This is a genomic window from Roseovarius marisflavi, from assembly GCF_900142625.1.
Taxonomy (GTDB): domain Bacteria; phylum Pseudomonadota; class Alphaproteobacteria; order Rhodobacterales; family Rhodobacteraceae; genus Roseovarius; species Roseovarius marisflavi.
Map to the genome: position 1 here is coordinate 1 of NZ_FRBN01000015.1, position 56,850 is coordinate 56,850.

53 protein-coding genes and 1 tRNA gene (1 of these 54 only partly in view) are annotated in these 56,850 nt (G+C 61.9%); 15 read left to right on the forward strand and 39 right to left on the reverse strand.

Going from position 1 to position 56,850, the window contains the following annotated elements:
- Positions 1-605: 605 nt before the first annotated feature.
- From folD to BUB78_RS13200, 16 genes are all read right to left on the reverse strand, one after another.
- Entirely contained in the window at positions 606-1,508 is a 903-nt protein-coding gene (gene folD / locus BUB78_RS13125; RefSeq protein ID WP_073198637.1) for a bifunctional methylenetetrahydrofolate dehydrogenase/methenyltetrahydrofolate cyclohydrolase FolD, read from the reverse strand.
- A gap of 80 nt (positions 1,509-1,588) precedes the next feature.
- Positions 1,589-3,265 (reverse strand): formate--tetrahydrofolate ligase, encoded by a 1,677-nt coding sequence (locus tag BUB78_RS13130; RefSeq protein WP_073198639.1) that lies wholly within the window; start codon positions 3,263-3,265, stop codon positions 1,589-1,591.
- A gap of 159 nt (positions 3,266-3,424) precedes the next feature.
- Entirely contained in the window at positions 3,425-4,030 is a 606-nt protein-coding gene (locus tag BUB78_RS13135) for an MOSC domain-containing protein (protein WP_073198642.1), read from the reverse strand.
- 79 nt (positions 4,031-4,109) lie between these two features.
- On the reverse strand, positions 4,110-4,895 hold the full coding sequence (locus BUB78_RS13140) for a methyltransferase domain-containing protein (RefSeq protein WP_073198644.1): 786 nt from the start codon (positions 4,893-4,895) through the stop codon (positions 4,110-4,112).
- On the reverse strand, positions 4,892-6,811 hold the full coding sequence (gene ftsH, locus BUB78_RS13145) for an ATP-dependent zinc metalloprotease FtsH (protein WP_073198646.1): 1,920 nt from the start codon (positions 6,809-6,811) through the stop codon (positions 4,892-4,894). Before ftsH ends, BUB78_RS13140 begins: the two co-directional genes overlap by 4 nt.
- A gap of 79 nt (positions 6,812-6,890) precedes the next feature.
- A complete protein-coding gene (gene tilS, locus BUB78_RS13150) occupies positions 6,891-8,150 on the reverse strand; it encodes a tRNA lysidine(34) synthetase TilS (RefSeq protein ID WP_084732870.1) in 1,260 nt (419 codons plus the stop codon).
- Positions 8,147-8,974, reverse strand: a complete 828-nt coding sequence (ybgF, locus tag BUB78_RS13155) for a tol-pal system protein YbgF (protein ID WP_073198648.1) — start codon at positions 8,972-8,974, stop codon at positions 8,147-8,149. Before ybgF ends, tilS begins: the two co-directional genes overlap by 4 nt.
- Positions 8,975-8,989: 15 nt before the next feature.
- Positions 8,990-9,502 carry a peptidoglycan-associated lipoprotein Pal gene (gene pal, locus BUB78_RS13160; protein ID WP_073198787.1) on the reverse strand — a complete coding sequence of 171 codons (513 nt, stop codon included), beginning with the start codon at positions 9,500-9,502 and terminating at the stop codon, positions 8,990-8,992.
- A 78-nt stretch (positions 9,503-9,580) separates the two neighbouring features.
- A complete protein-coding gene (gene tolB / locus BUB78_RS13165) occupies positions 9,581-10,906 on the reverse strand; it encodes a Tol-Pal system beta propeller repeat protein TolB (protein ID WP_073198650.1) in 1,326 nt (441 codons plus the stop codon).
- Complete coding sequence (locus BUB78_RS13170; RefSeq protein ID WP_073198652.1) at positions 10,903-12,021, reverse strand: energy transducer TonB; 1,119 nt, start codon at positions 12,019-12,021, stop codon at positions 10,903-10,905. The genes tolB and BUB78_RS13170 overlap by 4 nt, the downstream gene beginning before the upstream one ends.
- 11 nt (positions 12,022-12,032) lie before the next feature.
- Positions 12,033-12,506 (reverse strand): protein TolR, encoded by a 474-nt coding sequence (gene tolR, locus BUB78_RS13175; protein ID WP_073198654.1) that lies wholly within the window; start codon positions 12,504-12,506, stop codon positions 12,033-12,035.
- A 3-nt stretch (positions 12,507-12,509) separates the two neighbouring features.
- Positions 12,510-13,205 carry a protein TolQ gene (tolQ, locus tag BUB78_RS13180; protein WP_073198656.1) on the reverse strand — a complete coding sequence of 232 codons (696 nt, stop codon included), beginning with the start codon at positions 13,203-13,205 and terminating at the stop codon, positions 12,510-12,512.
- Between the two features lie 113 nt (positions 13,206-13,318).
- The gene (gene ybgC / locus BUB78_RS13185) at positions 13,319-13,708 is read right to left on the reverse strand and encodes a tol-pal system-associated acyl-CoA thioesterase (protein ID WP_073198658.1); all 390 of its coding nucleotides are present in this window, start codon (positions 13,706-13,708) and stop codon (positions 13,319-13,321) included.
- A 157-nt stretch (positions 13,709-13,865) separates the two neighbouring features.
- Positions 13,866-15,665 carry an NAD(P)/FAD-dependent oxidoreductase gene (locus tag BUB78_RS13190; protein ID WP_073198659.1) on the reverse strand — a complete coding sequence of 600 codons (1,800 nt, stop codon included), beginning with the start codon at positions 15,663-15,665 and terminating at the stop codon, positions 13,866-13,868.
- A gap of 155 nt (positions 15,666-15,820) precedes the next feature.
- Positions 15,821-17,566, reverse strand: coding sequence for a sigma-54-dependent Fis family transcriptional regulator (locus BUB78_RS13195; protein WP_073198661.1), 1,746 nt, complete (start codon positions 17,564-17,566; stop codon positions 15,821-15,823).
- A 102-nt stretch (positions 17,567-17,668) separates the two neighbouring features.
- Positions 17,669-18,034: an isocitrate lyase/phosphoenolpyruvate mutase family protein gene (locus BUB78_RS13200; RefSeq protein WP_073198663.1), complete on the reverse strand. Its 366-nt coding sequence runs from the start codon at positions 18,032-18,034 to the stop codon at positions 17,669-17,671.
- Between the two features lie 167 nt (positions 18,035-18,201).
- Between BUB78_RS13200 and BUB78_RS13205 the strand changes: the two genes are divergently transcribed.
- Both BUB78_RS13205 and BUB78_RS13210 read left to right on the forward strand, forming a co-directional pair.
- Complete coding sequence (locus tag BUB78_RS13205) at positions 18,202-18,768, forward strand: acetoacetate decarboxylase (protein WP_073198664.1); 567 nt, start codon at positions 18,202-18,204, stop codon at positions 18,766-18,768.
- A gap of 64 nt (positions 18,769-18,832) precedes the next feature.
- Positions 18,833-19,876 carry a patatin-like phospholipase family protein gene (locus BUB78_RS13210; RefSeq protein ID WP_073198666.1) on the forward strand — a complete coding sequence of 348 codons (1,044 nt, stop codon included), beginning with the start codon at positions 18,833-18,835 and terminating at the stop codon, positions 19,874-19,876.
- 18 nt (positions 19,877-19,894) lie between these two features.
- On the opposite strand, the gene BUB78_RS13215 is transcribed toward BUB78_RS13210, so the two are convergent.
- The 5 genes from BUB78_RS13215 to BUB78_RS13235 all read right to left on the reverse strand — a co-directional run bounded on the left by BUB78_RS13215 (position 19,895) and on the right by BUB78_RS13235 (position 25,760).
- Positions 19,895-21,322 carry a mannose-1-phosphate guanylyltransferase/mannose-6-phosphate isomerase gene (locus BUB78_RS13215; RefSeq protein ID WP_073198789.1) on the reverse strand — a complete coding sequence of 476 codons (1,428 nt, stop codon included), beginning with the start codon at positions 21,320-21,322 and terminating at the stop codon, positions 19,895-19,897.
- The gene (gene fcl, locus BUB78_RS13220) at positions 21,322-22,284 is read right to left on the reverse strand and encodes a GDP-L-fucose synthase (protein ID WP_073198668.1); all 963 of its coding nucleotides are present in this window, start codon (positions 22,282-22,284) and stop codon (positions 21,322-21,324) included. The genes BUB78_RS13215 and fcl overlap by 1 nt, the downstream gene beginning before the upstream one ends.
- Before the next feature lie 5 nt (positions 22,285-22,289).
- Positions 22,290-23,408, reverse strand: coding sequence for a GDP-mannose 4,6-dehydratase (gene gmd / locus BUB78_RS13225; protein WP_073198670.1), 1,119 nt, complete (start codon positions 23,406-23,408; stop codon positions 22,290-22,292).
- 352 nt (positions 23,409-23,760) lie between these two features.
- Positions 23,761-25,104: an ATP-binding protein gene (locus BUB78_RS13230; RefSeq protein ID WP_073198672.1), complete on the reverse strand. Its 1,344-nt coding sequence runs from the start codon at positions 25,102-25,104 to the stop codon at positions 23,761-23,763.
- Positions 25,101-25,760 (reverse strand): response regulator transcription factor, encoded by a 660-nt coding sequence (locus BUB78_RS13235; protein WP_073198791.1) that lies wholly within the window; start codon positions 25,758-25,760, stop codon positions 25,101-25,103. Before BUB78_RS13235 ends, BUB78_RS13230 begins: the two co-directional genes overlap by 4 nt.
- 147 nt (positions 25,761-25,907) lie before the next feature.
- Here BUB78_RS13235 and BUB78_RS13240 point away from each other — a divergent pair, with 147 nt between their 5' ends.
- From BUB78_RS13240 to BUB78_RS13260, 5 genes are all read left to right on the forward strand, one after another.
- Entirely contained in the window at positions 25,908-26,306 is a 399-nt protein-coding gene (locus BUB78_RS13240; RefSeq protein WP_073198674.1) for a PepSY domain-containing protein, read from the forward strand.
- 117 nt (positions 26,307-26,423) lie between these two features.
- Entirely contained in the window at positions 26,424-26,888 is a 465-nt protein-coding gene (locus BUB78_RS13245; RefSeq protein WP_073198675.1) for a DUF2271 domain-containing protein, read from the forward strand.
- 25 nt (positions 26,889-26,913) lie between these two features.
- Positions 26,914-29,127, forward strand: coding sequence for a PepSY domain-containing protein (locus BUB78_RS13250; RefSeq protein ID WP_073198677.1), 2,214 nt, complete (start codon positions 26,914-26,916; stop codon positions 29,125-29,127).
- Positions 29,108-30,043, forward strand: a complete 936-nt coding sequence (locus tag BUB78_RS13255; RefSeq protein WP_073198679.1) for an FAD:protein FMN transferase — start codon at positions 29,108-29,110, stop codon at positions 30,041-30,043. The genes BUB78_RS13250 and BUB78_RS13255 overlap by 20 nt, the downstream gene beginning before the upstream one ends.
- A gap of 52 nt (positions 30,044-30,095) precedes the next feature.
- Positions 30,096-31,349: a DNA polymerase IV gene (locus BUB78_RS13260; protein WP_073198681.1), complete on the forward strand. Its 1,254-nt coding sequence runs from the start codon at positions 30,096-30,098 to the stop codon at positions 31,347-31,349.
- Between the two features lie 118 nt (positions 31,350-31,467).
- Here BUB78_RS13260 and BUB78_RS13265 read toward each other — a convergent pair whose 3' ends face one another.
- On the reverse strand, positions 31,468-32,331 hold the full coding sequence (locus BUB78_RS13265; protein ID WP_073198683.1) for an N-formylglutamate amidohydrolase: 864 nt from the start codon (positions 32,329-32,331) through the stop codon (positions 31,468-31,470).
- Between the two features lie 146 nt (positions 32,332-32,477).
- Between BUB78_RS13265 and BUB78_RS13270 the strand changes: the two genes are divergently transcribed.
- From BUB78_RS13270 to BUB78_RS13280, 3 genes are all read left to right on the forward strand, one after another.
- Positions 32,478-32,552 (forward strand) — tRNA-Val (locus BUB78_RS13270).
- A 78-nt stretch (positions 32,553-32,630) separates the two neighbouring features.
- Positions 32,631-32,756: a type B 50S ribosomal protein L36 gene (gene ykgO, locus BUB78_RS13275; RefSeq protein WP_008282420.1), complete on the forward strand. Its 126-nt coding sequence runs from the start codon at positions 32,631-32,633 to the stop codon at positions 32,754-32,756.
- Positions 32,757-32,942: 186 nt separating this feature from the next.
- Positions 32,943-34,184: an NAD(P)/FAD-dependent oxidoreductase gene (locus BUB78_RS13280; RefSeq protein WP_073198685.1), complete on the forward strand. Its 1,242-nt coding sequence runs from the start codon at positions 32,943-32,945 to the stop codon at positions 34,182-34,184.
- Between the two features lie 10 nt (positions 34,185-34,194).
- Here BUB78_RS13280 and BUB78_RS13285 read toward each other — a convergent pair whose 3' ends face one another.
- The gene (locus BUB78_RS13285; protein ID WP_084732873.1) at positions 34,195-35,829 is read right to left on the reverse strand and encodes a peptidoglycan-binding domain-containing protein; all 1,635 of its coding nucleotides are present in this window, start codon (positions 35,827-35,829) and stop codon (positions 34,195-34,197) included.
- An 18-nt stretch (positions 35,830-35,847) separates the two neighbouring features.
- Positions 35,848-37,068, reverse strand: coding sequence for a phenylacetate--CoA ligase family protein (locus BUB78_RS13290; RefSeq protein WP_073198689.1), 1,221 nt, complete (start codon positions 37,066-37,068; stop codon positions 35,848-35,850).
- 131 nt (positions 37,069-37,199) lie between these two features.
- On the opposite strand from BUB78_RS13290, the gene BUB78_RS13295 reads away from it, so the two are divergent.
- Positions 37,200-38,048, forward strand: coding sequence for a hypothetical protein (locus tag BUB78_RS13295; protein WP_139279346.1), 849 nt, complete (start codon positions 37,200-37,202; stop codon positions 38,046-38,048).
- A 4-nt stretch (positions 38,049-38,052) separates the two neighbouring features.
- On the opposite strand, the gene BUB78_RS13300 is transcribed toward BUB78_RS13295, so the two are convergent.
- From BUB78_RS13300 to BUB78_RS13330, 7 genes are all read right to left on the reverse strand, one after another.
- Positions 38,053-38,877 carry an ABC transporter ATP-binding protein gene (locus tag BUB78_RS13300; RefSeq protein WP_073198693.1) on the reverse strand — a complete coding sequence of 275 codons (825 nt, stop codon included), beginning with the start codon at positions 38,875-38,877 and terminating at the stop codon, positions 38,053-38,055.
- Between the two features lie 107 nt (positions 38,878-38,984).
- Positions 38,985-40,265 (reverse strand): ABC transporter substrate-binding protein, encoded by a 1,281-nt coding sequence (locus BUB78_RS13305; RefSeq protein WP_073198696.1) that lies wholly within the window; start codon positions 40,263-40,265, stop codon positions 38,985-38,987.
- A gap of 80 nt (positions 40,266-40,345) precedes the next feature.
- Complete coding sequence (locus tag BUB78_RS13310) at positions 40,346-41,422, reverse strand: branched-chain amino acid ABC transporter permease (RefSeq protein ID WP_073198698.1); 1,077 nt, start codon at positions 41,420-41,422, stop codon at positions 40,346-40,348.
- Positions 41,409-41,684, reverse strand: a complete 276-nt coding sequence (locus BUB78_RS13315; RefSeq protein WP_073198700.1) for a hypothetical protein — start codon at positions 41,682-41,684, stop codon at positions 41,409-41,411. The genes BUB78_RS13310 and BUB78_RS13315 overlap by 14 nt, the downstream gene beginning before the upstream one ends.
- Before the next feature lie 4 nt (positions 41,685-41,688).
- A complete protein-coding gene (locus BUB78_RS13320) occupies positions 41,689-42,678 on the reverse strand; it encodes a branched-chain amino acid ABC transporter permease (RefSeq protein ID WP_073198702.1) in 990 nt (329 codons plus the stop codon).
- Between the two features lie 96 nt (positions 42,679-42,774).
- Positions 42,775-43,596, reverse strand: coding sequence for an ABC transporter ATP-binding protein (locus BUB78_RS13325; RefSeq protein ID WP_073198704.1), 822 nt, complete (start codon positions 43,594-43,596; stop codon positions 42,775-42,777).
- Positions 43,593-45,536, reverse strand: a complete 1,944-nt coding sequence (locus tag BUB78_RS13330; protein ID WP_073198706.1) for an AMP-binding protein — start codon at positions 45,534-45,536, stop codon at positions 43,593-43,595. The genes BUB78_RS13325 and BUB78_RS13330 overlap by 4 nt, the downstream gene beginning before the upstream one ends.
- A gap of 241 nt (positions 45,537-45,777) precedes the next feature.
- Here BUB78_RS13330 and BUB78_RS13335 point away from each other — a divergent pair, with 241 nt between their 5' ends.
- From BUB78_RS13335 to BUB78_RS13350, 4 genes are all read left to right on the forward strand, one after another.
- The gene (locus BUB78_RS13335; protein ID WP_073198708.1) at positions 45,778-46,377 is read left to right on the forward strand and encodes a 2-hydroxychromene-2-carboxylate isomerase; all 600 of its coding nucleotides are present in this window, start codon (positions 45,778-45,780) and stop codon (positions 46,375-46,377) included.
- A 30-nt stretch (positions 46,378-46,407) separates the two neighbouring features.
- The gene (locus BUB78_RS13340) at positions 46,408-48,315 is read left to right on the forward strand and encodes a PAS-domain containing protein (protein WP_073198710.1); all 1,908 of its coding nucleotides are present in this window, start codon (positions 46,408-46,410) and stop codon (positions 48,313-48,315) included.
- Entirely contained in the window at positions 48,312-49,013 is a 702-nt protein-coding gene (locus tag BUB78_RS13345) for a response regulator transcription factor (RefSeq protein WP_073198712.1), read from the forward strand. The genes BUB78_RS13340 and BUB78_RS13345 overlap by 4 nt, the downstream gene beginning before the upstream one ends.
- A 173-nt stretch (positions 49,014-49,186) precedes the next feature.
- On the forward strand, positions 49,187-49,627 hold the full coding sequence (locus BUB78_RS13350; RefSeq protein WP_073198714.1) for a GNAT family N-acetyltransferase: 441 nt from the start codon (positions 49,187-49,189) through the stop codon (positions 49,625-49,627).
- A 24-nt stretch (positions 49,628-49,651) separates the two neighbouring features.
- Here the strand turns inward: BUB78_RS13350 and BUB78_RS13355 are convergent, their stop codons facing one another.
- From BUB78_RS13355 to BUB78_RS13390, 8 genes are all read right to left on the reverse strand, one after another.
- Positions 49,652-50,347, reverse strand: a complete 696-nt coding sequence (locus tag BUB78_RS13355; protein WP_073198715.1) for an ABC transporter ATP-binding protein — start codon at positions 50,345-50,347, stop codon at positions 49,652-49,654.
- Positions 50,334-51,056 carry an ABC transporter ATP-binding protein gene (locus tag BUB78_RS13360; RefSeq protein ID WP_073198717.1) on the reverse strand — a complete coding sequence of 241 codons (723 nt, stop codon included), beginning with the start codon at positions 51,054-51,056 and terminating at the stop codon, positions 50,334-50,336. Before BUB78_RS13360 ends, BUB78_RS13355 begins: the two co-directional genes overlap by 14 nt.
- Complete coding sequence (locus tag BUB78_RS13365) at positions 51,053-51,997, reverse strand: branched-chain amino acid ABC transporter permease (RefSeq protein WP_073198719.1); 945 nt, start codon at positions 51,995-51,997, stop codon at positions 51,053-51,055. The genes BUB78_RS13360 and BUB78_RS13365 overlap by 4 nt, the downstream gene beginning before the upstream one ends.
- Positions 51,994-52,920, reverse strand: coding sequence for a branched-chain amino acid ABC transporter permease (locus tag BUB78_RS13370; protein WP_073198721.1), 927 nt, complete (start codon positions 52,918-52,920; stop codon positions 51,994-51,996). Before BUB78_RS13370 ends, BUB78_RS13365 begins: the two co-directional genes overlap by 4 nt.
- A 63-nt stretch (positions 52,921-52,983) precedes the next feature.
- The gene (locus tag BUB78_RS13375) at positions 52,984-53,601 is read right to left on the reverse strand and encodes a hypothetical protein (protein ID WP_073198723.1); all 618 of its coding nucleotides are present in this window, start codon (positions 53,599-53,601) and stop codon (positions 52,984-52,986) included.
- Positions 53,602-53,626: 25 nt separating this feature from the next.
- Positions 53,627-54,931: an ABC transporter substrate-binding protein gene (locus BUB78_RS13380; protein ID WP_073198725.1), complete on the reverse strand. Its 1,305-nt coding sequence runs from the start codon at positions 54,929-54,931 to the stop codon at positions 53,627-53,629.
- Positions 54,932-55,027: 96 nt separating this feature from the next.
- A complete protein-coding gene (locus BUB78_RS13385; protein ID WP_073198727.1) occupies positions 55,028-56,413 on the reverse strand; it encodes a hypothetical protein in 1,386 nt (461 codons plus the stop codon).
- Between the two features lie 140 nt (positions 56,414-56,553).
- Positions 56,554-56,850, reverse strand: the final stretch of a protein-coding gene (locus tag BUB78_RS13390) for a hypothetical protein (protein WP_073198729.1). The gene runs 1,839 nt beyond the window's last position; 297 of the gene's 2,136 nt are visible here — the last part of the coding sequence; the start codon falls outside the window, past its right edge — the gene reads right to left on this strand; it ends in the stop codon at positions 56,554-56,556.

Consider the following 56,850-nt stretch of genomic DNA (forward strand, 5'->3'; position numbering starts at 1 on the left):
TTGTCCGTGAAGAATATGCGGCGACGATACTTCATGATGATCACTCCATCTCTCTCAAAAGATTAAAGTGTTGCATCGACCCGTTGAAACCGCCGGACAAAACGGACTTCCGCTTCGCCGATATCATTGTCCGATTTCGCCTTAACTTTTCGCGCTGTGGATGCGCCTCTCAGACATTTTGCTAGGCTTATCGACAAATAACGCGGAATATTTGCGTAACTAGCGCCTAGATCGAACAAAATTCTGGCAAGCCCTCTGCTCAGCCTTGTTCCATCTGGCAGGCCTTCTGCTCGGCGTTGTTCCAATTGATACTTCTCAATGGGAGTCACGGGTGGCGCTGCGAGGTTTGACCTGTTGGATGGATGGTAATTTAAGGGCTTGTGTCTGTTCCAGCAGAGCCACAAGTCTGCCGTTCATTCTACACTAAGTCGAAGGCTCTGGGTGGAGCTAACAGCCTTTGGCCGGGTTCAAATATCACCTTGAGAGAGAGTTGGCCCATGACCGCTTGGGGCTCAATCCTGACCAACACGATTTTCTGACAGGCCCACAAAAAAGCCCCGGCAAGTGACCTTGCCGGGGCTTTCTTTTACTCTGATCCGCTTTGCTTAGGCGGTCAGCCCCTCGGGCTCTTCAAGCCCGTTGGCGCGACAGCACGCCGTCACGGTATTGGCCAGAAGACAGGCGATGGTCATCGGGCCCACGCCGCCCGGCACCGGGGTAATCGCCCCGGCCACCTTGGACACGCTCGGGAAATCGACATCGCCCACAAGGCGGGTCTTGCCCTCGCCCTTTTCAGGCGCGTCAATCCGGTTGATGCCCACGTCAATCACCGTTGCGCCCGGCTTGATCCAGTCGCCCGGCACCATCTCGGGGCGGCCAACAGCGGCCACCACGATATCGGCGCGCCGTACCACATCGGCGATGTCCTTAGTCCGGCTATGGGCAATCGTCACGGTACAGCTATCGCCAAGCAAAAGCTGTGCCATCGGCTTGCCCACGATATTGCTGCGCCCGATCACCACCGCATCCATCCCCGACAGCGACCCGTGAAAATCGCGCAGCATCATCAGACAGCCAAGCGGCGTGCAGGGCACCATGGATTTCTGCCCGGTGCCCAAAAGCCCGACGTTGGAAATGTGGAACCCGTCCACATCCTTGGCCGGATCAATCGAGTTGATCACAAGGTCTTCATCAAGATGCTTGGGCAAGGGCAATTGCACCAGAATGCCATGCACCGCCGGGTCGCCATTAAGCCGCTCGACCAGCGCCAGAAGATCGGCCTCTGAGGTGTCCACATCAAGCTTGTGCTCAAAGGATTGCATGCCAACCTCAACGGTCTGCTTGCCCTTTGAACGCACATAGACCTGGCTCGCCGGGTCTTCGCCCACAAGCACCACCGCAAGGCCGGGGGTAATGCCGTGATCCGCCTTTAGCCGCGCCACATGGCCCGCCACCTTGTCCCGGATCGTGGCCGCAAAGGCCTTGCCGTCGATAATCTGCGCCGTCATTTTTCTTCCTTCCAGCGTGGCGGGTTGCACCCACCCTACAGTCATTCCGTAGGGTGGGTGCAACCCACGCAGTTTCCGTCTTAGAACAGACCTTCGATCTGACCACCATCATTCAGGTGAATGTTCTCCGCCGCCGGTTTGCTAGGCAGGCCAGGCATGGTCATGATCTCACCACAGACGGCAACGATAAACCCGGCCCCTGCGCTCAGGCGTACTTCGCGCACTGGCACCGAATGCCCGGTTGGCGCACCGCGCACGCTCGGGTCAGTGGTAAAGGAATACTGCGTCTTGGCCATACAGATCGGCAGATTGCCATAGCCCTGCTCTTCCCAGGCCTTGAGCTGGTCGCGGATTTTCTTGTCCGCAAGCACCTCATCCGCACGGTAGATCCGCTTGGCGATGGTTTCCATCTTCTGGAACAGCGGCATTTCATCAGCGTAAAGCGGGGCGAAATTGGCATTTCCGGCCTCGGCCACTTCGACGACCTTGCGCGCCAGCGGCTCTGAGCCTTCCGAGCCAAGTTCCCAGTGACGCGACAGAACCGCCTCGGCACCGTGGCTTGCAACATATTCCTTGACCGCGGCCACTTCGGCCTCGGTATCGGTGACGAAGTGGTTGATCGCCACGACAACCGGCACACCAAAGGATTTGATGTTCTCGATGTGACGGCCAAGGTTCGGACAGCCCGCCTTGACGGCCTCGACATTCTCGGCGCCAAGATCGGCCTTGGCCACGCCGCCATTCATCTTCATCGCGCGCACAGTGGCGACAAGCACCACGCAATCGGGCGCAAGACCGGCCTTGCGGCACTTGATGTTCATGAACTTCTCAGCCCCAAGATCGGCACCAAAGCCCGCCTCGGTGACCACGTATTCGCTGATCTTCAACGCGGTCGTGGTCGCGATGACCGAGTTACAGCCATGCGCGATATTGGCAAACGGGCCGCCATGCACAAAGGCCGGGTTGTTTTCCAGGGTCTGCACCAGGTTGGGCTGCATCGCGTCCTTGAGCAGAACGGTCATCGCGCCCTGTGCCTTGATATCGCGGCAGAACACCGGCGTGCGGTCGCGCCGATAAGCCACGATCATGTCGCCAAGACGCTTTTCAAGGTCTTTCAGGTTCAGCGACAGACACAGGATCGCCATGACTTCAGAGGCCACGGTGATGTCAAAGCCACCCTCGCGCGGGAAACCGTTGGCCACACCGCCAAGCGACACGTTGATCTGGCGCAGGGCGCGGTCGTTCATGTCAACCACGCGGCGCCACACAACGCGGCGCACGTCGATATCTTCTTCATTGCCCCAATAGATGTGGTTGTCGATCATCGCGCTCAACAGGCTGTGCGCCGAGGTGATGGCGTGAAAATCGCCGGTAAAATGAAGGTTCATATCCTCCATCGGCACAACCTGCGCATAACCACCGCCGGCGGCCCCGCCCTTCATGCCAAAGTTCGGCCCAAGGCTCGCCTCGCGGATACAGACCGTCGCTTTTTTGCCGATCCGGTTCAGACCATCGCCCAGACCCACGGTTGTGGTGGTCTTGCCCTCGCCCGCAGGCGTCGGGTTGATCGCGGTCACAAGGATCAGCTTGCCATTCTTGTTGCCCTGAACCGAGGTGATGTAATCCTGACTCACCTTGGCCTTGTCGTGGCCATAGGGAAGAAGATGATCCGTGGGGATGCCAAGCTTGGCACCGATTTCCTGAATCGGTTTCTTATTGGCTTCGCGCGCGATCTCGATGTCTGATTTATAGCTCATTTTTGGTCCTCATGCTGTCCGCAGGGCGGAGGGGTCTGGTCCGGCTATACCGAGTTTGACTCCCCGTTCAGCACGCGAATCCGACACATCCCGCCTCGCTTGCGGCGGGATGCCGCAGTCTGGTTTCCGATCAGAAACCGCCGCCGCTCATCGGGCCTCTCAGCCCGCCTCGCCGAACAGCGGCAAAAATCCCTGCCATGCCCGCTGATCAGGAACATGCAGACGCAGGCCATCGCCCACCGCCAGCCGCCCTTCCCGCTCGACCCAGGCGGTCACACCGCGCCGCCCCTTGGCCGCCGTCTTGAACGCCTTGCCAAAACCGGGGTGCACCCCCTCGATCACCCTGGCGGGCAATTGACAGGGCCGGTTTTCCATATCCACCACAAGCGTCACCCCATCCGGCCCTTGCAGGCGCGAGGACGGCGGCAGATGGGTGAAATCCGCCAAGCCCTCGACCACCATCGAGGCCCCGACCCAAGCCGGATCAATCCGCTCCAGCCCCATCTTGGCGGCGATCAATGCCAGTTCCTCGGCGCTCACAATCGAAAACTGCCGCACATTGCGGATCACTGTATTGCGGGGATGCTGCGACAAAACCCGGCTGCAGGATGGCCGCGTCAGCCCGCCATGCTCTTCGCCCGCCACCCCGGCAAAACCGACCGCAACCTCTTGCAATGGTTCCGCCTCAAGCGTGGCCTCGCGATCGGCCACCCGGCCAAGCCATGTGACCGTTCCCGAAAAATCCGTCGGCATCAGTGCAGGCATGCCCACTCTCCCAAATCTCAGACCCCGGTGCTTCTTCTTGGCAAAAATACTCGCCCCGCAGGGTCGCCCTCAACCCGCCTCAGACGGTGAGCGTGAAAAACAGCCGCCGGAACGGGAACAAAACCGTGCCATCGGCGCGCACCGGATAAGCGGCGTGCATCACCTCTTCATAGCGGCGAATGAGATCGGCCTTCTCTTCGGCATCAAGCGCGGCCAGTACCGGGCGCGCATAGGTGCTCTCGGTATAACGGCGCACCGGATGGCTGCCGGGTTCGGCGGTCAGACGTTGATAATAATCGGTTTCCCAAAGACGGAACTGTCCCATGGGTGCCAGCAATTCCTCGTATCTCACCGGGGCCATCACACCGGGCGTGCCCATTTTCTCAACCCGTCCGGGAAACAGCTCTTCCACAAGACTAAGCCAGACCCGATGCGACGGCGCCTTGTTCTGATGCGGCATCTGCACCGCGAGCGTACCGCCCTTGCCCAGCATCCGCGCCAACCGCGGCATCAATGCCTCATGCCCACCGACCCAATGCAGCGCCGCGTTGGAAAAGATGAGCCCCGGCGCGCGCCTTGGGTGCCAGTCATTGAAATCCGCCTGCTGAAGCGACGCATACCCATTCGTCGCACGCGCCTTTTCAAGCATCGCGGGCGAACCATCGACGCCGATCACGTCCCGCGCACTGGCCCGCGCCTTGAGGGCCTCGGCCATGGCGCCATTGCCACAGCCAAGGTCGATAATATCACCAGCCCCCATCTGGCCAACCGCATTCAACAGGTCGAGGGCGGGGCGCATACGCTGATCCCGGAACCTTGCATAGGCTCCGGGATTCCAATCAGCTTTTCCAGAGAGGCCGCTCACGTTGACGGCTCGGGCTCCAGCCCGCCGTCGCCGGGTGACGATTTGGGCTTGGTCTTCGGAATGGCAGTGATCGAGGGTTTGCTGGTCTCGGCGCTCCCGTCTGTGTCATCATCATCGGCCGTTGGCGGCTCGCCGCGCAGCACCCGCTTGATTTCTTCACCGGTCAGGGTTTCGTATTCCAAAAGCCCCTGCCCCAGACGTTCCCATTCGTCCTTGCGTTCGGTCAGAATGCTCTTGGCCCTCTGATAGGCCTCGTCGATCAGGCGTTTCACCTCTTCTTCGATAAGCTCTTTGGTATGCGCAGAAATCGAAAACCCGCCGGCGCCATTGCCCATATAGCCTTCATGCGCCTGCTCGTAATCGATATTGCCGACCTTGTCGGACATGCCCCACCGCATCACCATCGCACGTGCCAAACCGCTGGCCTGCTGGATATCACCGGCCGGGCCGTTGCTCACATCATCCTCGCCGTACTTGAGGATTTCGGCGGCCTTGCCGGCCATGGTCATCGCAAGCTTTTCCTCGCATTCCGAACGATGCCAGTTCAGGCGGTCGATCTCGGGCAGGCTGACCACCATGCCAAGCGCCCCGCCACGCGGGATGATCGTGGCCTTATAGACCGGATCACATTTCGGCAGGGCAAGCCCGACCACCGCATGACCGGCCTCGTGATAGGCGGTCTTTTCCTTTTGATCGTCGGTCAGAACCATCGACCGGCGCTCGGCCCCCATCATCACCTTGTCCTTGGCATTCTCAAAGTCGATCATGGTGACAAACCGACGCCCCACGCGGGCCGCCGTAAGCGCGGCCTCGTTGACGAGGTTGGCAAGATCAGCCCCCGAGAAACCGGGCGTGCCGCGCGCAATCAGGCGCAGATCGACATCCGGCCCAAGCGGCGTCTTGCGGGCGTGAACCCCGAGAATTTTCTCGCGGCCCTTGATATCGGGGTTGGGCACGGTGACCTGGCGGTCAAAGCGACCGGGGCGCAACAGGGCGGGGTCAAGAACATCCTTACGGTTGGTGGCCGCGATGATGATCACACCTTCGTTTGCCTCAAACCCGTCCATTTCCACGAGCAACTGGTTAAGCGTCTGTTCACGCTCGTCGTTGCCGCCGCCATAGCCCGCACCACGATGGCGGCCCACAGCGTCGATTTCGTCGATAAAGACGATACAGGGCGCGTTTTTCTTGGCCTGTTCGAACATGTCGCGCACGCGGCTTGCGCCGACGCCGACAAACATTTCCACAAAGTCAGAGCCAGAGATGGTGAAAAACGGCACACCCGCCTCGCCCGCAATCGCGCGCGCCAGAAGGGTTTTACCGGTGCCCGGCGGGCCGACAAGCAGCGCGCCTTTGGGGATCTTGCCACCAAGGCGGCTGAATTTTTGCGGATTGCGCAGGAATTCGACGATCTCTTCAAGCTCTTCCTTGGCCTCGTCGATGCCTGCGACATCGTCAAAGGTTACCCGGCCATGCTTTTCAGTCAGCATCTTGGCCTTGGATTTGCCAAAGCCCATGGCGCCGCCTTTGCCACCACCCTGCATGCGGTTCATGAAATAAATCCACACACCGATCAGCAGAAGGAAGGGAAGCAGCGACACGAGGAAGGTCTGGAAGCCAGACTGCTCCTGGCTTTCGGCCTTGACCGGGATACCCTCTTCGATCAGGCGCTGCGTGATCTGGGCGTCCTCGGGCTTGATCGCGGCATAATCGGTGCCATCGGTGGTGCGATAGCGCACCGTTTCGCCATCCAGGGTCACCTGGCTGACCGATCCGTCCTCGATCGCGGCCACAAACTCGGAATAGGACACGGATCTGCTTTGCAGCGTATTGCCTGAGCCACTGAACAGGTTGAACAGCGCCAGGATCAACAGGAACAACACCAGCCAGAAGGCGATATTTCTTGCGTTACCCAAGGAATCTCTCCTTAAAATTCGGTTGTCCTGCACCTATCACAGGACCATCACCTCTTAAATAGAGATCACGCCTGTATCTTCAATGAGATAATAGAGCTTTATAAAACTCTTCCTCGCTGCGCAGCGCCTTGATCGACCAGCCATTGGCCCAGCCCGCAAGCGGTGCGGCCAGCAATTCATCGCCCAACCAGACCCCGGGCAAGGCCATGGCCGATGCGTGCGGAACTCCGCCGAGGCGCCAATCGGGACAGGCGCGCAGGCCCGCTTCGCCCAATGCCGCCAGTTCGGCACCGGCCATGTCAGGGCCCTGATCGACGCGCCAGCGCCCGTCCCAGACCCCGCCCTGCGCGGGCACACGCAGCCCGACCACGGCGTTATACTCGCGGCTCACGCGCATCTCGCAGTCGGTCGCGCTAAGCATACAGCCCTGCAAGGTCATCCCCTGCCCGGCATAAGCGGCGGCCAGGAACCCATCCATCGCGCGGCCGCGCGGCACGTACTCCGCGCCGCTGATCCAGCCAAGCATGGATTGCAGCAACCGGCGCGCCACCTCGGGGCGGAGCGCCGCAAAGCCTGCCCGCGCAAGCACAAGGTCGCCCGCCTCAAACCGAAGGATTTCCTTTGCCGCGTCAGATACATAGCCATAAAGCGTGGCACGCACATCGGCCATTTTCCGGGCCACATCGGCAAGACCCTCGACCGTAATCCCCAAGGGGTCAAGCGCAGTCAGCGCGTCGCGCGCCCGCACACGGGCATAGGCCGCGTCGTCATTTGTCGGGTCCTCGACCCAAGCCAGCCCCCGTGCACGCAGAACCTCGCGCAGCACCTCGCGCCTCAGGCCGAGCAGGGGCCGGTGGAACCACACATCGCCCTGTTGCCATCGCGCGCGCATCGCCGAAAGCCCGTCAACACCCGCGCCACGCGCCAGCCGCATCAGAAAGGTTTCGGCCTGATCGTCGGCGGTATGCCCAATGGCAATGTCACCAAGACCGATGTCCCCGGCCCAGTCCGCCATCAGGCGATAGCGCGCGCGCCGGGCCCGATCGGGCAGGTTGCCCTGCCCGTCCCAATCCAGCCATCTCAAGGTCTCGTGGGGAATGCCGCGCGCGGCACAAATCCGCGCAACCTCTGCGGCTTCATGCGCCGCCTCAGAACGCAGGCCATGGTCGACGGTGACCGCGAGCACCTCTGGCCCGCCGTTTTCGCGCCAATCGTCAAGCAGCGCCAAAAGCGCCAGCGAATCGCTTCCGCCGGACACGGCGACGCCAAGGCGGCAGGGTGGATCGGGATGGAAATGCCCGGCAATCCGGCACCAGAGGGCGGTCGCCTCTTGCGTCACTGACAGCCCAGATTGGTCATCTCGCCCTGCGCCGACTGTACCGCTGCGGATTGCGGATAGCGCGCCGCGACCTGGCTAAGGGTAGCGCAGGCCTCGTCCGCCTGTCCCAACCGGCCAAGCGAGCGGCCCAGCCGGTAAAGCGCCTCCGGCGCCTCGGGGCCATTGGGATCACCACTGAAGGTTTCAAGATAGGCGCGCGCCGCATCGCTTTGCTGGTTCGCCCCTTCCAGAGCCTCGCCACGCAAAAGACCGGCACGCCCCGACAGCGGCCCACCGGGATAGGCCATCTGGAACGCCGCGAATTGCGCGGCAGATTCGCTATATTGCCCCGCGCGCAACGCCGCCTCGGCGCGCTCGAAATCGGCCTGCTCGCCCATGGCGAGTAGCGGCGCATCAACGTTTTCGACAGGGGCGACAAAGCCGCCGCCCCCGGTTGTTGGCTCGACCCCGCCAAGGGTGCTGCCGGTCTCTAACGTGCCGACATCACAGGCGTCATCCATCTCGCAAAGGCGAAACTCGAGATCGCCAACACGGTTGGTGCCATCGCTCACGACACGGTCAATCCGAAACTCAAGCTCTTCGGTCTTTTTGGTCAAGCGCTGAACCTCGCTTTCGATCGCGTTGACGCGATCCACAAGCGACCCGCCACTGCCAAGTTGCCCCGCTGATCCGGTCGTGCTCAGCTCGCGCTTGAGCTTTTGCAGTTCGACGAACAGCACCGAAAGCTCTTGCCGGATATCGGCAATCGTCTCGCTTGATTGCGCCTGCGCCCCGACGGGACCCAAAAGCGCGACACAGACCAGCAGTTTGACAAAATGGCGCATGCGACCTCCCCTGGATTAGCTGCTCAGACCTGCCGCGATGACCGTGACCGCGCGGCGGTTCTGGGCATAACAGGCCTCGTTGCTGCAAATCTCGATCGGGCGCTCCTTGCCATAGCTGACCACCTTGAGGCGGCTTGCGGCAACGCCCTGGCTTACCAGATATTCATGCGCGGCGTTGGCCCGGCGCGCGCCAAGCGCGAGGTTGTATTCGCGCGTGCCCTGCTCGTCGGCATGGCCTTCGATGATGGCGGTATATTCCGGGTTCGACATCAGCCATTGCGCCTGACCGGCGAGGGTTGCTTGCGCCTCGGCACCGATCGTCGACTGGTCGACGGCAAACAGAACGCGGTCGCCCACGGTCTGTTGGAAATAGGCCGGTGACGTCGGATCTTGCGCCGACCCCGCCAATCCACCGGCATTGGCGCCATTGAGATCAACGGTGTTGGTATCGTCAAACCGGTCCGGGTTGGTACAGCCCGCCAGAGCGAGCCCCGCGCACAGGATAAGTGTTTTGCTCAGATAGGTCATTTTTGCCCCGTTCATTATTTTCATGCCCTTGGCTCTTTTATCACAGCCCGCGCCCCAAGGAAACGCGCGCCGCACGGCTTAGTTCTGCAAGGGCGACCACGACGGATCACTTGCCCCGGTCGTGGTCTGCACCTGCTTGAGATTGCGCCCGGTGATATCCACCGAATAGAGGCTGGCCTGCCCCTGCGCGCCCTGGGTTTCACGGGTGAACATGATCACCCGGCCATTCGGGGCCCATGTCGGGCCCTCGTCCAGAAACGACGCCGTCAACAGGCGCTCTTCGCTGCCATCGGTGCGCATCACCCCGATATGAAAGCGGCCCTTGGATTGCTTGGTGAACGCAATGAGATCACCGCGCGGCGACCAGACCGGCGTGCCATAGCGCCCCTGACCAAAGCTGATCCGGCGCGCCTCGCCGCCATTGGCCGACATCACGTAAAGCTGCGGCGTGCCCGAGCGGTCACTTTCAAACACGATCTGGCTTCCATTGGGGCTAAAGCTTGGGGCGGTTTCAATCGACGGCGCATCGGTCAGCCGCGCGCTTGCGCCGCTGTTGATGTCCATCTTGAAAATATCGCTATTGCCGTTCTGCGTCAGCGAATAGACCACCATGCGCCCATCGGGGCCAAAGCGCGGCGCAAAGCTCATCGTGCCGACCTGAGTTTCAAGCGCGCGACGCCCGACGCTGGCCACGTCGAGAACATAGATGCGCGGAAATCCGGTTTCATAGCTGGTGTAAAGCACCCGGTCGCCGGTGGGCGAAAACCGCGGCGCCAGAACGATGCTTGAACTGTCGGTAAGATAGCTCACGTTGGCACCGTCATAATCCATGATCGCCAGACGCTTGGCGCGCTTGTCCTTGGGGCCGCTTTCGCCGACAAACACCACGCGGCTATCGAAATACCCGCCCTCGCCGGTGATCCGGGTGTACACCTGATCGGCAACCTTATGGGCCATCCGCCGCCAGCCTTCCTGCGTGCCGACAAGCTGCAAACCGTTGCCAAGTTCCTGCCCCGAAAAGACATCGTAAATCCGGAACCGCACCACAAGCTTGCCGACATTGTCGACACTCACCGCGCCGGTGATCAGCGCCTGCGCATTGATCGCCTTCCAGTCGGCATATTGCACCGGGCTTTCAAAGCTGGTGATCCGGCTGATATGCGCTTCGCCGGGAATTTCACGAAACAGCCCGGTCCCGCTCAAATCCGAGGCAATGACCCGCGCGATCCGGCGGCCAAAATCCGCACCTGCGCTATTGTCGGACACGAAATCAGGCACCGCATAGGGCAGCGGCTCGATCACCCCTTCGGTGATCTCGATCCGAAGGGGGCCATTGCTCTGCGCCACTGCAGGTAGGGCCCAAAGCGACAGGGCCATCAGGAGGGTCACTAACATACGCATCATTTGATCCTCATTTTCTCCGGATTAAATGTCATTTCTATATCACGCCAGCTGTCGTACTTCTCAACCGGAAGGCTGAATCCGCGCGCGCCACAGCGGATGATCGCCCGGCGCGCCGCCTCGAACGCCTGTTTTGCCGCCGTGTCGCCGCCGCCCGACGCGCTCAGCATACGGATCGAACGGCTATTCGGTTTGCCATCCTCGCCCATGCTGACCGCGACCACAACCGTCGTGCGCAGGGCGTCCGAACTCAGGCTGCCAACGTTCCAGCATTGCTGAACCGCGACGCGCAAGGCGTCCTTTTCGCCAGAGGTCAGCGGCGGCCCGCTTGGGTGATCACGGCTTTCCTGTCCGCCTCCAAGCGCCGCCGCAAGCGCATCGTTGACCGCCGCCTTATCGGTAGCGGGTGTCTTGGCGGCGGGTTTGGGCGCAGGTTTCGGCGCCTCCTGGGCCACTTCGGTGGCACGCGCAGGCCGCGCCTTGGGGCGCATCGACACCGACGGCGCCGCCTGCTCAAACTTTTCGGCCTCTGTCACGATCTCGGTCGCGGCCTCTTCGGGCGCGGTGGCCTCGGCGGGTTTCTCGACCACCTCGGCGCCCTGATCGGGGGCAACTTCGGGGCTGGCCACATCGTCAATCTTCGCGTCCGGCTCGGGTCGGGCCACGGCCTCGGGGGCGACACGGGGGGCAGGACGCGGTTGCAGGCGCGGCGAGACCTCCGGCACCAGGGCCGCCACATCCTCTTGCGGCACCTCAAGCACCGGCGGCTCGTCCGCCACATCAGCAGGGGTTGGCGGCGTCATCTGCGACACATCTGGCGCGGCGTCGGGCGGCGGGGTATCGCTTGCCTCGGGCTGGGTCACCTCGGGGGCGGCATCGGCCTCTGACGACAGGTTCGGCGCAAGATCGCCCGGCGCAGGCGGCTCTGGCGTGTCAACGCTGGCCACGGCCTCGGGGGCGCTTTGGCGGGCCATAAGGGCGGCATAGTCTTCGGTTGAAATGGCAGTGACTTCCGTCACCTCGAACGGCAACGGATCGGATCGGAAAACACCACCGATCAGGGCCCAGCCGATCAATGCCAGATGGCCCACCCCAGATATGATCTGACCGGTATTCACCAGATGCGCCCCTAGCCGCCCTGCCCGTCAAGAGCAGGGCCACCGGTATCTGTCACCAGACCGATATTGCCAAATCCACCCCGGTTCAGCGCGCCCATCACCTGCATCACCTGCGCATAGGGCACCGCCCCATCGGCGCGCAGGTAAACCCGCGTGCTGTCGCGCTCTGTTGCAATCGCGCGCAGCCGCGCCACAAGATCCTCGCGCGCCACCTCGGTGGTCTGGATCATGATGATGCCCTCGGCGGTGATCGTCACACTCAGCGGCTCTTCTTCCTCACCCGGAAGCGCATTGGCCGCCGTTTTCGGCAATTCCACCGGCACGCCCACGGTCATGAGCGGCGCCGCCACCATGAAGATGATCAGCAGCACCAGCATCACATCGACAAAGGGCGTGACGTTGATTTCCGCCATCGGGCGCGACCGGCCCCGGCCCCGCCTGCGCCGCCCCGTATCGCCGGATTTCTGAACGACACCCGCGCCCATGACCTAGCTGTCCAACTGACGGCTGAGAATGGTGGCAAACTCGTCGGCAAAGGCCTCATAGCCCGCGACGATGCGATCACTGTCCGCACTCAGCTTGTTATAGAAAATAACCGCCGGAATCGCCGCCAACAGCCCCAGACCCGTCGCCAAAAGCGCCTCGGCAATGCCCGGCGCGACCACGGCAAGGTTGGTGTTCTGCTGCTCCGCGATGTTGATGAAGGCATGCATGATGCCCCAGACCGTGCCGAACAGCCCGATAAACGGCGCGGTCGAGCCGACCGTCGCCAGCACCTGCAAACCGCCCTGCAAGCCTTCGGCCTCTTTGACAATCGCGACGTCCATGCTGCGATCAATCCGCGCCGTCGCCCCGGCGATCAACCCACCGTCATTGCGGTGACTGCGCCGCCATTCCATCATCCCGGCGGCAAAGATGCGCTCCGACTGACCGGCTGGTTCGGCGCCGATTTCGTCAAACAACGTGTCCAGCGGCTCGCCGGACCAGAACCGGCGGTCAAAAACCTCGGCCTCAAGGCGGGCCTTGCGATAGGTGATGATCTTCTGAACGATGATCGACCAGGACCAGAACGAGGCCACGACCAGCATCAACATCACAAGTTTTACGATAAGGGTTGCGCGTGCGAATAGCGCCCACATGGAGAAATCCATCTCCTGTGCCAATGCCAGGGTTTCTGCTTCCATCTGCCTGCTCTTTATGGGTTGGCCAATTTTTTCGGCCCTTTTGCGGGGCAAACTATCCGAATTCCAGAGGGAAAGCCAACACATCCGCGTCATCAATGCGGGTTTCGGCCCGCTTAATGCAGGATCAGGCGGATATTTGCCGGTAGACGTGCGGGCTGTCCTGCCTCATTGAGGCAAACAACCGTCACCACCGCCTGAAAAAGCAGCTCCTCACCGCGCACCACCCTCTGTTCCATCACCAGCCGTGCGCCGGTGACGGCCGTGGTCCGGGTCTCGACCTCAAGCTGGTCTTCGAATTTCGCAGGCCCCAGATACTCCGCCTCGACCCGGCGCACGGCAAAGATCATGCCGTCGCGCTCGCGCATCGCATTCTGATCAATGCCCATCTCGCGCACCCAGGCACTGCGCGCGCGTTCGATAAATTTAAGATAATTGGCATGATAGACGATCCCGCCCATGTCGGTATCTTCATAATAGACACGGATCGCAAATCGATGGGTCATGAAAACGCTGCCTTGCTGAAATCTGCCCAAATCCTAGGCCGCCAAAGCCCCCTTCGCAAGCCTCGGGCATTCCCCCTGCTTCTTCTTGGCATAAATACTCAATCAACGGCGACTTGCGCGCGCCCGATCCGGAGAGACCGGGCGCGCATTCGGAGTATCAGCTCAGATGGTGCACCGGCTGCAACCCGTAAACCGGGGTGGGGATGCCTTCCATCCTTGCCTTGATTTGCAGCGACAGGAACTGCGAGTAGTGGCGCGACTGGTGCAGGTTGCCACCGTGCATCCAGAGGGCAGGCACCTGCGTCGGTTTCCACATGTTGCGCTGTTCGCCTTCCCACGGACCGGGATCCTTGGTGGTGTCAGAGCCAAGGCCCCAGCACTTGCCCAGCTTATCCGCCGTCTCCTGTCCCATCAGATCCGCGACCCAGCCGTTCATCGAGTTGTAGCCCGTGGCATAGACCACCAGATCGGCCTCCAGATGAGTGCCATCGTCGAGGATCACGCCGGTCTCGTCCAGTTCCTTGACCTGTCCACGCTTCAGCTTGACCTTGCCGTCAATGATCAGCTGGCTGGCACCCACGTCGATGTAATACCCCGACCCGCGCCGCAGGTACTTCATGAACAGGCCCGACCCGTCATCGCCCCAGTCCAGCCAGAAGCCCGCCTTTTCCAGCCCGTCGTAGAACTCCTTGTCGCGCTCCTTCATCGCCTCATAGGCCGGGATCTGGAACTCGTGCAGGATGCGATAGGGCAGCGAGGCAAAGATCAGATCGGCTTTTTCGGTCGTCACCCCGTTGCGCACCGCCTCTTCGGAATAGAGCGCGCCAAGGCCGATCTCCATCAGCGAATCCGAGCGCACGATATGGGTCGAGGACCGCTGGATCATGGTCACGTCGGCGTCATGTTCCCAAAGCGCGGCACAGATGTCATGCGCCGAGTTGTTGGAGCCGACGACAACCACCTTCTTGCCGGACCACTGATCGGGGCCCGCATGTTTCGACGAATGCTGTTGCGCCCCCTTGAAGCAGTCCATGCCGGGAAAGTCGGGCATCCGCTTTTTGCCGGACATGCCGGTCGCCATGACCAGCTGTTTGGGCCGCAGGACGACCTCTTCACCATCGCGATCCACCACGACGGTCCATTCTTTGGTTTTCTCGTCGAAACTGGCGGATTTGGCGGTGGTGCGCGTCCAGTAGTTAAGCTCCATCACCTTGGTGTACATCTCAAGCCAGTCGCCGATCTTGTCCTTGGGCGCGAAGACCGGCCAATTTTCGGGGAACTTGATATAGGGCAGATGGTCGTACCAGACCGGGTCATGCAGGCAGAGCGACTTGTAGCGCTTGCGCCAGCTGTCGCCGGGCCGGTCGTTGCGTTCGACGATGATTGTCGGCACGCCGAGCTGGCGCAAACGCGCGCCCATCGCGATGCCACCCTGTCCACCGCCGATGATCAGGCAATAGGGCTGGGTCTCATAGCCCAGCTCCGCCGCCTCGCGTTCGCGCTCTTCGGCCCAGGTCTCGCGGCCTTTGTCGGCGCCATGCTTTGCCCCCAGCGGGCGGTTGAACCCCGCTGGTTCCTCATGGCCCTTCAGCTCGACCATGGTGGTCAGCAGGGTCCAGATCCTGCCATCCTTGAGGCGCATCAGGCCGAAACCGCGTGCGACAGCGGTCTCGAACCTGATCCAGGCCGTGACAACGCCACCCTCCTCGGTCGGGGTCTCGCCTTCGGCCAGTGCCCAGCCGGCGGGTTTGGTGGTCGCAAGCTGGTGTTTCAGCATGTCCTCGACCTGGTCCTTGCCCTCGACCGTCTTCAAGTTCCAGGTGAACGTCACAAGATCGCGCCAGTAGCAGTCATCCTGAAACATGTCCCGCGCCCGAGCAATGTCGCCCTGTTCCAGCGCGGCCCCAAAGTCGTCCAGAAAGGCCTGGGTCTGGTCAGTCAGTGTTGAATCGAGCATATGCTCCTCCCTTTATGTTTTCCGAAAGTCCTCCGAACGCGAGCCTGCAAAGCCGAGACCGTTCAGGCAACGGGGTTGCGGGCCTGCGCAAGGCAAATACCTCAAAAACCGCCCGCCTTGTTGCGCGCGCAACAGGTGCGCAACACGCAACAGCTTCAGGTCGGCGGGCTCAGGCCGGCCTTGCGGATGCGCCGCAGCACGGTCGAGCGGTTCACCCCCATCCGGCGCGCCGCCTGCGCCATATTCCAGCCGCAAGCCTTCAGCAACGCCTCAAGGTCGTCGCCTTCCGACGGCTGCGGCGCGGCCTGTTGCGGCGGGGCGGGCAAGTCCGGCAGGTCGATCACCATACCCTCACAGAGCGCCACGGCAACCTCCAGAACCTGTTCCAGCTCGCGGATATTGCCGGGCCAGGGGCGCGACTTGAGTTCGGCGCGCGCCGCAGGCGACAGCCGGATGTCTTCGGTGCAGCTCCGCCGCAGCAACCGGTCAATCAGCCAGTCCAGATCGCCGCGATGGCGCAGCGGCGGCAGCGAGAGGGTGGCGCCCGCCAGGCGAAAGAACAGATCATCGCGCAGCACCTCGGACAAGGCCATTGGCGTGCAACGGCACGAGGCCAGAATTCGCAGGTCAGCCCGGCGGTCGAGCAGCGTCAAAACGGCGGATTGCGCATCGGTTGACAGGTTTTCGACGCCACGCAGGAACACAGTGCCGGGGCCCACCTCGTCCAGCGCCGCGATCATGTCGGACCCGCCGCAGCGCAGCGCGTGAAATCCGCGCCCTCTGGCACAGGCGACATGGATGGCACGAGCCAGCTTTTCCTTGCCGGTGCCGGTCTCTCCGGTCATCAGCAGCGGCACCTGTGTCGGTGCCAGCCGCGCCGCCTGTGCCAGCAGCCGCTCCAGCGCGGGGTCGGGTCCGGCGAAACTTCCCAATGCGCCGGGCGGCGCGCTCACATGGCGGCGCAAGGCCGCGGTCATCTGCGGGGTCTGGGGCGCGATGGCATGGCCAAACAGGCCGCGCCCGTCCTTCATCCGCAACACGCGTTCCTCGGTGGGCCGTCCGCGCATCAGATCCGGCAGATCGTCGATGCGCAGCTCAAGCCAGTCATCAATGCGCGAGCCGATCAGGCGGGCGTGCCCTTTCGGATCAAGCGTGCGCCGCGCCCCTGACGTGATGCCCACGATCCGCCCCGAGCCGTCCAGCGCCACGGCGGCCTCGGGGTCGACCTCAAGGAATTCCGGGCTGGTCGAAAAGCGCAGCACCCAGTCACGCCGGGTCATCGCCATCAGGTTGGCCATTTCGACCCGCCGCGCCGAGGCGGTCACCAGGCTCATGGCGAGGTTCTGCGTGGATTTCGGCGAGGGCGAGCGCAGCAGCGAGATGTCGAGCACCGCAGACAACTCGCCATGCGTGTCGAATATCGGGGCCGCGGTACAGGACAGCGGCATATGCGCCAGGCCGAAATGATCGCTCTGGTGGATGGTGATCGCCTCGTGGGTAACGATGCAGGAGCCGACACCGCAGGTGCCTGCCAGATCCTCTGTCCAGTTCGAACCGAGGTAGAGCCCGGCCTGGCGCAGCTGATCCTCAAAGCGCGGATCGCCAAAGAAATCGACGCAGACCCCCTGCGCATTGGCCAGCAGCAGAACGTAATTCTGGCCAGCGACCTGCCGGAACAAAGCCTGCAGGCCTGATCGCGCCGTGGCAATCAGCCGTTCGGATTGTTCGCGATGCTCGCGCAGTTCGGTTTCGGTGACGATATGCGCGGGGTCCGGTCGCGAGGGATCCATGCCATAGGTGTCGACGCAGCGCCGCCAACTGTCCGAGACCAGCCGGTCGCGCCCGGTCTCTACCCCGCGCAGCACACGGTCGATTTCATCCACATGATCAAGGTCAAACATCACGTCCTCCCCCCGGTTGCCCCCGGGCAGGTTAGCCTATCGCCCTGATCAACGCTATAAGACGTTTGATCGGCGCGCGTCCCGATGCGAGGGATCGGGATTTCACACTCTGGTCTGATGCTGATCCTGCAACATCAGTTGGCTTATCACGCTGCCTGGAATGGCCTCGGTCGCATAGCTGAAGGTGCCGGATGTCCTGACTTCTTCGGCGGCGCGCATCAGCGCACCCAGGGCGGCGCGCGCGAAAGAGCCGCCGACGCTGATGCGGCGCACCCCGGCTCCCGACAGCTCGTCTACGGTAAAGGCCTTGCCCTTGAGCCCCATGACCACATTCACCGGCTTGTCGACCTCGCGGCAGAGGCTTGTCAGGAGCCGCGCCGACCCTGCATCCCACGGGTTTGGCATGACAAATGCGGTGTCGCGCAAATGAAGCGCCTTGAAGCGCTCGAATTTCTCTGTCTGTTCCACCACGTTCCCCTCCGGATATGGCTCAGCGACGCTAGCACAAACCGACGGCCTGTGGACAATCATCCTGCGGCAAACCGGATGTGAGGTCGGCGAGATGTGCAATGCGCTTTGCAGAGACTGTGGTTTTGCGGCCCGGCGAGAGATCACGTTTTGCGGAGGGATGGAGTTTGGTACTACTGTCGCAGGCGGGGCCGGGAGAGGGCTTTGGCGCCTATCAGGAATCCGGCATTGTTATCCCCTGCACCCTCAACGGCGCGCCGGTGAATTACACAGCGATGATGTTTCTCAATGACGAACTGCCCATCACCGCCGGGCGCGAGATCTGGGGCTTTCCCAAACGCTGGGGCGAGCCGGAGATGAAGGTCGAAAAAGACACTCTGACCGGGACGCTGAATTATACCGGTCAGCGGGTCGCGATGGGCACGATGGTCTATAAGCACGACACCGCCTGCGACACGCCGCAGGACTGTGCCAAGAAGCTTGCCAAAACGGCCGTCAACCTCAAGATCATCCCCTGCGTGACCGGCAAGCCGCGGATCGCAGAGCTGGTGTCTTTCGCGATGACCGACATCACCGTCAAAGGCTTTTGGCGCGGGCCGGCACGGCTTCACCTTGTCCCGCATGTGAATGCGCCGGTGGCCGACCTGCCTGTGCGCCGCGTGATCGAAGGCCAGCATATCATTGCCGATCTCACCCTGCCCTATGGCCGGGTGGCGCGTGACTATCTGGCCTGATATCCTCGGGGGCGTGATATGCGCCCTTTTGACGGCCCCCTTTTGAATTCAGGACATTGAACAGATGAGCAGGACCACCAAACCGATCAACCTCGCCCTGCAGGGCGGCGGCGCGCATGGCGCGTTCTCCTGGGGGGTTCTTGACCATATCCTTGAAGATGGCCGGTTGCAGATTACCGGTGTCTCCGGCACCTCGGCGGGGGCGATGAATGCCGTCGCCCTGGCCGATGGCTATACCCGCGACGGGCCCGACGGCGCGCGCGCCGCGCTTGAAAAATTCTGGCACTGCATGAGCAAAAGCGCCCAGCAAAGCCCGCTGCAACGCACACCGATTGACCGCATGACCGGCAACTGGGGGCTGGAGAACAACCCGTTCTATCATTTCATGAATGCCCTCTCGGGCGTCGCCTCGCCCTATCAGCTCAACCCGATGAACATCAATCCGCTGCGCGATCTGGTCGAAGAGAGTATTGATTTCGAGATGGTGCGCAACTGTACCGCCTTCAAGCTGTTCATCTCGGCCACCAATGTCGAGAGCGGCAAGGTCAAGGTGTTTCCGCGCAAGGATCTCACCGCCGATATGGTCATGGCCTCGGCCTGTTTGCCCAGCATCTATCAGGCGGTCGAGATTGACGGCGTGCCCTACTGGGATGGCGGCTATATGGGCAATCCCTCGCTGTTCCCGCTCTACAAAGAGACTGGCACCGACGATATCGTGGTCATCCAGATCAACCCGATCGAACGCAAGGGCGCGCCGCGCACGCCACAGGAAATCGACAATCGTCTGAATGAAATCAGCTTTAATTCCAGTCTTCTCAAGGAATTGCGCGCCATCGACTTTGTTGACCGCCTGATCCGCGAAGGCAAGCTTACAACCGATCAATACCGCCCCGTGCGCGTGCACATCATGGAAAACGAGGCTGCGCTAAAGCCGATGGGGGCCTCATCAAAAATGAACGTGGAATGGGCCTTTCTGACCCGGCTGCGTGACATCGGGCGCGACACCGCCAAGGACTGGCTCAAGACCAACTTTGATGCGGTTGGCGACCGAAGCACCGTCGATCTGCGTGCCATGTTTCAGGGCATCGGCGCCGAGCATCAGGGATAAGGGGCGCAAACGCCCGCCTCATGAGCGGGCGTAAACATCATCATAGCGGATGATATCATCCTCGCCGAGATAGGCGCCGGTCTGCACCTCGATCAGGACCATCGGCACTTTGCCGGGGTTTTCCATCCGGTGCACTGCCCCAAGCGGGATATAGATCGACTGTCCTTCGGTGATCAGGCGCACATCGTCATCCACCGTCACCTTTGCGGTGCCTTCAACCACGATCCAGTGTTCAGAGCGATGGTGATGGCTTTGCAGGCTCAGGCTGGCCTTTGGGTTGACCAGAATGCGCTTGACCTGAAACCGGCCACGGATCGTCAGGGTCTCGAACCAGCCCCAGGGGCGGTGATCCTTGGGAAGAACCTCGGCTTGGGTCGCGCCCTTGTGCTTGAGGGCGGTGACGACTTTTTTCACGTCCTGCGCGCGATCCTTATGGGCCACAAGCACCGCATCCGGCATGGCAATGGCGATGATATTCTCAAGGCCAAGCCCGACGATTTCCTGCGACGAGCTTTCAGAGCGCAACAGAACATCGCGACACTCGATTGCCGTCGCATTGCCCGAGGTCACAACGCCGTTCTCATCCGGGCCCTGCTCTTCCCAGACCGCATCCCAACCGCCAAGGTCCGACCAACCCGCCGAGAACGGCACCGCGACAAGATTGTCGGCCCGCTCCATCACCGCATAGTCGATGGAAATATCTTCGCATTCGCCCCAGGCCAAAGGATCAAGCCGCCAGAAGCCAAGATCGGCCTTGCCGTCTTCAACCGCCCGCGTGACCGGATCAAGCAGGCCCGGCGCATGCGTCTCAAAGGCCGCAATCATGTCTTTTGCCCGGAACAGGAAAATCCCCGCATTCCAAAGGTAATTGCCGGCCTCAAGCATGCTGCGCGCGGTGTCGCCATCCGGCTTTTCGACAAAACGGCTTAAGGAGACGGGATCGTCTTGCGCAACTGCGCTCAGCTCAAGATAGCCATAGCCCGTGGCCGGGCGATTGGGGGTGATGCCAAAGGTGACAATCTTGCCCTCTTCGATCACCGCCACGCCCTTGGCGACCGCCGCGTGAAAGGCCTCTGTGTCGGGAATGACGTGATCGGACGGCGCAATCAGCAAAACCGCCTCGGGGTCGGTCTTGCGGGCGAAAATGCTGGCGGCAAGCACGGCCGGGGCGGTATTGCGCCCCTCGGGTTCGATCAGGATCGGACCGGGATCAATGCCGACCGATTGAAGCTGTTCGCCGACGATGAACCGGAAATCCGATGTGGTCAGCGTCATATGCGGCGTAAACCTCAGGGTCGGCGATGTCGACAACCGCTTGGCGCTTTGCTGAAACAGGGTTTCGGTGCCAATCAGGTTCGAGAACTGCTTGGGATAGGATTTTCTCGACAGCGGCCAAAGCCGCGTGCCGCTGCCCCCTGCAAGAAGAACCGGAACAATTGGTGTCATCATACCATCCTGTTTTCGTGGGAAGGGTCCGTGAACCAGGCATAGGATCGCTCAAGCCCCTCGCGCAGGCCAACCTTATAGGTCCAGCCCATCGCCGCAAGCCGTGACACATCCATAAGCTTGCGCGGCGTGCCATCGGGCTTGCTTGCGTCAAAGGCAAGTGTGCCGGTAAAGCCGACCACCTCGCTTATGGTTTCGGCAAGCTCGCGGATCGTGACATCGGTTCCGGTGCCGACGTTGATATGGCTCAGCATCGGATCGCTATTGGCGCGGTACGTGGCCGGGTCAAGGTTGGCGACAAACAGGCTCGCCTCGGCCATATCCTCGACATAGAGGAATTCGCGCATCGGCGTGCCGCTTCCCCAGACGACGACTTCGCTGTCGCCGCGCTGTTTGGCCTCGTGAAAGCGGCGCAAAAGCGCGGGCACGACATGGCTGTTTTCGGGGTGAAAATTATCGCCAGGCCCATAAAGGTTGGTCGGCATGACCGAGCGGTAATCGGTGCCATATTGCCGGTTATAGCTTTCACAGAGCTTGATGCCGGCGATCTTGGCAATGGCGTAGGGCTCGTTTGTCGGCTCAAGCACGCCGGTCAGCAGGGCATCTTCGCGCATCGGCTGGGGCGCGCGTTTCGGGTAGATACAGGACGAGCCCAGAAACAAAAGCCTCTCCACCCCGGCGCGAAAGGCCTGATGGATGACATTCGCCTCAATCATCAGGTTTTCGTAAATGAACTCGGCCGGATAGGTGTTGTTGGCATGAATGCCTCCGACCTTGGCTGCCGCAAGGATGACCTCATCGGGCTTTTGCGCCTGCATGAAGTCGGCAACGGCGGCCTGATTGCTCAGGTCCAGCTGGTCATGGGTCCGGGTCACGATCTCGGCCTCGGGGCGCGTGGCCTCGAGCTGGCGCAGGATGGCGCCACCGACCATGCCCCGATGCCCTGCAACATAGATCTTCATCACCCTCAACCTTCGGTCGAAACAGGCAGGTCCAGCCCGTGTTCCTTGAGCAGGCGATAGCGGCGCGCGGCCTTGAGGTCATCGGCGACCATCTCGGCACACATCTCCTGCGCGGTGATTTCGGGCGTCCAGCCAAGCTTGGCCTTGGCCTTGCTCGGATCGCCAAGCAGGGTTTCCACCTCGGCGGGGCGGAAATAGCGCGGATCAATCCGCAGGATCACCTGGCCGGGCTTGATCTCGGGCGCGTCATCGCCGGTCACGGTATCGACGATGCCGACCTCATTCACGCCAGTCCCCTCAAAGCGCAGGGTGATGCCCAGTTCACGCGCCGACCAGATGATGAATTCGCGCACCGAGTATTGCTTGCCGGTGGCGATCACGAAATCATCCGGCTCGTCCTGTTGCAGCATCATCCACTGCATGCGGACATAATCCTTGGAGTGGCCCCAGTCGCGCAACGCGTCGATATTGCCCATGTAAAGACAGTCCTCGATGCCCTGCACAATATTGGTAAGGCCACGGGTGATCTTGCGGGTCACAAAGGTCTCGCCCCGGCGCGGGCTTTCATGGTTGAACAGAATGCCGTTGCAGGCATACATGCCATAGGCCTCACGGTAATTGACCGTGATCCAATAGGAATAAAGCTTGGCCACCGCATAGGGCGAGCGCGGGTGAAACGGGGTTGTCTCGGTCTGCGGGGTCTCTTGCACCAGGCCGTAAAGCTCTGATGTCGAGGCCTGATAAAAGCGCGTCGTCTTGTCCAGGCCAAGAAAGCGCACCGCCTCCAAAAGACGCAGAGCGCCGATCGCATCGACATCGGCGGTATATTCCGGCGCCTCAAAACTCACGGCGACATGGCTTTGCGCACCGAGATTGTAAATTTCATCGGGGCGCACTTCCTGAATGATCCGCGTCAGGTTCGAGGTATCCGACAGATCGCCATAATGCAGGTGAAGCTTGGGGTTACGCTCGTGCGGATCTTCATAGATGTGATCAATACGCTGGGTGTTGAACAGCGACGCCCGCCGCTTGATACCGTGAACCTCATAGCCTTTTTCCAACAGGAATTCAGCGAGATACGATCCGTCCTGACCAGTAATGCCTGTGATCAGTGCCTTCTTCATGCGGCGCTCCTCAATTTACATGCGGATTATTTTTGTCTTTCTACCAAGGCGGCCCGCAATACACACCTGTTGTTTTTGAAACTCACAATGCGCGACATATCGGCCATTTCCGTCTCGTCCGCCCCTCAACCGGTCGCGTCAGGCCGCAGGGCCCGAGCGATGCAGAGTGCGTTGTCAGACCATGACCTGCCTCGCCCAAGGTTTCACAACCCGGATCTCACTTATGCGAGCTTTCTTTCGAAAGCCAAGGGGCTTTTGCCGTCCAATGCTGATGAGCATCGCCCTGGTGCCTGTGGCCATGCATCATTCCCCCAGAGCGTTGGATCAAGGGATCCGTCGGAAAAGAGCTGGCTCAGCTGTCCTCCTGCGCCAAAGGCACCTGAAAGCGCGCTTCAAACCCATCCGGCCGCCCCGTCGCCGGGGAGTGCAGGCTGAATCTTGCCTGCGCGCCGTCGGCGATGGCCTGAACGATCGACAGGCCAAGGCCGCTTCCGTCCGCCGATGTGTTCTGGCCGCGCTCAAAGCGCGCGGTCAGGCGGGTCAGGGTTTCCGGCGCCAGTGCCGGGCCATCGTTGCGCACGCTAAACAGGCCCTCACGGGTCAATCTGACCCGCACCGGGGCCTCGCCCGTGCCGTGGCGCAGGGCGTTTTCGACAAGGTTGCGCACCATGATGGCAAAGGCATCCGGGTCGAAATCAGAGAGCACCGGGCTGTCGGGCATCTCGGCCACGATCCGGTCGGCTCCGGCGGTCCGTTCAAAAGCGGACAGCGCCAGGCACAGCACCGGGCGCAAGTCAGAGGCAGTCTCGCGGCGCAGACGCCCGCCCTCGGCGCGCGCCAATTGCATCAGCTTTTCCGACAGCCGGTTGAGCCGCTTGAGCGCGGTTTCGATCTCGCCCGCCCTTGCCCCTGCGGTCGCGTCCTTGGTTTCGGCCATCAGCCTCTGGGTCTGGGCCAGGGCGGCGGCAACGGGGGTGCGCAATTCATGCGCGGCATTGGCGGTAAAGCTGCGCTCGGCCTCAAGCGTGCGGCGCAGGCGGTCCAGAAGCTGGTTCACCGCATCCGACACCGGCAGAAATTCATCCGGCAGGCTATCGGCGCCCACAGGCGACAGATCGCGCGCGCCGCGACTTGACAGGGTGCCGCTAAAGTCGCGCACCGGCGCAAGGCTGCGCCGCACGATCAGCAAAAGACCGATCAGGCTCAGCGGGATCACCACGAAGAGCGGCAGGGCAAGCGTCATCAGGGATTCGCGCGCCACCTCGGCGCGGTGGGCAAGCGGCTCGGCAATGGCGATGGTGATCGTGCCGCGCAAAGCCGCGTCAAAATAGAGCCGATGCGTCGCCGTCTGGGAAAATCCCACATCTTCATAGGGCGGAAAAACCGCAATATCGGCAGAGTGCGAGCGCAGCAGGACGCGGCCCAGATCATCGCGCACGATATAGGTGAAATATTCTTCATGCTGGCGCAGGCTTGCGATGCGTTGGCTCACGCCCTCTTCGTCGCGATCAAGGATATCAAGCACCGCCAGCGGCAGAATGCGCTGTGCGGTTTCCTCTAGGGCGGAATCAAACACCTCGTTCATCTCGCTGCGCAGCAGGGTCGCGGTAGCGAAAGCCGTGGCAAGCCACAAGACCGCAAGTCCAAGCCCAAGCCCAAGCGCCAGCCTACCTTGCAGAGATCCCGGAAGCCTCACGCCGCGCCCAGCCGATAGCCAAGCCCACGCACCGTTTCGATGCGCTCGCGACCCAGCTTTTTGCGCAAGCGGCTGACGTGAACCTCGATCGCGTTGCTTTCGATCTCTGTGTCAAAGGAATAAAGCCGCTCTTCGAGCTGCGCCTTTGACAAAAGCTGATTGGGGCGCTGAACGAGGGCCTCGAACAGCACCCATTCGCGCGCGGTCAGGGACACCGGCTTGCCTGCGCGGCGCACCGATCTGGCGGCAAGGTCGATTTCAAGGTCGCCCAAGGTGACCAAGGGGTTGGGATTGCCGGAATAGCGCCGCGCCACCGCCCCGACCCGCGCCGAAAGCTCCGAGAGATCAAAGGGTTTGACCATGTAATCATCGGCGCCCGCGTTCAGCCCCTCGATCCGGTCGCTGATCTGATCAAGCGCTGTCAGGATGATCACCGGGGTCACATCGCCGCGCCCGCGCAGCGCGCGCAAAAACGGCTGGCCACGCCCATCGGGCAGCATCATGTCGAGCAGGATAAGGTCATAGTCGGCCACATCAAGATATTCGCCCGCCTCATCAAGCCGTTTGGCCCAATCGGTGGAATGGCCATCGGCCATGATCTGATCGCGCACCGCCGCCCCCAAAACAGTATCATCCTCAACCAGCAGCACCCGCATTTTCTTATCCGCTCCGTTCCGTTTGTCGGGCTCTCTATCACGCGCGAACCTGACGCGGACCTGACACAGAAAAATGCCATGCTTCAGGTTCAAGTCAGCATAGCGCGCAATAAGACCCCATCACCAGCAATCTCAGGAGATGGGAAATTGAAAAAATATCTGATCGCAACGACATTCCTTGCCGGAATCGCCGCCGCAGGGGTTGCTCTGGCCGATGACGACGACTGCAACGTGGCGATGTCCAACTGGCAGCCGCGCGAGGCGGTCAAGGCGATGGCCGAGGCCCAGGGCTGGAGCGTGCGCCGCATCAAGACCGATGACGGTTGTTACGAGATCGACGGTCGCGATGCCCAGGGCCGCGAAATCGAGGTCAAGGTTGATCCCGGCACACTCGCCATCGTCGAGATAGAATATGAAGACGACGATGATGATGATGATGACGACGATTACGGCAAGTCGCGCAAGAACGCCGCCCCTGCGGGCAGCGTCGCCCCGCCGGACAACGGCCTGTTCACACCGGGAAGCAAGCCGGTGGTCAAACAGTAATCCGCGCATCCCGCGAACCTGACGGCTGGCTGACGGGTTTTCTTTCAAACCGTCAGCCGCGCTTCAGCCCGGCCCGTCACACAGGGGCCAATCAAAAGACACCCAGGAGATGACACCATGAAAACCCTGCTCGCCATGCTTGCCCTGACCACGGCGCTTTCTGCCCCGGCACTGGCCGCGCCGGTCACCTTGACCACCAACCTTTCAAACTATGGCGGCGATGGCGCCTATCTTGCGCTTTATGTCACCGACGCCAAGGGCGCCTATAAAGGCAGCCTCTGGATGGCCGGAGGCAAGGCGAAATATTACAAGCACCTGAGCGACTGGCACCGCGCCACCGGCGGCAATACCGCCGAGATCAGCGGCATCACCGGCGCCAGCGTCGGCGCGGGCCGTCAGCTCAAGATCACGCTCGATCTGTCGGATGCGCTGTTTGATGCGGGCTATGAGCTTCATATCGACGCCGCCGTCGAAGACTTTCGCGACAGCCCCTCCGAGGTGGTCGTTCCGCTGACACGTGCCGGAGCCAACAAACCCGTCGCAGGACGCCACTATATCCGTGATTTCACCTACGGCATGTAAGCCAAGTAGGCGAAAGGGCCCTGCCATGTTGCGCAATCTGCACAAAATCCCCGGTCTGATCGCGGCGATCCTGATCATCGTGATCACGCTGAGCGGCACGGTCCTTTCCGTCCTGCCCGCATGGGAGGTCGTGGCAGAGGTCCCGTCCCGCCCCGAGGCAGGCCTCAGCGTGGCGACGCTGGTCGATCGCATCGCGATCGCCTATCCCGGTGTCGAGCAGATCAAGCGCTCACCCTCGGGCAAGATCACCGCGTTTTACTTTGACGGCGGCCAGCCCGGCGCAGAGGTGATTGATCCCGCAACCGGCATCGGTGTCGGCCCCTATCAACGCTCGGATTTTGCGCGCTGGATGACCAATCTGCACCGCTCGCTGTTTCTGGATGATGCCGGTCGGTGGGCGGTTGCCGCCGGCGCGGTCTCTCTTTTGATGCTCTCGGTGTCGGGGCTGATGCTGACGGCGCGGCGTGTGGGCGGGTGGCGGCATTTCTTTTCCCGCTTGCGTGGCCCCCTGACCGGGCGGCTTCATGTCGAGGTGGCGCGCCTTAGCGTTGCCGGGCTGTTGCTTTCGTCGGTGACCGCGCTTTTCATGGTTGCAAGCACCTTTGGCCTTATTCCCGAGGCGGAAAACCCCCCGGCGTTTCCGCGCGTGGTCAGCGAACAGACCGGCGCCATCCCCGGCACCATGGCCTTGCTCCGCAACACCCCCGTCAGCGCGCTGCGCGAGCTTACCTTTCCCTATCCGGGTGATCCCACGGATGTGTTCAAGCTCACCACCGATACCGGCGAAGGCTATATCGACCAAGGCACTGGCGAGACGCTGATCTGGGCCGATGCCGGCCTCTGGCAGCGGGTGAACGAGACGATCTATATGCTGCATACCGGGCAAGGCGCGGCCCTGCTTGGGGTGGTGCTTGGCCTGATGGCGCTTGGCGCGCCGTTCATGGCGGTGACCGGCGCAATGCTCTGGCTGCAATCGCGCCGCGCGCGGCCCCGGATCAAGGGCAACATGCCCGCCGGGCAAGCCGATACCATCGTGTTGGTCGGCAGTGAGGGCGGCAGCACCTGGGGCTTTGCCGCGACGCTTCACCGCGCGCTGCAAGAGGCCGGGCACAAAGTTCATACCGGCGCGATGTCGGGCTTTCGCCCCGAGCGTTACACGCGCGCCGCGCAGATGATCGTACTGGCCGCCACCTATGGCGATGGTACGGCGCCGACCTCGGCCAAGGGGTTTCTTGACCGTCTTGCGGCCCTGCCGCAGGCCCCCGAGATGTCGCTTGCCGTGCTTGGCTTTGGCGACCGACAGTTCCCGCACTTCTGCGCTTACGCCGCCGAGGTGGCGCGGCTGGCCGATCAAAAAGGCTGGTCCTCGCTACTGCCGACGGGCACGATTGATCGTCAATCCCCACAGGAATTCGCCCGCTGGGGCCATGCCCTTGGCGAGGCGCTTGGCCATCCGCTTGAACTCTCGCACAGCCCGATGATCCCGAAAAGTCAGGCGCTTACGCTTGTGTCGCGCCGCGATTATGGCTCTGACATGCAGACCCCTTCGGCGATCCTGCGCTTTGCCCTGCCCCGGACCGGCCCCATCGCGCGGCTGATGGGGCGCGGCTTTGCCAGGTTCTCGGCGGGTGACCTTTTGGGCATTGTGCCCGAAGGCGCAAGCATGCCGCGGTTTTATTCGCTGGCCTCGGGGCAGGCGGATGGTTTTGTCGAAATCTGCGTCAGCCGTCATCCCGGCGGGCTGTGCTCGGGGCAGCTTTTGGCGCTCAAACCCGGTGACAGCGTTCAGGGCTTCCTGCGCCCCAGCCCCGATTTCCGCCCGCAGACCAATGCCAAGCCGGTGATCCTGATCGGGGCCGGCACCGGGATCGGGCCGTTGGCCGGGTTTGCCCGATCCAACCGGCCGGGGCGCGAGATGCACCTGTATTTCGGTGCGCGCCACCCCGACAGCGATCTCTTCTACGGCGAGGAAATTCAGGATTGGCAAGGCGATGGTCGGCTTGCCTCGGTGACCACCGCATTTTCGCGCACCGACACGCGCAGCTATGTGCAGGACGCCCTGCGCAGTGACGCGACCCGGATTTCCCGGCTGATCAATGACGGCGCGCAGGTTCTGGTCTGCGGTGGTCGCGATATGGCCTCCGGCGTGGCCGAGGCCCTGGCCGACATCCTTGCCCCCACCGGATTGACACCGGCCCTTTTGAAAGCTGAAGGATATTATGTTGAAGACACTTACTAAATTGACCCGCCACACCCTGAGCGGGCCGACGATGGGCACCCGCTGGTCGGCGCAATTTCATGCCCCTGACACGGTTGATCCGACGAAAATCGAGGCGGCATTGGCCGAAAGCGTCGCGGTGGTCGATCGGCAGATGTCGACCTGGACACCCGACAGCGACCTGATGCGCCTGAACCGCGCGTCGTTGGGGGAATGGATCACCCTGCCGCCTGAATTGATGACGGTGCTCAAACGCGCGCTTGAGATCGGGCGGCTGTCGGACGGGGCCTTTGATATCGCCATCGGCGACGCCGTCACCGCCTGGGGGTTTGGCGCAGAAGGCTATGACACCGACGCCATGCGCCGCGCCTTGATTCACCCCCGCCCCAAAGCGCATGAAATGCTGGAGCTTGACCACACCGCGCAACGGCTGCGCAAATCCGCAGCTGGGACGCTTGACCTCTCGGGCATCGCCAAGGGCTTTGGCGTCGATCAGATGGTTGCCGTGCTGGCGCGCTTTGGCATCGAACATGCGCTTGTCGGGCTTGACGGCGAATTGCGCGCCATCGGTCAGCGCCCCGAGGGCACGCCCTGGACCGTCGCGCTTGAAAAGCCCGACTACGAGGTGCGCGCGCCGCTCTCAATCCTTGAACTGCACGACAGTGCGGCCGCCACATCGGGCGATTATCGCCATTGGGTCGATCTTGGCACACAGCGCCTCTCGCATACGATGGACCCGGCGCGCGGCGGCCCGGTGCTGGGGGCGGCGGCCTCGGTCACGGTGCTGGCCGATACCTGTATGAACGCCGACGCCTGGGCCACCGCATTCATGGTGATGGGCAAGGACAAGGCCGCGATTCTGGCCAGCGATCAGGGGCTGAGTGCGATCTTTGTCGAGCGCCGCGGCGAAACCCTGCGCCAGACCTATGTCGGCTAGGGACCACCGGGCGGCTGGCAGAGCGCGGGCATTGGGGTAATATGGCCCCATCATGCCAAGCCTTTGCCGCGATTGCCTTGACCGATTCGACACTGGCGCGCGCTGTCCCACCTGCGGCAGCCCGCGGGTGATTGCGCATGACGAGCTGTTTCAGCTTTCCATCGCCCATATGGATTGCGATGCGTTTTATGCCAGCGTGGAAAAGCGCGACAATCCGGAACTGGCAGATAAGCCGCTTATCATCGGCGGGGGTCGGCGCGGGGTGGTCTCGACCGCCTGTTACATCGCGCGGATTCGCGGCGTGCGCTCGGCGATGCCGATGTTTCAGGCGCTGAAACTCTGCCCCGAGGCGGTGGTGATCAAGCCGCGCATGCAGGTCTATGCCGATGTCTCGCGCCAGATCCGCGCGATGATGCAGGCGCTGACCCCCGCGATCGAACCCTTGTCGCTGGACGAGGCGTTTCTTGATCTCACCGGCACAGAGCGGCTTCATGGCGCGCCGCCCGCCGTGATGCTGGCAGGGCTGGTGCGCCAGATGCGCAGCGAGCTTGGCCTTACCGGGTCAATCGGGCTTAGCCACAACAAGTTTCTTGCCAAGATCGCCTCGGACCTCGACAAGCCACAGGGGTTTTCGGTGATTGGCGCGGGCGAAACCGCCGGTTTTCTGCGCGACAAACCCGTCAGCCTGATCTGGGGCGTCGGGCAGAGCACACGCACCGCGCTCAACGCGGCGGGCATTCGCACTTTTGCCGATTTGCTCCGCTGGGAACGAGAAGACCTGAGCGCGCGGTTCGGGGCCATGGGCGGGCGGCTCTGGTATCTGGCGCGCGGGCGCGATGCGCGCCGGGTCTCGGCGCATGAGCCGGTGAAATCCATCTCGAACGAGACCACATTTTTCGAGGATACCAAGGACGCCGATATCCTTGACGGGCATTTGTGGCGGCTGTCGGAAAAGGTGGCGGATCGCGCCAAGGCCAAAGAGATCGCCGGGCGGGTCGTGACCCTCAAGCTCAAGCGCAGTGATCATTCGCTGATCACCCGCAGGCAAGCGTTGCGCGATGCGACCCAGCTTGCCGATACGCTCTATCGCTCGGCGCGCGGTTTGATGGATCACCTGCCCAAAGGGGCCGCTTATCGGCTGATCGGGGTGGGCCTTTCGGAGCTTGGACCAGAGGCAGGCGCGGATCGCTCTGGCGATCTGCTTGATCCGCAGGCGGTGCAGCGCGGCAAGGCGGAAAAGGCCACCGATCTGATTCGTCAGAAATTTGGCGCGGATGCGATTCTCAAGGGCCGCGCGCTGCGCTGAGAGGTGCGGCCAAAGGCATTGGCATCTACCATCAAAGCCGGGTCATGCACCCAGAGGGCGGAATGAGTATTTGGACCAAGAAGAAGGTCACAGCGCTCTGACAACAGGCTTTTGGGGGCTATTCGGCCGCCAACGGCCTGGCCAGGGGGCGGCCAATATCGGCAATCTCGCGGATCACACCGCGCAACAGGGTGCGGAAGGCCTCGAAATTGCCATTCGGGCGGATCAGCCCTTCGTTCATGTAAAGCGCGCGATCAATCTCGATCTGGATGGCGTGGCGGCCCCGCGTGGGGCGGCCATAGGCCTGGGTGATATAGGCCCCGGCAAAGGGGGTGTTGCGCGTCACCACCAGGCCGGTGCGCTGAAAGGCGGCCTCGATCCGGTCGACGATATCACTGCTGGCGGCGGCGCCGAAACGGTCGCCAAGCACCACCTCCGGGCGGCGCACACCGCGGCGCGCGACGGCATCCATCGCCTCGTGCGGCATGGAATGGCAATCCACGAGAATCGCCTGTCCGAACATCAGGAAGGCCTGATCGAGCTGCCCTGCAAGCGCCGTGTGATAGGGCCGCCAACAGGTGTCGATCCGGCGTTTGGCCTCGGTCATGGAAATTTTGCCGGAATAGATCGCCTGACCATTGGCCACGACGCGCGGGATCACCCCGAGACCCGAGGCAACGCGCGGGTTGTGCCCGATCTTGCTCACGCCCTCGATCAGGGCGGGATCAAGCTCGTCCTCGCTTCGGTTGAGATCGACATAGGCGCGCGGTGCACCGGCCTTGATGAAAGGCGCGCCGACCTCTGGTACGCTGTCGAACAGCTGATCGACAAAGGCATCCTCGGACGAGCGCACGGAATGCTCGTTGAGCGTGGTGCGGCGCAGGAAAGACCACGGATAATCGCGCCCGCTATGGGGCGAGGCGAACACCACAGAGGTGGTACGCCGCTCGGGATATGTCAGGTGATAGGCGACCTTTGGCATGACCTCTCCTTGTGAAACCGATAATAGACTGAAATTGAGGTTCTAAAAGCCCTTGATCCCCCTTCCGACTCCTTTTATAGACCAGCGAACCGGCGCGGACTCCCGCGCCCCTTTTGTTGGGGGGGTGGGGCCAAGTTGGTATTCATGGGCGATTAGCTCAGTGGTAGAGCACTTCGTTGACATCGAAGGGGTCACAAGTTCGAACCTTGTATCGCCCACCATGAATTCACTGTTCTGCATGACGCAGAACGCCCGCAACCAAGGCGCTGGCCCGCGCCGCGACAACTGAGGAGACGACCATGAAGGTTCGTAATTCACTCCGCTCGCTTAAGAATCGGCATCGCGACTGCCGTGTCGTGCGCCGCAAAGGCCGCGTCTATGTTATCAACAAGACGCAGCCCCGGTTCAAAGCCCGCCAGGGCTAAGCCTGCAGCCACCTTTTTGGTGGACGATATCAGCCCCGCCTTTTCGGCGGGGTTTTCTTTTGTGCTCACGGGTTTTGCTCTGCACCGGACCGGCAATTTCGCCACCGCCCGGCAAGAGCCCACTTGCCGCCCCGCCCGTCCTGCGGTTAGGTGGCATGGATTGCATTCCCCGAACGGGCACCCCCCATGAGCACCCCACAGAAAATTATCGTCATCGGCGCCGGTATCTGCGGGCTGAGTTCCGCCATTTGGCTGCGCCGCGCCGGCCATGAGGTGACGCTTGTCGACAAGGACGCGCCCGGCGCGGGGGCGTCTTTCGGCAATGCGGGCCTTCTGGCGCAATGGGCGATCGTGCCGGTCAACACCCCGGGCCTTATCAGCACGGGCCTCAAATATATCCTGAACCCGCGCTCGCCGCTGTTCGTGCAATGGTCGTATTTCCCGCGCCTTTTGCCCTGGCTTATGAAATTCGCCGCCAATGCCAATGACAGCGACACCCGCCGTATGGTGGCCGGGATTGTGCCGATTGTCGGCGACAGCCTTGATCAGCACATCGCCCTGACCCGTGGTACCCGCGCCGCGAAATGGGTCACCGCCAGCGATTTCAGCTATGCCTATGAGACCCGCAGGGCGTTTGACGCCGATGCCTATTCCTGGGCGCTCAAGCGCGAAGCGGGCTATGTGCCAGAGGTGCTGACAGGTGGCGCCGTGCAAGAGGCAGAGCCGATCCTCGGGCCCGCTATCAAATGCCTGGCGACGCTCAAGAGCCACGGGCATATCCTTAACCCCGGCGCCTATATGGCCGATCTGGCGCTTGTGCTTCAGGAAGAGGGCGGCACCTATCAACAGGCCGAGGTGCAGGATATCACCCTGGAAAATGGCCGCATCACCGCGCTTGAGACAAGTCGCGGCGCCATGCCCTGCGATCACGCGGTTCTGGCCGCCGGGATCTGGTCCAAGCCGTTGATGCAGAAACTGGGCCTCAAGGTGCCGCTTGAGGCCGAGCGCGGCTATCACCTGCATTTCACCGGGCCAAGCCAGATGCCCAACAACCCGATGATGATCGCCAGCGGCAAGTTTGCGGTGAACCCGATGGCGCATGGGCTGCGCTGTGCGGGAACGGTGGAATTGGGCGGCATTACAGCGGGGCCGTCCCGCGCGCCGCTTGATCTTATCCGGCGCGGGGTCGCGCGCGCCTTTCCCGAGATGCGCCATGAGGGGGTCGAGGAATGGATGGGCTTTCGCCCCTCTACGCCCGACAGCCTGCCGCTGATTGGCGAGATTGGCAAAACCGGCGTGCATGCGGCCTTTGGCCATCAGCATGTCGGCCTGACCGCTGGCCCCAAGACCGGGCGCATCGTCGCCGACCTGATCAGCGGCAAGCGCCCCAACATCGACCTGGCCCCCTATAGCGCCAACCGGTTCTGAACGCGCCGGATCAGCGCCCGCCCATCAACTGCACCATCGTGGCGCGTGAAATGTAACCGGTGACCGGCAATTGGCGGTGACGCTGAAAGCGGCGGATCGCCTGGCGGGTTTCTTCGGTGAACTGGCCATCCGCAGGGCCGGGTTTGGCGCCGAGTTGCTCAAGCCGTCGTTCGATCAAAACGCGGGCGACTTTTGCTCCGGTATACTGGCGTTCCTCGTTGCGGGCCGCTTCAATTGCGTCGGCATTGCTCACGGCCTCTTGCAGGGTTCTGATCCGGTCGCGGGCGGCATCGGCAAAGCCGCTCTCGGGATAGCTGCGCAGGAAGGCATCATAGGCCTCCGGGGTGTCGGCGGTGCGCGCCGCGTCCCAGGCCTCGCGTTCCTGACGATCGGTTTCGGCGCGCCGTTCCTGTTCGAACTCGTCAAGCCGGGCGCGGGCAACTTCGGAAAACGCGCCGTCGGGATAGCGGCCGAGGTAGGCGCGCAAACCGGCTTCGTCGCCGTTGCGCCCGGTATTGCGCCAATAAGCGCGATCGCGGCGGTCTTCCTCGATCTGGCGTTGGCGGGCCTCTTCCTCGATCTCGCGGGCACGCTCGGTCGCCTGCTGGCGCAGCCGGGCCAGAGTGTCGGCGTCAAGATAGCCAGAGGGCGTCAGGCCGTTTGCGCGTTGCCAGCCGGTCATCGCCGCCCGCGTGCCGCGCCCGAAAACACCGTCGATGCCGCGCGGGTCGAACCCCAGAAGCGACAGGTTACGCTGAATTTCACGCCGCGCCTCGCGATTGAGCCTAAGCGCCGCCTCGCCGTCGCGCGCCGCGCGTTCCGGCGCATCGCGCAGCCAGTCGATACGCTCGCGCGCCTTCGAAAGATAGCGCCCGGCGGGATAGGCGCGGACATAGGCATCATAGGCGTCGGCGGTTTCAACCGCCTGAACCGCCTGCCAAAACCCATCCTCGCGGGCCTCTGCGAGAGCGGCCTCGCTGACCATCGCAGACCCCGCGCCCATCAGCCCGGTGCCTTCGGACAGATCCCCCGAGAGGGTGATGCCACGCGGCGCGGCGCGCGCCACCTCGGCAAAGCTGGTGTCGGGCACAAGCAACCCGTCGCGCAGAACGCCGATCAGCCCGCCAAACGGACCGCTGGCATAGGTCACGCCTTCGGCCTCTGTCAAACCGGCAAGACCGGCCGTAAGGCCCGAGGCCACCTTAAGATTTTCCGTCGGAGCAAGCAGGATCACCGCAGGGCCATCCACCCCCGCCGCAATCGCCGACAGCGCATTGAGCGACAGACCGGCGGCGCCAATCCCAAGGCGGCTGACTGATCCGGTTCCGGCGGGCAAAAGCCAGCTGTCCTGACCATCCCCGGCCATTGGCCCGGTTGCGAGGATCAGCAAGCGCTCGACCTCTCCGCGCGTGATATCCGCCTCGATGCCAAGGGCCGCCGCGCGCATCGCGCCCATATTGCCGCCATCCGGGGCAAGCACGTCAAACCCGGCCTCCGTCAGGGCCGCCTCAAGATCAAAGGCCACCGCAGAGCGCCGTTCGCTACTGCTGCGCGCATCAAGCACCAAAGCAAGGTCAGCGGCCAGAACCGGCCCTGTCAAAACGGCCAGCCAGAGGCCCGCGATCCATCCCAAGCCTCGTCTCATAGCGCTGATCCTTTCGACTCACTCGTAGGTGCGTTGATCTTCTATCACTTTGCCATCGTTTGGAAGGCTGCCCTTGGCGACCACCTCGATCCGGCCCCTGAGCTTGAGCGTTTCGGCCACCGCATCGGCAAAGGCATCACCACTCTCGGCGTCGGTCTCGATCTTGACGGTCATGACATCGGCCTCGCCTTCGCGGCTGGCGATGACGCGGGCGCGCGCGATGCCCGAATGTCCGGCGACAAGCGCCGCAACCTGCTCGGGGCGCACGAACATGCCCTTGATCTTGGTGGTCTGATCGGCGCGCCCCATCCAGCCCTTGATGCGGGTGTTGGTACGGCCACAGGGGCTTGTGCCCTCCATCACCGCGCTCAGATCGCCGGTGGCGAAACGGATCAGCGGATAATCCGGGTTGAGCGTGGTCACCACCACCTCGCCGACCTCGCCGGGGGCAACCGGGTTGCCGGTGCCGGGGGTGACGATCTCGACGATCACGCCCTCATCGACAATCATCCCCTCCTGCGCGGGGCTTTCATAGGCGATATTGCCAAGATCGGCCGTGGCATAGCATTGCAGACAGGCGATGCCGCGCTCGGCGTATTCGGCGCGCAGCGACGGGAACAGCGCACCGCCCCCAACCGCCGCACGGGTGATCTTGAGAGGCAGACCAAGCTCGTCGGCCTTGTCGAGAATCACCTTGAGATAATCCGGCGTGCCAGCATAGGCGGTGACGCCCACGTCATGCGCGGCGCGCGCCTGAAGCTCGGTCTGCCCGGTGCCCGCAGGCAGCACAGCCGCCCCAACCGCACGTGCGCCATTCTCAAAGATCATGCCGGCCGGCGTCAGGTGGTAGCCGAAACAGTTCTGCACGATATCGCCCTTGCCAATCCCGCAGGCATGCAGAAACCGGCCCATCCGCCACCAGTCGTGATCAGTGCCGCCGGGCTCGTAAATCGGGCCGGGGGATTGGAAAATATGGGCAAAGCCATGCGCGGGCCGTGTCGTCAGCCCGCCAAAGGGCGCCGCATTGCCCTGTGCCCGGCCCAGATCGGATTTGCGCAGGACCGGCAATTTGGCCAGATCGGCAACGGTCGTGATTGCCGCCGCATCCACATCTTTCAGCGCCCCACCATAGCCCGGCAAGGCCTGAGCCGCCGCGATTTGCGCAGGCAATGCGCGGGATATCGCCTCTGCCCTCGCCTCAGGGTTGCGCGCCTCAAGATCATCGAAATACTGGGTCATGGTAATATCCTCTGCCTGTCGCATTACGTTGCGACAGCTTGACCAATTGATTGGAATCGCCTTTTAGGCGAAACACCGCATACCATCGTATGCAAATGATACGCTGGCGCATTCGTTACGAGGGCCCGACCATGAGCGAAACGCAGACGTCCACCGCGCCCGATCTGGCCGAGCTTGACCGCCGGATCAGGTTTGACGACACTCTGCAAATCATGGAGGCCGATTTTTCCGGTTTTCATTTTGACAGCAGCGAAGTGGTCAACCGCTTTTATGACCGCCTGGAACACCGCATCAAAGAGACCGGCGAAGAGCTTTGGTTCTTTTTGGTCAACCTCAACGACACCCGGATCGACCCGACCGCCTGGACCGCCTATTCGCGGCGCGGCCGCGCGCTGAACATGGCGCATTCCATGGGCTCGGTCCGTTTTGACGCCTCTGACATCACCCGCCGCCAGATCGAACGTGCGGCCAATACCGAGGCCTTTGATCCCAACCTTTTCTCGGATCGCGACGCCGCTATTGCCCGGATCAAGGAACTGCCCAGCAAACGCCGCAAGCGGCTGCTCCACGAGGCCAACCATTCCCGGGCCGATTTCGTCACCCGCCTGTCGTTTGACCCCGCAACCGTGATTATGGATGTCGATTTCTCGCATTTCACCTTTCACCACAGTAAGGACGTCAACGACTTTTACGACTACATCGAAGAGCGGATCAAAGAGAGCGACCGCAAATGGTTCTTTCTGGTCGACATGAACGCCTGTCAGATCCTGCCTGCCGCCTGGATCCAATACGCCCACCGTGGCAAACGCCTTAACATCGCGGCCTCTCTGGGCTCGGTGCGCTATGCCGCCGGATCGGAAACCGAGGCCGACATTCGCCTGCGGGCGGAAAGCCAGGGCTTTCGCCCCAACATTCGCAATACGCGGCAAGAGGCGCTCGAGCTGATCGAGGAGTTGAGAGCAGAGCTGATGCAAGGCTGACCTCTTAGCTCAGCCAACGCTTACGGCGGCGATAGCTGCGCACATCGCGGAACGATTTGCGGCCCTCGTCCGACACCCCAAGATAGAATTCCTTCACATCCGGGTTCTCGCGCAGACTGGCCGCAGGGCCATCCATCACCACGCGCCCGGATTCGAGGATATAGCCATAATGGGCAAAGCGCAGCGCCACATTGGTGTTCTGCTCGGCCAGAAGAAAGGTATAACCCTCTTCCTCGTTGAGCGTCTTCACGATGTTGAAAATCTGCTCCACAAGCTGCGGCGCAAGGCCCATGCTTGGCTCATCCAGCAGAATCGTCTCGGGGCGGCTCATCAGGGCGCGGCCGATGGCAACCATTTGCTGCTCGCCCCCCGAGGTATAGCCCGCCTGGCTTTTGCGCCGCTCTTTGAGGCGCGGAAAATATTCATAAACCTTGTTCAGGTCCTCGTCGATCTCGCCCCGCGACGAGCCGCGCGTATAGGCGCCGGTCAAAAGGTTTTCCTCAACGGTCAGGTGCTCGAAACAATGACGGCCTTCCATCACCTGAATGACACCCTTTTTCACAAGGTCAGAGGGCATCAGATCCTGCACGCGCTCGCCGCGATACATGATGCTGCCCTTCGTGACCTCGCCACGTTCGGACTTGAGCAGGTTCGACACCGCCTTAAGCGTCGTCGTCTTGCCCGCGCCATTGCCCCCCAAAAGGGCGGTGATCCCGCCTTTCGGCACCTTAAGGCTGACGCCCTTCAGCACAAGGATGACGTGATTGTAGATCACCTCGATATTGTTGACCTCAAGTAGGGTCTCGTCACTCGGTCCTGCATCCAACATCCCGTGTCTCCGTCCCGGTCGGGCACTTGGCCCTGCTTTCATCTTTCGAAAAATACTCAAAATCCCCCGGCCGCCGCAGATGCCGCGGCCGGGGAAAGGTCATTGGCTTAGCAGCCCGGCGTGATGCCGTTCTCGGCGGCGTAAGCGGCCGAATCTTCTTCAATCAGCGGCGCCAGGATTTCCTGATCCGACTGGAAGTAATCGGTGATCAGGTTCCATTCTTTCGCCACTGCATCCCACTGCGCCACGGCGCCATAGCCGTCGCCACCGTGGTTTTCGCACGACACCTTGAACTCGGGGCCGAATTTCGGAAGGCCAAGGGCGGTCATCTTCGCTTCGGTCATCTCAAGGTTTTCCATGCCATCACGCATCATCGCAGGGGTGATTGCGGTGGTGCCATGGATTTCCTGCGCGGTTTTGGCCGCCTCGGCCGCCAGCATCGCGGCATACATGCCCCGGTTATAAAGCGCGGTGCCAAGCTGATCGCCCGCCCCGGCTGTTTTGCCGGTATCCACAACATATTTCTTCAGGTCTGCGTAGAACGGGTAATCGCTGCCAAGGTTGTGGAAGGTCAGCGCCTTATAGCCATTCGCGCCTTCGCCCGCAGGCAGCACGTCGTTTTCCGAGCCTGACCACCAGATGCCGATGAAGTTCTCCATCGGGAAACGGATGTTCACGGCTTCCTGAACGGCAACCTGGTTCATCACGCCCCAGCCCCACATCAGCACGTAATCCGGCTTTTCGCGACGGATCTGGAGCCACTGCGATTTCTGCTCCTGACCGGGGTGGTCAACCGGCAGAAGGGTCAGCTCGTAACCGTGCTTCTTGGCAAGCTCTTCCAAGGTGCGGATCGGCTCTTTGCCATAGGCAGAGTTGTGATAGACAAGCGCGATTTTCTTGCCGCTGATGTCGCCGCCATTGATGTCAAGAATATGCGTGACCGCGTGGCTTGCCCCATCCCAATAGTTGGCGGGATAGTTGAAGATGTTGGTGAACACCTTGCCGTTCTTGGCCGAGGTCCGGCCATAGCCCATCGAGTGCAGCGGAATGTTGTCCGAGGTCACCTTGGGGATCAGCTGATAGGTGATGCCGGTCGACAGCGGCTGATAGACAAGCGCGCCCGAGCCTTTGGTCGACTCGTAGCATTCCACACCCTTTTCGGTGTTATAGCCGGTCTCGCATTCAACGATGTTGACCTTCTCGCCATTGATGCCGCCATCCCGCTCGTTGAGCAGGGTGAAGTAATCAATATAGCCATCCGCAAACGGAATGCCATTGGCCGCATAGGGCCCGGTGCGATAGCTCAGCGCGCTGAACGTCAGGTCCGCCAGCGCCGGTCCTGCGGCCATCACGGCCGCAATCGCGGCAGTTGCCAGTTTAAGTTTCATCGGTTTAGTTCCTCCCTTGGATTTTTCCGATATTGCGTAGGGTGCGCAGTCATGGCGCACCACACGTTCCAGGCCTGCCCCTAGTGTGGGAAAGGCCAAAGTCTTAGTTTTTCCTTGGTCACGCGCCACAATTGGGCAAGCCCGTGTGGTTCCGCGATCAAGAAGATGATGATCAGCGCGCCAACGATGATGAACTCAAGGTGCGCCGCAAGGTCGGTCGGCCATCCAAGGCCGCCAACAAGCGTGTTCTTGAGAAGCACCGGCAACAGCACAAGGAATGCCGCGCCCGCAAAGCTTCCGAAGATCGAGCCAAGCCCGCCGATGATCACCATGAACAGCACGAGGAAGGATTTGTTGATGCCAAACACCTCACCCACTTCGACCGCGCCAAGATAGACCGAAAAGAACAGCGCGCCCGAGATGCCCACAAAGAAAGAGCTTACGGCAAAGGCCGTCAGCTTGGCCTTGAGCGGGTTCACCCCGATGATCTCGGCGGCGATATCCATGTCGCGGATCGCCATCCATTTACGCCCCGCCATGCCCCGCGTCAGGTTGCGGGCGATGATCGCACAGACCGTCACGAAGACAAGGCAGAACAGATAGGCCGCCCAGGGCGCGGTTTCGGCGCCGGTGATCGGCACGCCGAGAACGGTGCGCTCGGGCGCGGAAATCTGGCCCGAGGCCGAATAGTTGTAAAACCACGGCACCCGGTTGAACAGCCAGACCAGAAAGAACTGTGCCGCCAGCGTCGCCACCGCAAGGTAAAAGCCCTTGATGCGCAGCGATGGCAGGCCGAACAGAACACCAACCCCGGCGGTGATCACCCCCGCCAGAATGACATGGATGAACATGCTGACATCCGGGAAGGACGTCATGAGCTTATAGACTGCATAGGCGCCCACGGCCATGAAACCGCCGGTGCCAAGGCTGACCTGCCCGCAATAGCCCACAAGGATATTCAGGCCGATGGCGGCAATCGCGTAGATCAGGAACGGCAGGAAAACCGCGTTGACCCAATAGTCATTGATGACAAACGGCACCACGGCAAAGGCAAACACCAGAACCGCGTAATAGCGATAGCGGTCAAACTTGATCGGAAAGGTCTGGTTGTCCTCGGTGTAGGACGTCTTGAAGTCACCTGCTTCACGATAGAACATTTCTGGTCACCTCCCCATAGGTATCAATCTCGTCGTCGTCGCGCTTGGTTGCGCGGTGGCGCCGTTTGGCATAGCCGGTTTCTTCGGAATGGCGCACCAGCCAGAGAAACGCGAGCATGCCCAAACCGCCGCCCATGGCCGCGAGGATCGCGGCGGTGACCATCTGGCCGGTGGCATCCGTGTCAGAGGACAGCGCGAGATAGCCAAAGGCCCAGAACCCACCCCATGCAATGACATTGACGATCGCAATCAGCTTTTGCATGGCGTCACACCCGCTCGATGATCTTCTCGCCGAACAGACCCTGAGGCCGGAACACGAGGAAGATGAGCGCCAGAACATAGGCAAACCAGATCTCGGTTGCGCCGCCCAGATAGGGCGCGCCGATTGCGAATTCGAACACCTTTTCGCCGACGCCGATGATCAGACCGCCGACAATGGCGCCGGGGATCGAGGTAAACCCGCCCAGCATCAGCACCGGAAGCGCCTTGAGCGCGATCAGCGACAGAGAGAACTGCACCCCCGATTTGGTGCCCCACATGATCCCGGCGACAAGGGCAACAAACCCCGCCAGCGACCAGACCATGACCCATATGAAATTGAGGCTGATGCCAACCGACAGCGCCGCCTGATGGTCGTCGGCCACGGCACGCATGGCGCGGCCCTGTTTGGAATACTGCGCAAAGATCACCAGCACGATGACCAGAATCGCCGCCACCAGTGTGGCCACAACATCAAGGTTGTCGATGAAAAAGCCGTACCCGAAGATGTTATAGGTGACCTCGTCGATGAACGGGTTCAGGCCCTGCGGCAGGCCGACATCAAGCTTTTTGATATCGCTGCCCCACATCATGTCTCCAAATCCCTCAAGGAAATAGGCAAGACCGATGGTCGCCATGAAAAGGATGATCGGTTCCTGATTGACCAGGTGGCGAAAGATAAGCTGATTGACGATCCACGCCATCGCCACCATCACCACCATGGTTAACAAAATCGCCAGCAGGGCGGGCACATGCCATCCGAAATGGTGAACCTCGGTGCCAAAGATCGCGTTGATCAGGTGGCTGAAGGGCACCTGCCCTTCCATAATCCCGACAAGCGTCAGCGCCGCGAACAGGGCCATGACCCCCTGGGCATAGTTGAAAATTCCGCTCGCCTTGAAGATCAGAACAAAGCCCAGCGCCACAAGCGCATAAAGCACCCCCGCCATGAGGCCGTTCAGAAAGACCTCCATTCCCCATATCAGCTGCTCAGGCATGGTGTTGTGCCTCCGTTCAATACAATTTTCCCCCGGCGCGCCGGGGTGGGTGGGTGGGCGGCGGGCCGGGGGAAAATCCCGGCCTCTGTCAAAACCCTAGTCATGTGCGACCCCAAGATAGGCGTCGATCACATCCTGATTGTTGCGCACCTCATCGGGCGTGCCGTCACCGATCTTCTTGCCGTAATCCATCACGACCACGCGGTCGCTCAGATCCATCACGACGCCCATGTCGTGCTCGATAAGCGCGATCGTGGTGCCAAATTCGTCGTTCACATCCAGAATAAAGCGGCTCATGTCCTCTTTTTCCTCGACGTTCATGCCCGCCATCGGCTCGTCGAGCAAAAGGATCGACGGTTCTGCCGCCAGCGCCCGCGCAAGCTCGACCCGCTTTTTCAACCCGTAAGGCAGACGCCCGACCGGGGTCTTGCGGATGTGCTGAATTTCAAGAAAGTCGATGACCTTTTCCACGACGGCGCGGTTTTCAACCTCTTCGCGCTCGGCCTTGCCCTTCCAGATCGCCTGCGAGAAAAGCCCGGCTTTCATCTCGCGGATCCGGCCGGTCATGACGTTGTCGAGAACGGTCATGCCCTCGAACAGCGCGATGTTCTGAAAGGTCCGCGCGATGCCCTGTTGGGCAACCTCGAAGGGCTTCATCGGCGGGCGGCGTTCGCCCTTGTACCAGACCTCGCCTTCTTGCGGATTGTAAAAGCCCGAGATCACGTTGAGCATGCTCGACTTGCCGGCGCCATTGGGGCCGATGATGGCGCGGATTTCGCCCTGACGGATATCAAAGCTGATGTCCTTGATCGCCACCACACCGCCAAAGCGCAGGGTGATGTTCTTCATTTCCATCACAACGCTGCCGATCTTGCGGCCGTCTGCGGTTGTGTAACCCTCTGGTGTCATATCGTTCATTCTGCTGCCACCTTTACGTCTGGTACATCTGCAACCGCCGCGTCGCGGATCGTCAGCGTCGCGCTGATCGAGCCTTTGCGCCCGTCTTCATAGGTCACTTCGGTTTCGGTGTAGATTTCGCTCGATCCGTCATAAAGCGCGTCGATCAGATCCTTGAACTTGTCCTCAACAATCCGGCGGCGCACCTTGCGGGTGCGGGTCATTTCGCCGTCATCGGCATCAAGTTCCTTGTGCAGGATCAGGAAGCGGTTGACCTGGCAATGCGACAGCATCGGATCATCCGCCAAAGAGCGGTTGACCTCTTCCACATGCGCCTGAATGGTATCGAGCACCATCGGATGCCCGGCCAGTTCCTGATAGGAGGCATAGCCGATATTATTGCGCTCGGCCCAGTTGCCAACCGCCGTCAGGTCGATATTGATAAAGGCCGTGCAGGCCTCGCGCTCGTTGCCGAAAACCACTGCCTCAAGGATGTTGGGGTAGAACTTGAGCTTGTTTTCAACGTATTTCGGCGCGAACAGGCGGCCATCGGCCATCTTGCCGACATCCTTGGCGCGGTCGATGATCCGCAGGTGGCCGTTGTCCTTGTCAAAAAAGCCGGCATCGCCGGTCGCGACCCATCCTTCCGGGTCTTTGGTGTCGGCGGTGCTTTCGGCGTTCTTGTAGTAGTATTCAAACGTGCCGGGGCTGCGATAGAACACCTCGCCATTGTCGGCGATGCGAATTTCCACGCCGGGGGCGGGCACGCCAACGGTATCGCTGCGCACCTCGCCATCGGGTTGCAGGGTGATGAACACCGAGGCCTCGGTCTGGCCGTAAAGCTGTTTCAGGTTGATCCCCAAAGAGCGATAGAAATCAAAGATTTCCGGGCCAATCGCCTCGCCGGCGGTATAGCCGACGCGCACCCGGCCAAGGCCAAGCGTGTCCTTGAGGGGGCCATAGACGAACAGATTGCCAAGCTTGTACTTGAGACGGTCCCAGAGGCCCACCTCTTTGCCGTCAAGAATGGCCGGGCCGACCTTGCGGGCATGCGCCATGAAGGTATCAAACAGCCACTTTTTCATGCGGCTGGCGTCTTCCATGCGGATCATCACGTTGGTCAACTGGGTTTCAAACACCCGCGGCGGAGCAAAGTAATAGGTCGGGCCAATTTCGCGCAGGTCGGTCTGCATCGTTTCGGCACTTTCGGGGCAATTGACGCAGAAGGCGCACCAATAGGCCTGACCGATCGAAAAGATGAAATCGCCCACCCAGGCCATCGGCAGATAGGCCAGAACCTCTTCGCCCGCGCCAAGGTGATCGAAATCCGAGGACGAGCGTGACGCCTCGATGATATTGCGGTTGCTTAGAACAACGCCCTTGGGCTTGCCGGTGGTGCCCGAGGTGTAGAGCATCACGCAGATGCTGTCATAATTCAGCTTTTCGCGTCGCGCCTTGAGATCGGTGATGAATTCTTCATGGGCGGCACGCCCCTGTTCCTGAATATGGCTGAGCTGGTGCAGCTTGTGATGATCGTATTTGCGCAAGCCGCGGGGATCGACATAGATCATGTGCTCAAGCAGCTTAAGCCCGCCCTGCACCTCGATCAACTTATCAACCTGCTCCTGATCCTGAACGATGGCAAAGCGCGCGCCGCAATGCTCCATCACATAGGCCATCTCGTCGGCCGATGCGTCCTGGTAAAGCGGCACAGGAATGGCACCCACCGATTGCGCGGCAACCATCGCCCAATAGAAATGCGGGCGGTTGCGGCCGATCACGGCAATAAAGTCGCCCTCGTTGACGCCAAGATTGATCAACCCAAGCGCAAGCGCCTCGATCTCTTTCTCGGTTTCGGACCACGTCCAGCTTTGCCAGATTCCGTATTCCTTTTCCCGATAGGCGGGCTTGTCGCCATATTGGGTCGCGTTACGTTGCAACAGCGCCGGAATGGAATCCATTCCGCCGGTCGCCTGAGTCGGCTGTGCCAAATTTTATCCTCCCATATGTCCGCCATGCGAACAGATGACCGCCTTGGGGCGATTCTTTCCTCCCCCCAAAGGGTGCTTGTTTCATGGTCGGCGTCAACTTTTTCCTGAACATTTCCCAAATCTTACGAATTGTAACAAGCGGTCCGATCCGCTTGACATGCCCCGGCCCGCGCCGGACACCTGATCTGTCACCCCCGTTGCAAGAGGCCGCATGACCCAACTGCGCATAGAATTCTGGTTCGATTTCGCCTCGACCTATTCCTATCTCAGCGCGATGCGTCTTGACCCGCTGGCGCGCGCGGCGGGTGTCGGGGTGACATGGCGACCGTTTCTTCTGGGGCCGATCTTCGCCGCGCAGGGCTGGACCACCTCGCCGTTCCGGATCTATCCCGCCAAGGGCCGCTACATGTGGCGCGACATGACCCGCCGGACACAGGCGCTTGGGCTACCGCTGCAACAGCCGGACAACTTGCCGCAAAACAGCGTGCTTGCCGCACGGGTCGCGCAGCTAGCGCTTGGCACGCCAAAGGGCGTCGCTTTTTGTAAAAGTGTCTATGGCGCCGAGTTCGGGCAAGGTCGCGATATCGCGGACCCCGTTGTCATCCGCGCCTGTCTTGAGCAAAGCGGCCTGCCCTGCGACATGATCGAGGCGGCGCAATCAGACGACAACAAGCGGAGGCTGCGCCGCTCTGTCGAAGAGGCGATGGCGCGCGGACTCTTTGGCGCGCCCAGTTTTACCGTCGGGGACGAGCTTTTCTGGGGGGATGACCGGCTTGAGCAGGCCTTGGACTGGGCCGTTGGACATGCTTAGATCAAACCCCACGGTCAGGACAAAAGCGCGATGAGCCCCAACGGCAACCAGACACAGGAAATGACAAGTGCCGGGCTGAACCTCATTCAGCAGGCCCTGACGATCTATGACCGGGATCTGCGTTTGGCGGTGTGCAACCGGCGCTTTCAGGAAATGTTCGACCTGCCGCAGGGTCTTGTGACGCCGGGCGCCGATTTTTCCGACACCATCCGCTATCTTGCGATGCGCGGCGATTATGGCGATGTCGGCGATCTTGACGCCTTTGTGCAATCGCGCGTCGAACAGGCCAGCGCCTTCGAGCGCCATTACATGGAACGCACCCGCGCCAATGGCCGTACCATCAGCGTCGAAGGCTCGCCCCTGCCTCAGGGCGGATGGGTGACGGTCTATACCGATATCAGCCGCGCCAAACAGCAAGAGGCGCTGTTGCGGGGCCGCTCCGAAGAGCTGTCGGATCAGCTTTTGACCTATTCCGAAGAATTGGCCGCCACCAACCGCCAGCTAGAGGCGACCGTGACCGCCCTCGAAGAGGCAAAACGCCAGATCACCGAGGCCGAGGCCCGCACCCGCCTGACCGCCGAGATGATGCCGGCCCATATCGCCCATGTCGGGCCGGACCGCTGTTACACCTATTCCAACCGGCGTCTCACCTCGGTGATGCCCGGATCAAAGCCCGAGATCATCGGCATGCATGCCGCAGAGGTCCTTGGGCCGCAGCCCTGGTCGGTGATCGGCCCGCAACTTGACAAGGCCTATGCCGGTACGCCGTCGGTGTTCGAATTCACCCACGAGCCAAGCTCGCGCCGCATCCGGGTGGCTCTGACACCCGATCCAAGCACCGGCGGGGTGTATATCCTGTCGATGGATATCACCGAGGAAAGCCAGACCCGCGCCGCGCTGCAACAGACCCGGCGGCGCGAAATGGCGGCCCAGCTGACCAGCGGGCTGGCGCATGATTTCTCGAACCTGCTCACGATCATTCTGGGCATGCAATCGCGGCTTGGCCGGATGGGCCTTCCGGCGCAGGCGGACGAGTTGATCAATGCCACGCTGGCGGCGGCGCGGCGCGGCGGCGGTCTCTTGAACCGCATCGCCGATATGACCGGACCGCGCGAACATGAACCGGTGCCGACCGATCTGGCGGCCTTTCTGGGCGATCTGGAAACGCTTGCGCGCTCGGCGCTGCCCCCCGGCATCACCCTCAGGATCGACAACCAAGGCGCCGGTGACCGCTATCTTCTGGATGCCGGCATGTTGCAGGATTCGCTGTTGAACCTGTTGCTGAACGCGCGCGATGCCTGTGGCATACGCGGCGCCGTCACCCTGACGGCGGCCCCGTTGCAGGACACCTGGCTTGAATTTGCGGTCACCGATACCGGCCCCGGCTTTACCCCCGAGGCGCTTGTTCATGCGCTTGATCCGTTCTTTACCACCAAGGGCGGAGAAGGATCGGGGCTTGGGCTTCCGATGGTCTATGACATGACCAAGCTTGCGGGCGGGCGCATCACGCTTGGCAATACCGAAACGGGCGGTCGCGTCGCACTTAGCCTGCCGTTGCGCCCAGCCGGGGCAACCCGCCCGCCGGGTCTTGTGCTTTTGGTCGAGGACAGCCCAGATTTGCGCAGCACCCTGCGCGACATGCTGCGCAGTGCCGGGCATAGCGTGATCGAGGCCACCAGCGTGGACGAGGCGCAGGCGCTTATCACCGAACTGCCAGAGATTTCTGCGGTGCTGTCTGATATCGTGCTGGAGGGGGACAAAACCGGGCTTGATCTGGCCGCCCTGCCCCGGCGCGCCGATTGCCCGCTTGTTCTCATGACCTCTCTGCCGCCCGACGATCCGTTGCACCGCGCGGCCACACGTGTCGGCCCCGTTCTGCGCAAACCTTTCACCGCGACCCAACTTGACGCGGCCCTCAACACCGGAGTTCGCCCATGACCGCGCCGCTTGTGACCATTCTCGATGACGAACCCGCGATCCGCACCATGCTGGCGGATGCCCTGAACGAGGCCGGGTTTCGCACCATGACCTTTGGCCGCGCGACCGAGTTCGAGGCGGCGCTGCGATCCACCACGCCGGATGTCTGCCTTGTCGATCTGTCGCTGCCGGATCGCGACGGGCTGTCGCTTGTGCATCGCCTTGCGCTTGAACAGGGGGCGACGGTGATCATCATTTCGGGGCGCGCACAGGTTCAGGACCGGGTGACCGGGCTTGAACTCGGGGCGGATGATTACATCATCAAACCGTTCGATCCCGCCGAGGTGGTGGCGCGCATCCGCGCCCGCCTGCGCCGGGGCACGCCCAGCCCGCAAAGCGGGGAAACCGCGCGTTTCAACGGATGGGTGGCGCATTTCGACCGCTATATTCTCGAGGATGAGACCGCTGCGGAAACCCCGTTTTCGCATGCCGAAGGCGAGGTGCTCCGGCTGTTTCTGGAACGGCCCAAGCGGCTTATTTCGCGCCAGACCATGCAAGAGGCGCTTGGCGGTGCCGCCAGCGAGAGCTTTGACCGGGCGATGGATGTGCGCATCTCTCGTCTGCGCACCAAGCTGCGCGAAGACCCCAAGAACCCCCGCCTGATCAAAACGATCTATGGCGCGGGCTATATCTTTCTGGGGGATGTGGTCTGGGGGTAAGACATGGCTTGGCGCGCGGCGCTATCTTGCGATCAGGCCAGGGCCGGACCAACCGGTTGAGCCTCCAGAGCAAGCCCCTGCGAATGGCCCCGTGAAGCGGCACGATTTTGCTGGTCCTGACGGGCATTTACGCACAAACTGATTTTCTATGACTCCAAAAGATCAGGCCGCACATGACCATCACGATCCGCCCCATCCAGACCGGTGACAAACCCAAATGGACGACGCTTTGGCGCGACTATCTGGCGTTTTATGAAACCACCCTGCCCGACACGATCTATAACACCACGTTTTCGCGGCTCTGCTCACCCGATCATCCGGATCAGAATGGCTTTTTGGCGCTCAATAACGGCAATCCGGTCGGCCTTGTCCATTACATCTATCATCCGCACAACTGGCGCATGGAAAAGGCTTGCTACCTACAGGACCTTTTTGTCGCCCCAGAGGCGCGCGGCATGGGCGTCGGGCGCAAACTGATCGAGGCGGTCTATGCGCAGGCCGATGCCGATGGCTGTCCTTCGGTTTATTGGCTGACGCAAGACTTCAATGCTGAGGCGCGCAAGCTTTACGACCGCATAGGCACCCTGACGCCCTTCATCAAATACACCCGCTGATAATACACCCGCTGATTCGGGACGCTAAACCCCGATATAGCGATCCACGATCGAATGGTCCGCGCGCAGCGCCTCGGCGGGCAATGTCTCGGTGTTGCGACCGTTCTCGATGAACGCCACCCGGTCGGCCACCGATAAAACCGCATCGACCCGTTGTTCCACCAACAGGATCGCGACCCCTTCGTCGCGCATCTTGACGATCACCTGCCGGATTGCCTCAATCATCGAAGGCTGGAGACCCTCGGTCGGCTCGTCCAGCAAAAGCACCTTGGGGCGCAGGCAGAGCGCGCGCGCCGTCGCCAGCATCTGTTGCTCGCCGCCCGAAAGGGTCTGTGCCCGCTGGCCAAGGCGTTCGCGAAGACGCGGGAAAAGGTCCAGCACCTCGTCCAGAACCTCTGGCCCGCTTTTGCGCGCGCGCAGCCCGATTTCAAGGTTCTGCGCCACGGTCAGTTCCGCAAACAAACGCCGCCCCTGCGGGATATAGCCGATGCCGGCGCGCGGCACCTTATAGGCCGACAGGCGGCTGACCTCTTGCCCGTCAAGCATGATTCGGCCCGACATCAACGGCACCAGGCCCATGATCGCCTGCATGGTGGTGGTCTTGCCCGCGCCATTGCGCCCCAACAGGCACATGATTTCACCGGGGGCCACCTCAAGGCTCAGGTCGCGCAGCACCTGTGCACGGCCATACCCGGCGTTGATCCCCTCAAGCCGAAGCATGCGTCCCCCCAAGATAGGCGGTCTGAACCGCGCCATTGGCATGAATCTCTGCCGGCGTGCCCTCGGCCAGAACCTCGCCGAAATTCAGCACCGTGATCCGGTCGGCAAGCTCCATCACCACGCTCATGTTATGCTCGATCAACAGGATCGTGGTCTTGCCCGCCAGCTCGCGGATCAGCGCCTTGAACTCGGCGATCTCGCCCTCGGCCAGGCCCTGCGTCGGCTCGTCGAGGATCAACAGGCGCGGCGATTGTGCAAGGCCCATCGCGATTTCCAACAGGCGCTGATGGCCATAGGACAGATCCCCCGCCTCCTGCGTCTTGCGATCCAGCAGCCCGACCCGCGCGAGCGCGTCATCAACAGCCGGGGTGACCTTTGCCCCCTTAAGGCGGCGGCGTGCGGCAAGCGCCACGTTTTCGCCAACACTCAGCCCGGCAAAGACCGAGGTGATCTGAAACGTATAGGCCATGCCGAGCATGATCCGCTTATGCGCCGGTAGAGCGGTGATGTCGCGCCCCTCAAAGAACACCTGCCCCTCCGAGGGGGCAATGCGCCCGCAAATCATGCTCACCAGCGTGGTCTTGCCCGCCCCGTTGGGGCCGATCAGCGCGCGCACTTCACCTTGGGGCAAATCGAAGTCCACCCCCTCGACCGCGCGCAGCCCGGCAAAGTGTTTCGACAATCCCCGCGTCGCCAATAGCGTCGTCATGGCAGCCCCCGCCAGACCCGGCGGCGCAATTCGCCCATCAACCCTTGGGGCGCGAACAGCGTCAAAAGCACAAGCGCCACACCGGCAATCAGCATATAGGCGGTGGTCACCCCCGAGCTAAGGTCGATCAGGTAGAACATGAACAGCGTGCCGATAAACGGGCCAAGAACCGTCCCCGCCCCGCCCAAAAGCACCCACAAAAGCGGAAAGATCGAGTATTGCACGCTCGCAAAACTTGCCCCTGCATAGCCGAACAACAACCCATATGACGCCCCCGCCGCTGCCGCGATGGTGCCCGATATGATCATCGCCAAAAGCTTGTGCGCGAAGATGTCATAGCCAAGCATGCGCACCCGTTCCTCATTCTCGCGGATCGCCACCAGAACCTTGCCAAAGGGTGCGCGCACCAGCCAGAGGCTCAGCATGAGGCAGCTTCCGAACAGGATAAGCGCCGCGAAATACCGGTTACCCGGATCGCTAAGGTCGATCCCCCAAAGCACGCGCTGCGCCTGTTGGATCACGAACCCTTCGTCGCCACGGGTATATTCGCCGAAATAGAGGATCGTCAGGTAACCGGCCTGCGCGAACATCAGCGTCACGATCATGAAGGCCACCCCGGTCGTGCGCAGCGCCAAAAGCGCAAGCCCGCCCGAAACCACCGCCCCCGCCACAAGCCCAAGCACAAGCGCCGGTGCCGGTGTCAGGCCAAGATGCTGTATCCCAAGGCCCATGCCATACATGCCCGCCGCAAAGAACAGGGCATGCCCAAGGCTGAGCAACCCGGTATAGCCGAACAGGATGTTATACCCGACCGCATAGCTGGCCAGCACCATGATCCGCGCAAGATTGCCGTGGTGATAGGCAGGCAGCACGAATTGCAGCACGAACAGCAACGCGATCAACCCGCCATGAAGCGCAATCACCCGCGCGCCGCCGCTCATTCGGATCGCGCCCCGAACAGGCCCTGCGGGCGAAACACAAGCACGAGGCCAACAAGCAGCGTCGCGAGGATTTTCGCCAGCGTCGGCGAGAAAAACACCGAGATGATGCCATCGCTAAGCCCGATCAACACGGCGGCCAGCACCGTGCCCGGCAGGCTTCCAAGCCCGCCGATGATCACGACGATGAACGACAGCAAAAGCGGATCCGCCCCCATCAGGTAATGCGCCTGCTGAATGGGTACGATCAACACCCCGGCCAGCGCCGCCAACGCGGCCCCAAGACCAAAGACAAGCGCATAGACCCTCTCGACCGGGATGCCAAAGACCTGCGCCATGTCACGATCCGCCTGCGTGGCGCGCATCACAAGGCCAAAGCGGGTGCGCGACATCAAGAGCCATACGCCGCATAAAAGGACCACCGCAGCACCGATCACCGCCAGCTTGTAACTCGTGGTGCCAAGCCCCCAGGGCCAGATCATCGCCCAGCCGTCGGCGCCATACTCGACCCAGGGAATCGCCAGCCGCGTGTTGAACGGCGCCTCGACCGGGCGCGCATCGGGGCCATAGCCCATCAGGGTCATCTGCTGAATGATATAAAGCAAACCGATGGTGGCCACGATGGTGCGCTCGGGGTCATAGTTCAGCCGCTTGAGGATGGTCATATCGGCCGCTATTGCAAGCGCCCCGACGATTAGCGGCGCGGCAACAAGCGCCACACCAAACCCGATCGCCGGATGGCCGCCAAAGCTATGCGCGATCCACCATGCAATGACCGCGCCCAGCATGAAAAACTCGCCATGCGCTATATTGACCACCCGCATCACGCCAAAGACGAGCGACAAGCCGACCGCCGTCAGCGAAAGCACCGCCGCCGTGATCGCGCCCTCGAGCGAGGCCAGCAATATGTAAGGGCCCAAATCCATTCTGCGACAAGGATTGCCCGGCATCGGCTTGAGGGGCAAGCCCGTTCCGCGCCCGGCTCGCGATTATTGCGTGCTGAACTCGGTTTGGCCCATGACGATGCGCTGATCTTTGGTGACGGTAACGATCTGACCGTGCTTGCGCTCCAGCTGGCGGGCGACCACCTCATTGCGCGGCTCCCAGTTGTACCATGCGTCGTCTTTGGTGCGCACCCAGGTCAGCGTGCCCCCCTTGCGCCAGGGGTCAAGCACGATCCCTTCGGCAAAGGTATCGCCCCGTCGGGAGATCACTGCGGTGCTATGCTCAAGGCGAAAGACGTTATCGCTGTTGGCGACGGCGCGATGCACCTCAAGCGTCTGGAAGTTTTCCTGCTTCAGCCGCGCCTCTATATCGCGCGCCCAGTGCCAGCAGAGCCCGCGCGGCTTGAGCCCCATATTGACCTTGGTGTTATGGATGATCGGCGGATCGGTGATCTGATACTCGCGGGCAAGCTGATGCGAATACGCATAGGCCACCCGCGCCGCGCGCTGCGCCTCTTCGGGGTCCGCCTCTGGCCCCAATGCGGCGATCGCGACCGCCAACCGCGTCACATCGCTGGCCTCGGGCGGCGGCGGCGGCGCGCCACAGCCCGCCACCACCACCAGCGCGACGCCCCAGAAAATTAGGCGAATTTTCTGGATCATTTTCTTCGCAGAAGAAAATGCCACCTCAAAACGGTTGCGTCGTGTAATCCGTCTCATCGGGGTAAAGCGTGTCCTCAATGGAGGTCTTGTGAACGCAAAGCAATTTCCCACCCGTGACCTTGGAAATATACTGATGCCCGAACACCTGGTGGGTCTTGCCGTTGAAAAGCTTGGCCCCCTGTGGGTGTGCGCGGCTTTCCGGCATGTCTGTCATCGCCTCAACCGCCTCGATCAAAGCGGCCCGGTCCTGCGTTCCGCTATACCCGGACGCTTCCATCCCGGCCTTGATCACATGCAGCGTTTCCCAGCATCCGAACATATGCGCATAGGTCGACACATCGCTCGGGTCACTGATGGACGCACCTTGATCATTTACCCCCACAGCAGCGCGGAAGAACTTGTCATGCTCTGACTGATCCGCCTGTGCGTGACGCGGGTTGCCCTCCCAGAAATAGGTGCCTTCAAGATACTCAAGCCCGGGGCTGTCGATTGCCACCGCTTCAAGGCTGTCGATGAACCCGAACATTTCCGGGCGCGAGGGACCAAAGAATTCGCCCAGCTCCTTCACAAATGTCAGAACCGCAGGCCCCACCATCACATGATAGAGAACCTCTGTTTCGCGCGGGATCTTCGGGAAATACTTGGTAAATGACGTTTCGGATGGCGGAATGGCGATATGCGCCAGCACCTCGCCGCCCTGCGCCTCAATCGCCTGGGTAAAGAAATCGCGGTGATCATGGCCAAATGCGAAATCAGGGAACACCATCGTGACCTTCTTGCCAAGGTTCTGCGCCACGAATGGCGCCATCGCCTGCACCTGGCTTTTCACGTCGGTGATACCGGGCTGCAACGTATAGCGGTTGAGCATGCCACTGGCGACGTGATGCCCCTCGGAGACCACGAAATAAGGCATCTTGAGCTCGCCTGCGCGCGGCGCAGACCCGATCACCACATGGCTGAACAGCGTTCCAAAGGCGAGATCACAACCGTGCTGGCTGGCGAATTTCTCGACCACTTCGGCACCGCGCTTGGGATCGGTACCATCATCTTCGGCCACGATCTCGACCATGCGGCCATTGATGCCGCCGCCCTCGTTGATCAGTCTGGCCGCCGCCTCGGTGGTGCGCCCGTACCAGCGCCCGTAGGCCGCGCCGATGCCGGTGCGATGCACCTGAAAACCGATCTTGATCGGCTCGGCGGTCTGGGCATTGGTATAGCGCGCCCACATCGGCAGGCTTGCCGCGCCGAGACCCGCAGCCAGCGTTTTCATCGCGCCGCGACGGGTGGTGCCTGCGGGCTTGGTCTCGGGGCGGTTTTTCGGGGTGCTCATGGTGGGTTCCTCTGCACTGGTCTTGAAACACGCGGCAAATCTGCCGGTTGGGCCAAGTCTGCGAAGCATTGCGCGCCTTGTCCAGCCTTTTGCGCATCACATGCCGCGCGGCGAGGCCAACAACCACAGGCCAAAAACGGTGTAGAGCACCATGAAAAGCGCCAATGGCGCCTGCCCGAGCACCGCGCGCCGGGTGCTGTGGATGTGCTGCATCGCCACGGCGTGGGCGAGCAGGATGGCGATCACATGCCCCGCCACCACAGTGCCCGCCTGCGCCAGCCAGATCACCTTGACCGTGCCGGGCGTGTTCAAGAACCCGGTGGTCACATGATAGTCGGCGAGCCCCAGAAGATCCGCCCCCCGCCCCAGCGGATCATTGAGCGCCTTGAGCACATATTGCCCATCCACCAGCAAGGAGGTCAGGTAATGTGCGATATGATAAGCAAGCGCGATCGGCAGGATCGTCGGCGCATAGCGGCAAAACACGCACGCCAGCGGCTTTTGCCCGCCGACAATCCGCTCGCCCAGCCACAAACAGCCCAGAAACGCCAAAATCAGCGCCGCATTGGCCACAAAAAGCCCCACGAGATTGGGCAGGATCACCGCAGAGCGGCCCGGAAATTCAAGCGGGTTGATGCCAAGAACGCCCATCCACCAAAAGGTTTCATTCAGCCCGTCAAAGCTGCCGCTGCCAAGGATCAAGAGGATGAACACCGCCAACCCAAGCCCAACCTTCGGCGCGCAGAGCACCTTCCAGCCGGGCAGGCCAATCGCCAGTCGCCCGCGCGCGCGGCCAAAAAGGGACATGCGCCCATAGGCCCGCATCAGAACGGTCAGCGGCTCTGCCCGCACCATCCAGACAGGCCCGAACACCAACAGCCCCGCCAGCGTGACATACCAATAGAGCCCCACGATCACCGCAAGCCGCGCCGGATCGGCCGGGGCCGGATCGGCCAGCAAAAACCCTGCATAGGCGAGAAAAACCACCACCCCCGGCCAAACCCCAAGCCAGCGCGGATAGCGCAACGGCGCGCGCATCCCCGTCAGGCGACCGATCATCGCGGCCGGGCCTGTCCATGGATTGCTCCAGCGCCAGTGATTGCCGATCAGCCCCTGCGCCGAGACCATCGCGATCCACCAGACCACCCAGACAAAAAGCGGCATCGGATTGACCAGCGGATCGCGTGACCCGGCGAGCCCGCGCCAGACGAGCACGCCCAGGCCCGCCGCCGCCAAGACACTTGTCACATGGCGCAGCAAGGCGCCGCGCGCCCGCATCATCGCCAGAGGCCGAAAGAGTGCCGCCGCCAGCCCGCCGGGCAAGAGCGCCAAAAGCACGACCGTCAGGACCACGGTCGCGCCACCGGCCGCGATATAGGCATCCGTTGGCAAAAGCAGGACAAACCCCTGCTCCGAGGCATGCGCCCAAAGCGCGTCGGCCATCAGCACAACGAAAACCCCACTCAGGGCGATCACCCGCATGTCTTGCCCCTTTTCGTCACTTCCGGGCCAATCCTATAGACCGCACGCGTGCAAGAAAGCGCCAAATCACCGCAGGCTGCGCACAACAAAACCCCCGGCATTGCCTGCCGGGGGTTTCATCTTAGATCTCATGACGCGAATCAGCCGACGTTGCGGGCGCCCGGATCGCGATAGTCGGTCTCGTTGGTGACAGAGAACCGCCCACCGGCCAGCTTTTGAAGCTTACCCTGACGCAGCAGTTGGCCAAACGACCGCAGGCCGTCTTCGCGAGAAAAGCTTTCCTGCTCGACCTCTTTGAGCTTGCCCATAAGCATCGGGCGCGAGAATTGCGGGCGCCCTTCGACATCGGCAAGGTAAGCCGCCGCCGCCTCAAGCAGCTCAGGAAGCTGGTTAGCGCCCATTTCCTCTGCAAAGGCGCTAAATCCGCTATCGCCGTC

What these genes read in the sequence shown, in the direction of transcription:
- folD (WP_073198637.1), bottom strand. Translation starts at nt 1,508, where the DNA reads ATGACGGCGCAGATTATCGACGGCAAGGCCTTTGCGGCCACGATCCGG.
- BUB78_RS13130 (WP_073198639.1), bottom strand. Translation starts at nt 3,265, where the DNA reads ATGAGCTATAAATCAGACATCGAGATCGCGCGCGAAGCCAATAAGAAA.
- BUB78_RS13135 (WP_073198642.1), bottom strand. Translation starts at nt 4,030, where the DNA reads ATGCCTGCACTGATGCCGACGGATTTTTCGGGAACGGTCACATGGCTT.
- ybgF (WP_073198648.1), bottom strand. Translation starts at nt 8,974, where the DNA reads ATGCGCCATTTTGTCAAACTGCTGGTCTGTGTCGCGCTTTTGGGTCCC.
- pal (WP_073198787.1), bottom strand. Translation starts at nt 9,502, where the DNA reads ATGACCTATCTGAGCAAAACACTTATCCTGTGCGCGGGGCTCGCTCTG.
- tolB (WP_073198650.1), bottom strand. Translation starts at nt 10,906, where the DNA reads ATGATGCGTATGTTAGTGACCCTCCTGATGGCCCTGTCGCTTTGGGCC.
- tolR (WP_073198654.1), bottom strand. Translation starts at nt 12,506, where the DNA reads ATGGGCGCGGGTGTCGTTCAGAAATCCGGCGATACGGGGCGGCGCAGG.
- tolQ (WP_073198656.1), bottom strand. Translation starts at nt 13,205, where the DNA reads ATGGAAGCAGAAACCCTGGCATTGGCACAGGAGATGGATTTCTCCATG.
- ybgC (WP_073198658.1), bottom strand. Translation starts at nt 13,708, where the DNA reads ATGACCCATCGATTTGCGATCCGTGTCTATTATGAAGATACCGACATG.
- BUB78_RS13190 (WP_073198659.1), bottom strand. Translation starts at nt 15,665, where the DNA reads ATGCTCGATTCAACACTGACTGACCAGACCCAGGCCTTTCTGGACGAC.
- BUB78_RS13195 (WP_073198661.1), bottom strand. Translation starts at nt 17,566, where the DNA reads ATGTTTGACCTTGATCATGTGGATGAAATCGACCGTGTGCTGCGCGGG.
- BUB78_RS13210 (WP_073198666.1), top strand. Translation starts at nt 18,833, where the DNA reads ATGAGCAGGACCACCAAACCGATCAACCTCGCCCTGCAGGGCGGCGGC.
- BUB78_RS13215 (WP_073198789.1), bottom strand. Translation starts at nt 21,322, where the DNA reads ATGACACCAATTGTTCCGGTTCTTCTTGCAGGGGGCAGCGGCACGCGG.
- fcl (WP_073198668.1), bottom strand. Translation starts at nt 22,284, where the DNA reads ATGAAGATCTATGTTGCAGGGCATCGGGGCATGGTCGGTGGCGCCATC.
- gmd (WP_073198670.1), bottom strand. Translation starts at nt 23,408, where the DNA reads ATGAAGAAGGCACTGATCACAGGCATTACTGGTCAGGACGGATCGTAT.
- BUB78_RS13235 (WP_073198791.1), bottom strand. Translation starts at nt 25,760, where the DNA reads ATGCGGGTGCTGCTGGTTGAGGATGATACTGTTTTGGGGGCGGCGGTG.
- BUB78_RS13245 (WP_073198675.1), top strand. Translation starts at nt 26,424, where the DNA reads ATGAAAACCCTGCTCGCCATGCTTGCCCTGACCACGGCGCTTTCTGCC.
- BUB78_RS13250 (WP_073198677.1), top strand. Translation starts at nt 26,914, where the DNA reads ATGTTGCGCAATCTGCACAAAATCCCCGGTCTGATCGCGGCGATCCTG.
- BUB78_RS13255 (WP_073198679.1), top strand. Translation starts at nt 29,108, where the DNA reads ATGTTGAAGACACTTACTAAATTGACCCGCCACACCCTGAGCGGGCCG.
- BUB78_RS13260 (WP_073198681.1), top strand. Translation starts at nt 30,096, where the DNA reads ATGCCAAGCCTTTGCCGCGATTGCCTTGACCGATTCGACACTGGCGCG.
- BUB78_RS13265 (WP_073198683.1), bottom strand. Translation starts at nt 32,331, where the DNA reads ATGCCAAAGGTCGCCTATCACCTGACATATCCCGAGCGGCGTACCACC.
- ykgO (WP_008282420.1), top strand. Translation starts at nt 32,631, where the DNA reads ATGAAGGTTCGTAATTCACTCCGCTCGCTTAAGAATCGGCATCGCGAC.
- BUB78_RS13280 (WP_073198685.1), top strand. Translation starts at nt 32,943, where the DNA reads ATGAGCACCCCACAGAAAATTATCGTCATCGGCGCCGGTATCTGCGGG.
- BUB78_RS13285 (WP_084732873.1), bottom strand. Translation starts at nt 35,829, where the DNA reads ATGAGACGAGGCTTGGGATGGATCGCGGGCCTCTGGCTGGCCGTTTTG.
- BUB78_RS13290 (WP_073198689.1), bottom strand. Translation starts at nt 37,068, where the DNA reads ATGACCCAGTATTTCGATGATCTTGAGGCGCGCAACCCTGAGGCGAGG.
- BUB78_RS13295 (WP_139279346.1), top strand. Translation starts at nt 37,200, where the DNA reads ATGAGCGAAACGCAGACGTCCACCGCGCCCGATCTGGCCGAGCTTGAC.
- BUB78_RS13300 (WP_073198693.1), bottom strand. Translation starts at nt 38,877, where the DNA reads ATGTTGGATGCAGGACCGAGTGACGAGACCCTACTTGAGGTCAACAAT.
- BUB78_RS13305 (WP_073198696.1), bottom strand. Translation starts at nt 40,265, where the DNA reads ATGAAACTTAAACTGGCAACTGCCGCGATTGCGGCCGTGATGGCCGCA.
- BUB78_RS13310 (WP_073198698.1), bottom strand. Translation starts at nt 41,422, where the DNA reads ATGTTCTATCGTGAAGCAGGTGACTTCAAGACGTCCTACACCGAGGAC.
- BUB78_RS13315 (WP_073198700.1), bottom strand. Translation starts at nt 41,684, where the DNA reads ATGCAAAAGCTGATTGCGATCGTCAATGTCATTGCATGGGGTGGGTTC.
- BUB78_RS13320 (WP_073198702.1), bottom strand. Translation starts at nt 42,678, where the DNA reads ATGCCTGAGCAGCTGATATGGGGAATGGAGGTCTTTCTGAACGGCCTC.
- BUB78_RS13325 (WP_073198704.1), bottom strand. Translation starts at nt 43,596, where the DNA reads ATGAACGATATGACACCAGAGGGTTACACAACCGCAGACGGCCGCAAG.
- BUB78_RS13330 (WP_073198706.1), bottom strand. Translation starts at nt 45,536, where the DNA reads ATGGATTCCATTCCGGCGCTGTTGCAACGTAACGCGACCCAATATGGC.
- BUB78_RS13335 (WP_073198708.1), top strand. Translation starts at nt 45,778, where the DNA reads ATGACCCAACTGCGCATAGAATTCTGGTTCGATTTCGCCTCGACCTAT.
- BUB78_RS13340 (WP_073198710.1), top strand. Translation starts at nt 46,408, where the DNA reads ATGAGCCCCAACGGCAACCAGACACAGGAAATGACAAGTGCCGGGCTG.
- BUB78_RS13345 (WP_073198712.1), top strand. Translation starts at nt 48,312, where the DNA reads ATGACCGCGCCGCTTGTGACCATTCTCGATGACGAACCCGCGATCCGC.
- BUB78_RS13350 (WP_073198714.1), top strand. Translation starts at nt 49,187, where the DNA reads ATGACCATCACGATCCGCCCCATCCAGACCGGTGACAAACCCAAATGG.
- BUB78_RS13355 (WP_073198715.1), bottom strand. Translation starts at nt 50,347, where the DNA reads ATGCTTCGGCTTGAGGGGATCAACGCCGGGTATGGCCGTGCACAGGTG.
- BUB78_RS13360 (WP_073198717.1), bottom strand. Translation starts at nt 51,056, where the DNA reads ATGACGACGCTATTGGCGACGCGGGGATTGTCGAAACACTTTGCCGGG.
- BUB78_RS13365 (WP_073198719.1), bottom strand. Translation starts at nt 51,997, where the DNA reads ATGAGCGGCGGCGCGCGGGTGATTGCGCTTCATGGCGGGTTGATCGCG.
- BUB78_RS13370 (WP_073198721.1), bottom strand. Translation starts at nt 52,920, where the DNA reads ATGGATTTGGGCCCTTACATATTGCTGGCCTCGCTCGAGGGCGCGATC.
- BUB78_RS13375 (WP_073198723.1), bottom strand. Translation starts at nt 53,601, where the DNA reads ATGATCCAGAAAATTCGCCTAATTTTCTGGGGCGTCGCGCTGGTGGTG.
- BUB78_RS13380 (WP_073198725.1), bottom strand. Translation starts at nt 54,931, where the DNA reads ATGAGCACCCCGAAAAACCGCCCCGAGACCAAGCCCGCAGGCACCACC.
- BUB78_RS13385 (WP_073198727.1), bottom strand. Translation starts at nt 56,413, where the DNA reads ATGCGGGTGATCGCCCTGAGTGGGGTTTTCGTTGTGCTGATGGCCGAC.